We start from the raw sequence: 57671 nt of genomic DNA on the forward strand, positions 1-57671 counted from the left end.
TACGTACGGTTCTGTAAGAGGGATGAGGCGGTAACGCCTCACCCTACTTGATATTTGCTATGCTCACCCTTAGTGCCGCTTTGGATGAGCGGTGCGATGACATTCCTAATCATCCAACGCCTTCTTGGCGCAGTGTTTGCTAGACAGTTTTCGTTATAGCACTCACTAAATCGTCCGCTTACACGAAAATGAAGGCAATTTTCACATTGGCAAACATTTTTGGCGCGGATATTGCTTTGTAACTATGACAGGCACCTGTTTTTGAACGATGAGGTTTAAATGGCCATCTCTTTTAACAATGCACTAGGCATTCACCAACATACCGTCGGGGTACGTGAAAAGAATGCAGAAGTCATCTCTACCAATATTGCACAGGCAAATACCCCTGGCTTTAAGGCGAAAGGGATGGACTTTGACCGTGCGTTAAAAGCGGCAAGCTCAGGGGCAAGTATTGGTCTTAGCCGCACTGATGGACGGCATATTTCTGCCTCCACCAATGTTTCTGGCGAAGTGCTGTATCGCACGCCGACTCAACCAGATACGGGCGATGGCAATACCGTCGATGTAGATCTAGAACGAAACTTGTTCATGCAGAACCAATTGCGCCACCAAGCTTCTATTGATTTTCTAGGAAGCAAGTTCAAAAACATGACCAAAGCGATCAAAGGGGAGTAATTTAGATGAGCTTATTTAACGTTTTCAATGTAACGGGTAGCGCGATGAGCGCCGAATCGGTTCGTCTAAACACCACTTCTAGTAACCTCGCGAATGCCGACAGCATTAGTAGTTCAGCAAAAGACACCTACAAGGCACGCCATGCCGTGTTTGGTGCTGAGCTGAGCAAAGCAAAATATAACCGCGACCATACAGTGCCTGTGAAAGTGATGGGCATTGTGGAAAGTGATAAACCACTGAGCGCGGAGTACAACCCAGATCATCCATTAGCAAACGACGAAGGCTACATCTATAAGCCGAACGTTAACGTGATGGAAGAGATGGCAAACATGATCTCTGCGTCTCGCTCTTACCAGACTAATGTTCAGGTAGCGGACGCGAGTAAGCAGATGCTCATGAGCACGCTGCGAATGGGTAAATAGAGATAGGAGATAGCACATGGCTGGAATCAACAATGTTGGTCAAGGCAGTTTATCCTACCTTGACCAATTAAAAAAACTGCAAGATCAAAGCAAGACTGAAGAGAGCACGGGTAAACAGGATCTGAAACAAGAAGATTTCCTGTCACTACTCACTAAGCAGCTGTCTCAACAGGATCCGTTTAAGCCGGTCAGTAATGACCAAATGATTGCGCAAATGGCGTCGTTCGCGACCGTTGATGGCATTGGCAAAATGAACACTCAGTTCGAAAGCCTTAATTCATCGATGACCTCTAACCAAGCGCTGCAAGCGTCTTCGTTAGTAGGACGTGACGTGCTGGTGCCGGGTGCGGCAGGAATTAAACCTGCTGATGCTGGTATGGCGGCAATGGTGAAGCTGCCGCAATCAATGGATAACGTGCTTGTTCGTGTAGAAAATGAAATGGGTCAATTGGTTCGTACCTTCGATGTGGGTGCACAGCCTGGTGGCGATGCGCGCGTAGAGTGGGACGGCAAAGATGATCAAGGTAATCCAATGCCTGCTGGCAAGTACAGAGTGAAAGCATCTGGCTTGATGGAAGGAGAAAGCCGAGAGTTTGAAGTGTCGACGTACGCTAACGTCAACAGCGTACTTCTTGGTAAAGGCGATGGAAACGTACTGCTCAACCTAGCTGGCTTTGAAAGTCCAGTTCGACTAGCAGAAGTACTGGAAGTCGGCAAAGCATAACCGCTGGTTAGATTAGGAGATTAGGAATGTCATATGTATCTTTAAGCGGTCTATCTGCGGCACAGCTAGATCTGAACACCACCAGTAACAACATTGCCAACGCTAACACTTACGGCTTTAAAGAGTCGCGTGCTGAGTTTGGTGATGTGTACTCAAACTCTTTGTTCACTAACGCAAAAACCACTCCGGGTGGTGGTGCACAGGCGAGCAAAGTCGCGCAGCAGTTCCATGAAGGATCAAGTATTTATACTAATAACCCAATGGATCTTCGTATTAGCGGGACAGGTTTCTTTGCCGTGGCAAAAGATCGCCTTACTCCGCAGCAAAACGAACTGACGCGTAACGGTGCGTTTCACTTAAACAAAGATAACATGCTCGTGACGTCTAACGACGAGTTCCTGCTTGGTTATAAGGTCGATCCAAAAACTGACCAAGTAACGTCTTATGAAGCAGAGCCGATTGAAGTTCGAGCAGAGTATGGTGTTCCTGAAGCGACGAAAAACGTTGAGCTAGGTGCGAACCTGCCAGCGAGCGCGGAAGAAAACGATCCGACACTGTTTAACTTTAACGATGAAACGTCATATGACCGTGCAACATCGGTAACAGTGACCGATTCAAAAGGTCAGTCTTACAAGATGACCACCTACTACCTTAAATCAAGCAACCCAGCCACGCCAAACACTTGGAATGCGTTCTACACACTAACGGATGGGCAAGGCGAAAAACCACTGAACATCGAAGCCGGTGACACGACCGCTGCTAACGGTCACGTAGGTCACTCCATTACGTTTAAAAACGACGGTACTTTTAACCAGGTGAACGGTGGCGCACCGGTGAAAACCGTCGACTTCGCAACGGCAGGGATTGACATGAACGACGCTGACCCTGCACAGGCAATCAACATGAAACTGGGTACGCACACGTCATTTGCTGCTCCGTTTGAGATCACTAAGCTTGATGAAGATGGCGCAATGCCAGGCTTTTTGACCAAAGTTGATTTTGATGAAGCGGGTAACGTGTTGGGAACTTACTCAAACGGCAAAAACGTGAACCTTGGTCGTGTGGCATTGGTTCGTGTTGCTAACGAGCAAGGTCTTGACAAGAAAGGCGGCACTCAGTGGGATGCGACTTCTGCATCAGGTGAAAAAATCTGGGGTGAATCTAACAAAGGCTCCTTTGGTGCCGTTAACAATGGCACCCTTGAGCAGTCGAACATCGACATGACTCAAGAGTTGGTGGACTTGATTTCAGCTCAGCGTAACTTCCAAGCGAACTCTCGCGCATTGGACGTACACAACCAGCTACAACAAAACATCCTGCAAATCCGTTAATCGTCGGTTTCTGGATGACTTTTGACCACGTGATAGGTGTTTACCTGTCGCGTGGCCTCATGGATTTTACTCCTTTCCTTTTGCCGCCCGGTGCCACGTTGCCGTTTTTCTTTGCCATTGCCGCACTTCTTTTCCTTGCCGAACTGACAATTAATCATGGTCAAATACTTCATCTAATTGATAAGTAAAGAAAATAAATATTGGCACAGAGATTGCTTTATAGCTTCAGTACTTTGAATATTGGAGCTATCAATGGATCGTGCCCTGTACCTCGCCATGAGCGGAGCGAAGCAAAATATGCAGGCTTTGCAACTAAGAGCGAACAACCTTGCTAACGCAAGCACACCTGGCTTTCGCGCCGACCTTGCCCAAGCGCGCTCAATGCAAGCGTATGGTGAAGGTATGCCTAGTCGCGTGTTTAGCATGACAGAGCGTCCGGGACATAGCTTCGAGCAAGGCAGCGTTGTGACCACAGGTCGCGACCTTGATGTCACGATTGAAGGTCAGGGTTGGATTTCTGTACTGGATAAAACCGGTAAAGAGGGACTGACACGAAACGGCAGTTTGCGCGTTGATCAAAATGGTCTTTTGGCTAACAGCAATGGCCATTTGGTTCTCGGTGAGAATGGCACTCCGATCACGGTTCCCATTCCACTACGAAAAATCGAAATCGGCCGTGATGGCACGGTGTCGGTTATTCCTCAGGACGCACCAGCGGATGAGATGGAAGTAGTAGATCGCATCAAGCTTACTAACACGGATAACCGCTCACTATTCAAAGACACCAACGGTTTGTTCCGCAGTAAAGATCCAGCACTTGGCTTTGAAGCCTCCGCGGCTGTGCAACTGATGACCGGCGCGGTCGAGGGCAGTAACGTGAATGCCGTTGGTGAAATGACAAGTTTAATTGATCTGCAGCGTCAGTTTGAGATGCAGGTAAAACTCATGAGCACAGCAGAAGAAATGGACAAGTCGTCTAACTCGCTGCTTCGCATGGGTTAATGGTAAGGACATAGGGGAAGAATATGCATCCGGCACTTTGGGTAAGTAAAACTGGCTTAGACGCACAGCAAACCAATATTTCAACCATCTCAAACAACTTGGCGAACGCCTCTACCGTTGGCTACAAAAAAAGCCGCGCGGTATTTGAAGATTTGTTTTACCAGAATATTAACCAGCCTGGTGGCCAGTCATCTCAAAACACAGAACTGCCTAGCGGCCTAATGCTGGGTGCAGGTTCTAAAGTGGTGGCGACTCAGAAAATCCATACACCTGGCAATGCTCAAACTACGACGAACAGTCTGGATATGATGATCGAAGGCGACGGTTTCTTCCAAGTTTTGATGCCAGACGGCAACATCGGTTATAGCCGAAATGGTCAGTTCACATTAAATGATGAAGGTATCATTGTTACGTCGGGTGCTGGATATGCGCTAGAGCCAGAAATCGCCATTCCAGAAGATGCAATTTCGATTACCGTGGGTACGGATGGTGAAGTGTCAGTACGCGTACGTGGTCAGCAAGATAATCAGGTGGTGGGCAACATTACGACCGTTGATTTCATTAACCCAGGTGGCCTTGAACCAATTGGTCAAAACCTTTACTTGCCGACGGGTGCCAGTGGCGATCCAAACGAAGGCATTCCAGGTCTTGATGGTTTTGGCAAAATTCGTCAATCGACGCTAGAAACGTCAAACGTTAACGTGACGGAAGAGCTGGTCAACATGATTGAAGCTCAGCGCGTATATGAAATGAACTCCAAAGTGATCTCGTCCGTCGACAAGATGATGAGCTTTGCTAACCAACAGTTATAGCAAGAGGCCTGACTTATGAAAAAACTGTTTTGTATCTCGCTATTGGCTGTATTGTCTGGTTGTGCGCAGTTTGGACCGCAAGAAACCGTTGACGAAGTCGCTGATAGCACTACAGCAGTGGATGCCGTCGAGGGTGATCGCTCTCAATCAACCGGTATTGTTGATACGCTACGTGGCCGAACGGATCCCGTTGCTGACGATCCCGCTTGGGCGCCGATTCACCCAAAGAACAAACCAGAGCACTACGCGGCGGCAACCGGTTCACTGTTTAACACCAACTATGCGCGTGATTGGTATGACGACTCTAAGCCACGCGGTATTGGCGATATCATCACTGTGGAGCTAAATGAGGCGACGAAAGCGGCTAAAAGTGCCGATGCGGATCTATCCAAAGCCAATGACTCATCGATGGAACCATTAGAGGTAGGCGGTCGTCCAGTGACGATCAACGACTATGATTTCTCTTATGCGCTGAAAAACGACAATAACTTTAAAGGAAATTCCTCGGCAAACCAGAGCAACAGCATTTCTGGTTCGATTACTGTCGAAGTCATTGAGGTACTGGCGAATGGAAACCTAGTGATCCGTGGCGAGAAATGGCTGACATTGAACACAGGTGACGAGTACATTCGTTTAAGCGGCACAATCCGTCCGGATGACATTGAGTTCGACAATACTATTGCGTCAAACCGTATTTCTAACGCACGAATTCAATATTCTGGCACTGGAAACCAACAAGATATGCAAGAACCTGGATTCTTGGCACGATTTTTTAATGTCTCCCTATAGGAGTGGATTAATCGAATCGTAAGCGGCAAACCCTCTCCTAAGAGGGTTTGTTTGTTTTTAGGGTAACATCATGAAAAAGTTTACGTTTTTACTATTAGGTTTGTGCTTTGCCGCGGCAAGTGTACAAGCGGCACGCATCAAGGATGTGTCAGAAGTTGCCGGTGTGCGTAGTAACCAACTGGTGGGTTATGGTTTGGTGACGGGTCTTCCGGGTACCGGTGAGAAAACGCCGTTTACTGAGCAGAGCTTTCGCTCAATGCTGGAAAAATTCGGCATTCAAATGCCGATCGGTTTCAAGCCTAAATTCAAAAACGTCGCAGCGGTGATTGTGACTGCGGAACTGCCTCCGTTTTCAAAGCCGGGACAAAAGATTGATGTCACCGTATCGTCTATCGGTGCGGCAAAAAGCCTCCGTGGCGGGACACTGATGCAAACCTTCATGCAGGGTTTGGATGGTGAAGTGTACGCGGTCGCGCAAGGTAACCTCGTGGTTAGCGGTTTTAGCGCAGAAGGTCTTGATGGCTCAAAAATTGTGGGTAACAACCCTGTTGTTGGTATGATCTCAAGTGGTGCGACGGTTGAACGTGAAGTACCAAGCCCATTTTCTCGCGGTGACTACATCACCTTCAACCTACTGGAGTCAGACTTTACCACGGCGCAAAACATGGCGAATGCCATTAATAACTTCTTGGGGCCGCAAATGGCGAACGCATTGGATGCAACGTCAGTACGTGTTCGGGCCCCACGTGATTTGAGCCAGCGTGTAGCCTTCCTATCTGCGGTTGAAAACGTGGAATTTGATACCGCCGACAGCGGCGCAAAAATCATCGTTAATTCTCGTACTGGCACTATCGTTGTGGGTAAACACGTCAAGCTAAAACCAGCAGCAGTGACTCACGGTGGAATGACGGTTGCCATCAAAGAAAACCTTCGTGTGAGTCAGCCGAATGCATTTGCTGGTGGCGAAACCGTGGTTGTGCCGAACTCAGACATCCAAGTGACCGAAGGCTCTGGCAAAATGTTTAAGTTTGAACCGGGCCTAACATTGGATGATTTGGTTCGAGCGGTGAATGAAGTAGGCGCAGCGCCTTCTGATCTCATGGCTATCTTGCAAGCGCTTAAACAAGCAGGCGCTATCGAAGGCCAGCTGATCGTAATCTAGGAGCGCTGACATGATGAAAAACCCAAACGATATCGGCTTTATCCACGATATCGGTAGCCTAGACAAACTTCGTCAGCAAGCCGTTAGCGGGAAAGAAGGGGACGATGACGCGGCTTTGAAAGCGGCGGCGCGTCAGTTTGAGTCCATCTTTACTACTATGATGCTTAAGTCGATGCGTGATGCGAATACGCATTTCGAGTCGGACTTATCCATGAACCAAAATAACCAGTTTTATCGTCAAATGCTTGATGAGCAAATGTCGAGTGAACTTAGTGCCAATGGCTCCTTAGGGCTTGCGGATATGATTGTTGCCCAGCTTGGCGCAGCGCGAGCGCCAGAGACGCAAGCAGCAAGTAATCATGAACTTCGTGTGCGCAATGAATCGTTTGATTTGCCAGAGCGTGAAGCGAAGTTCGATGAAGCGAAAGCGCGTCGTACGGCAGCAGCATTGGGATTGGATGGCACAAGAACGAACGTCAAACAAGTCGACTTTGGAACGCCAGAAAGTTTTGTAAGCTCACTGAAGCCTTATGCCGATCGCGCGGCGAGATCTTTGGGTGTCGACTCCTCCCTTCTTCTAGCTCAAGCGGCACTGGAAACGGGTTGGGGGCAAAAAGTGGTCAACAACAGTCAAGGTAGCAGTAACAACCTATTCAACATCAAAGCCGATCGCAGCTGGGATGGTGATAAGGTGGCAACGCAAACGCTGGAATACCACCAAAATGTGCCAGTGCAAGAGCGTGCCGCATTCCGCTCTTATCGTAGTTACGAAGAGAGCTTTAATGACTATGTAAAGTTCTTGAATGAAAACCCGCGTTACCAATCGGCGCTAAACCGCAGTGAAGGCTCTGAGTCGTTCATTCGTGACATTCACAAAGCTGGTTACGCAACCGATCCAAGTTATGCCGACAAAGTACTTAGGGTGAAAAAACAGATTGATGGTATGGCGCTCTAGTCATTATCGCGATTCAACCAATCATCGCTCGGCACCCATGCCGGGCGATGTCGTTTCTACCTTCAAAAACTTCCATTCACTGGTCGATTTTTATTCATAAAAACATTCACTTCCAATAAGTTTTTGCTCTTGGCATGCATGTTGCATTTTAACTATCAACGACGGGCAAATCATGATGATTATTGCCCGATTTTGAGGTTTTTGGGGGCGATATGGCGTCAGATCTTCTGAACTTAGGGTCACAAAGTGTACTAACAGCTCAGAGACAGTTAACTACGACTGGTCATAACATTTCTAATGCAAATACAGAGGGTTATAGCCGTCAATCTGTGATTCAGGGTGCCAGTGACCCTAGGCAGTTTGGTGGGCAAACCTACGGTATGGGTGTGCATGTGGAAAATGTTCGCCGCTCTTGGGATCAGTTTGCCGTCAAAGAGCTCAATATGGCCACCACTCAGATGAATTTTCGCAACGAGAGCTTGTCGAATCTCGATTTGTTGTCGGGCATGCTGTCATCGGTGGCGTCGAAAAAAATACCAGAAAACCTCAATGACTGGTTTGATTCGGTCAAAACGCTCGCTGATACACCGAATGATGTAGGTGCACGAAAGGTGGTGCTCGAGAAAGCTGAACTGATACGTCAAACCATGAACAACTTCCATGAGTCTATTCGAGAGCAAGCAGATACGGCAAATAAGAAGCTCGATATGAGTATTGAGCGCGTCAATCAGCTCGCATTAGAGATCAGAGATGTTCATCGGTTGATGACCAAAATGCCGGGGCCACATATTGATCTCATGGATAAGCATGAGATGTTAGTCAAGGAGCTGTCAGAATATACCAAAGTGACGGTGACCCCAAGGGCTGAGTCGGAAGGGTTTAACGTTCATATTGGTAATGGTCATACACTTGTTTCTGGAACTGAGGCCAGCCAGTTGAAGATGATCGACGGTCACCCCGACGTTCACCAACGACGCTTGGCGATGATAGAAGGAAAAGGGATCAAAGCCATTAAGCCAGATGATATTGGCGGAAAAATTGAAGGGATGCTGGATTTTAGGGACAAAGATGTGCCTAATTTAATGGATGAACTGGGAAGACTGTCTACGGTTTTTTCTCATCAAGTAAATAAACTTCAAAGACAAGGTATCGATCTCAATGGTCGTATAGGTCGGGACATCTTTGTTGATCCTAACAGTGACCGCATTGCCAGAACTCGGGTTGTGACTTCAAAAGACTCTGAAGCTGATATTGCTGTGTATATTGCTAATACAGAGCAATTGAAGGGGGGAGAATATGCAGTTCGTTATGACGGTAACAACTATATCGTGACCAAACCAACTGGCGAAACGGTACAGCTTGAAGAGCAGGACTCAGGGTTTTATCTGGACGGTTTTTTTGTGGTAATCAATGAGGAACCTGAGACTGGCGAGCGATTTCTAATTCGGCCAACTCGGAATGGGGCTGCCGAACTAGAGACGCAAACCACCGACCCAAGCCGAATTACGGCTCAGAGTTTTGAAGCTTCAACGACGCAGGCGCTAGGTACGGCGAGCTTTAAACTCCTAGCTGCCGGAGAGTTACGAGAGTTTGAAGTTATCGTTTCACCAACAGGTGAAGAATTCGCGGTTACAGATACAAAAGGCAAGGTTGTTCTTGAGCCTCAGTGCTATCCCCCAAAGGAGCCTGTTACCGTAATGGGGACGACCTTTGAATTGTCCGCTGGTGCTCTGCCGAATGACAAATTTACGGCCAACTTAACTGTTTCGGTTGGTGATAACGGGAATTTACGCAAGATGCTCAACATTCAAACCGACAAGTCTGTTAATGGTGGCGACTCAACAATCGTAGATATCTATCATAACTTGAATACTGACGTAGGTTTGCAGGCTTCTACAGCGGCGCGATTGCAAGAGGTCGCCAATCTTGAACACGAATCCGCTCAAAGTCGGGTTGCGTCTATATCGGGCGTAAATTTGGACGAAGAAGCAGCAAACATGATGAAATTTCAGCAGGCCTATATGGCCTCGTCTCGTGTGATGCAGGCGGCTAATGAAACGTTCGATACCATTTTGGCGTTGCGATAGGAGGTGATGGAACATGATGAATCGCATTTCTAGTTTTCATAACTATCAAACTGTTCAAAATGACCTGCGTCGTCAGGAAAACAAAATTCACCATAATCAGGCTCAACTCGCGTCGGGGAAACAGTTACAAAAGCCAGCGGATGACCCACTCGCTGTTCACTATTTGCAAAAAGTGGGTCAGCAGTCTAAGCAGTTGGAACAGTATAACGATGCAATCGTACTTACTAGAAATAGACTGGAGAACCAAGAAGTAATGATCAGAGAAACGGAACAGTTCTCTGATAAAGCGAAGCGATTGACCATGGAGTCGATCAATGGTGCTTTATCTACACAAGATAGAGAAGCAAAAGCACGTGAAATAGAAGAGCTTACAAGGAACTTCATTGCTCTGGCGAATAGCCAAGATGAATCGGGAAACTATGTATTTGCGGGCACCAAGCCCAAATTTCAGCCATTTCTTCGTGACAACAACGGTGATGTTAGCTACGTGGGGGATGACTATCAGAGAAAAATGCGTATCTCTAATAGTATGGAGATTATCACCAGCGATCCTGGCAGTAAGTTGTTTATGGAAATAGAGAACCCATTCGGTGACTATCAGCCAGACTATTCGTTAACCAATAAATCAGAGCTTCTACTCAATCGAGCTGAGAACGAAGATCCCAGAGACGACGGTAAATATAAGGTCACCTTTGTTGACATGGGACAGAACAACTTTGCGTATCAGCTGGAGCGTAATGGGAAGATCGTTCAAGTAGAAGACTATGAGCCGACCACCGGCGTTAACTACAAAGAACTCAATATTACAATCAAGGGGCAGATCAATGCCGGTGACAGTATTGAGCTGACTCCAAAAAAACAATTTAGTGTTCTTGATACGTTTAATCAAACGATTAAGTGGCTTGACAATGATGTTTCCGATGCGTCGGCAACTGCTAAGTTACACCAATTTACGGAAGAATTTCATCAAGCGTTCTTACATCTGACCAAAGCTAGAACGGATATCGGTGCGAGGCTGAATACACTGGATATACAAGAATCACAGAATGAAGATTACAAACTCGCTTTAGCGAGATCGAAGAGTCATTTTGAGGATCTTGATTACTCCAAAGCGGTGATTGAATTTGAAGAGAATACGAGAGCACTGCAAGCATCACAGCAAGCGTTTGGGAAAACCAAAGACTTAACTCTGTTTAACTATCTCTGATGTGTCGCGCTTCGGCTTATCGGTTGCCCTATGTGCTTAGCCATAGGTGCAGAGAGTTGAGGCGGCAAATCGAGTAGTGGTGGTATTGCCACCGTTATCACTAGCGAGTGCAAACGAGTTTACTATTTATTTATGTTGTGAGTGTTTTCTTTTTAATTTATTGATTTCTCATAAGTTAAGTGAAATTTGATTTAAGGTAAAAAACTTGGCACGAGATTTGTATTAACTAAGTTGAACCACTGTGCTTTGCCATTCGGGTAGGGCTCAGGCAGAGAATTTGAACAGATACTCCATCTGATACGGGGTATCAGGTGGATGTAGACGGTCAGTCGTTGCCAACGGCTATCTGGCCGCTTCGCAATCCAACTTGAAGCGCTTGCGAACTCATTTAGGAGAGCAAAATGGCAATTACAGTAAGTACTAACGTTTCTGCGATGACCGCACAGCGTTACCTCAATAAGTCCTCGAATGACTTAAATACGTCGATGGAACGTTTGTCATCAGGCCATAAAATTAACAGTGCCAAAGATGATGCAGCAGGTCTGCAAATTTCTAACCGCCTAACTGCGCAGTCTCGTGGTTTGGACGTGGCAATGCGAAACGCCAACGACGGTATCTCGATTGCACAAACGGCAGAAGGGGCGATGAATGAGTCGACCAATATTCTGCAGCGTATGCGTGATCTTGCGATTCAATCATCAAACGGCACTAACTCGGCGTCAGAGCGTCAAGCTATCAATGAAGAATCGACAGCATTGCAAGCAGAGCTAAACCGTATTGCGGAAACCACGTCATTTGGTGGACGTCGTTTGCTTAACGGTTCGTTTGGCGATGCATCATTCCAAATTGGTGCCAACTCTGGTGAAGCTATGATTATGGGGCTAACCAGCATCCGTGCTGATGATTTCCGTATGGGTGGTACGACGTTTACTGCGACAAATGCAAAAGATTCAAGCTGGTCGGTAGACCCTAACGCTGCCGACTTAAAATTTGAGTTCACCACGAAAGCGGGCGAAGCAGTAACGGTAGATATCGCAGCGAAGGCGGGTGATGACATTGAGCAGCTAGCGACCTACATTAACGGTCAATCTGACTTGGTGAGTGCATCGGTTGGTGACAACGGTGAACTGCAAATTTTTATCGCGGAGCCAGATCTTGATGGTGCGGTGACGATCTCAGGTGGTCTAGCAACAGACCTAGATCTCACTAACGTTGGCGTGCAAACCACAGTACAAGATATCGATATGACCACGGTAGCGGGTTCACAGAATGCAATCTCTGTATTGGATTCAGCTCTGAAGTATGTCGATTCACAACGTGCAGACCTTGGTGCGAAGCAAAACCGCCTGAGCCACAGTATTAATAACTTAGCGAACATCCAAGAAAACGTTGAAGCGTCGAATAGCCGCATCAAGGATACCGATTTTGCTAAAGAGACAACCGCTATGACTAAGAACCAGATCCTGCAACAAGCAGGTACCTCGATTCTAGCTCAAGCGAAACAGTTGCCTAACTCTGCGATGTCACTACTACAATAGTAAGACGTCCAGATAAAGCAGAGGATACCTAGCCAGACGTGGCGTAATTATCTTATTGCTTGGCAAGCATACCTTGTGAAAGTGTTGGGGCTCTCTCTCTCAACTTGCCCTGATACGGCCATAAGGTATGTCGGAATGCCGGATTGTGTTCATTTCTCTTGATCTCCGCACAGGCCATGGCTTCCACCCCAGCCCCAGTTCTCTCAAAGGAAAAGGGGCTTTTTCTTTTTTAGGCCACCAGAAATCTGTTTATCCACTTAACCTCGTGTTACCTCAACCCCTGACATTCCGTACTCTCCAAGCTAATTTTTATTGAAAAAATCTGACTGTTTCGGCCGCCCCTTACCGAACTTTAGCGCTTTTTTGGCAAATTGTTGCCATCTGCTCACTTCCTGACCAAACGGATGTTTTATTTAATTTTTTTCCGTTTTTTCCTAAAGGTTTTTTTCGCCGCGTCGTTAAAAGATTAACTTTGAGAGAACTACTTGGTTTTCCGAGACGTCGGAAACCGCTACACCGGAAAATCAATTGGAGAAACACCATGGCAGTGAATGTAAATACAAACGTATCAGCGATGACAGCGCAGCGTTACCTAAATAACGCGAACCAAGCTCAACAAGCTTCAATGGAGCGTTTGTCTTCAGGCCACAAAATCAACAGCGCGAAAGACGACGCAGCGGGTCTACAAATCTCTAACCGTTTGAACGTGCAAAGCCGTGGTCTGGATGTTGCAGTACGTAACGCCAACGACGGTATCTCTATCGCACAAACGGCGGAAGGTGCGATGAACGAGACCACCAACATCCTGCAACGTATGCGTGACCTATCACTTCAATCAGCAAACGGCTCCAACTCAAAAGCTGAGCGTGTTGCGATTCAAGAAGAAGTGACGGCACTAAACGACGAGCTGAACCGTATCGCAGAAACCACGTCTTTTGGTGGTAACAAGCTACTGAATGGTACGTACGGTACTCAGTCATTCCAAATTGGTGCTGACAACGGTGAAGCGGTGATGCTAAGCCTGCGTGATATGCGCTCAGACAACTCGCAAATGGGTGGCAGTAGCTACCAAGCCGGTAACGCGAAAGATAAAGACTGGAGCGTAGCGGCAGGTGCTAACGATCTGACGATTGACCTAACAGACAGCTTTGGCGACGCGCAATCCATCACTATCAATGCAAAAGCGGGTGATGATATTGAACAGCTAGCGACGTACATCAATGGTCAAACGGACTTAGTGAAAGCGTCTGTTGACCAAGACGGTAAGCTGCAAGTATTCGCTGGCAATAACAAAGTGGATGGTGCAGTGGCATTCTCTGGAGGCCTAGCGGGTGAACTGGACATGCAAGCGGGTACTGCTGTAACGGTTGACACGATTGATGTAACAACTGTTGGTGGCTCACAAGAATCGGTGGCTATCCTAGACTCAGCACTTAAATACGTGGACAGCCACCGTGCAGAGCTTGGTGCATTCCAAAACCGCTTCAACCACGCAATCAACAACTTGGATAACATCAACGAAAACGTGAACGCGTCGAAGAGCCGTATCAAAGATACCGACTTCGCGAAAGAAACGACGGCGATGACTAAGAACCAAATCCTATCGCAAGCATCAAGCTCAATCTTGGCGCAAGCGAAGCAGGCACCAAACGCAGCACTAAGCCTACTGGGTTAATTGAGTTAACCAGTGATAGACACAGACCAGAGCCTCGGCTCTGGTTTTTTTTGCCCTTTTAACGTCACCCCATCAGTCATTTCCTACCGACATACTCTCCGCCTATGACGATCAAGCTCACATTTATTCAATCAATTGAATTAACGACAAAAAAAACGCACTTTTTTTCTAAAGCTTCTAAATGAATCGCCGTTACAGGGATTGAGAGAAATGAAATCAGATGTGCCAATGTGAGGTGAGAGACACAGAGGCCATCTACCCCTGAATGCCTAAGGAGATCAATATGGCAATTAATGTAAACACTAACGTGTCTGCAATGACCGCCCAGCGTTATCTAAATACCGCTGCGGAAGGTACACAAAAATCAATGGAGCGTTTGTCTTCTGGCTATAAAATCAACAGCGCAAAAGATGACGCTGCGGGTCTACAAATTTCTAATCGTTTGACGTCGCAAAGTCGCGGTCTAGATATGGCGGTGAAAAATGCGAACGATGGTATTTCTATCGCGCAAACAGCAGAAGGTGCGATGAATGAGACCACCAATATCCTGCAACGTATGCGTGACCTATCGCTTCAATCTTCTAACGGCTCAAACTCAAAGTCAGAGCGTGTTGCTATTCAAGAAGAAGTAACAGCGCTTAACGATGAACTGAACCGTATTGCAGAAACGACCTCTTTCGGTGGTAACCGTCTCCTTAACGGTACTTACGGCACACAATCTTTCCAAATCGGTGCGGACTCTGGTGAAGCAGTTATGCTTTCTATGGGTAACATTCGCTCTGATACTGCAGAAATGGGCGGTAAAAGCTACGGTTCTACTGTCAGCGCAGACGCAGACTGGGAGGTTGGCGCCGGCGCTAACTTAACCATGTCTTACACCAACAGACAAGGCGACGAGGTTAGCCTAGATATCTCTGCAAAAGAAGGCGATGACATCGAGCAGCTAGCAACGTATATCAATGGTCAAAGTGAAGATGTGAAAGCATCTGTTGGCGATGATGGCAAACTGCAGCTTTACGCTTCAACGCAAAAAGTAACAGGCGATGTGACATTTGGTGGCTCTCTAGCTTCTGACCTTAGCATCGGTGCAGGTCAAGATGTGACAGTGAAAGATATCGATGTCACATCGGTAGCGGGCGCTCAAGAAGCGGTTGCAGTGCTTGATGGCGCACTTAAGAGTGTTGACTCTAAACGTGCTGAACTTGGTGCTTTCCAAAACCGTTTCAACCACGCAATCAACAACCTTAGCAACATCAACGAGAACGTGAATGCGTCAAACAGCCGTATTAAAGACACGGACTACGCAAAAGAGACAACTGCGATGACTAAGAATCAGATCTTGCAACAAGCAAGTACCTCGATTCTTGCTCAAGCGAAACAGTCTCCATCGGCGGCACTTAGCCTACTAGGCTAATTTCGTCGTAGACCTTAGGCAGGTTGGTTGGCGGTAACATCCCTTTACCGCCGACTTCCAATTTCAATGCTATTGCTCAACAAGAAGTACCCTTGTTGGAGTTGGACAATACAAGGTTAGAAACGGGAGAGCGAAATGGACATTTCATCCTACGCATCGAACCTTCAGCCTTTTGCCTCATCGAGTGGCACAGAACTTGCTTCGAAAAATACTAAAGATGCCGCCTCGCAACAAGTAAAGACCGAGAATAAAGAGAAGTCTCAGTCGGTTGACGAGGTCAATAAAACCGAGACGCCGGAGCTGACTAACAAGAAAGCCACCGAAGTCATTCAACGCATTGCCACTGAGCGACAGCATCTAAATGATGCTGAGCGCGAGAAAATGGTGGAGCGACTAGATAAATTTTTAAGCGACATGAATACGGGATTATCGTTTCGTGTTGATGAAGAATCTGGACGCAACATTTTCACGGTGTATGCCAAGGAAACGGGGGATGTGATCCGCCAGTTTCCGGATGAAGAACTGCTCGACGTTTTACGCCGCATCGAACAGCATGGCTCGTTAACGATAGACATGCTGGTGTAATGCCTGACTCAGTTGAGTTCGGGTTGGTATAGATTTGAAGTAGTTTGGTGAATAATGGGCCCGATAGGGATGTCATCTGGCATGGATATCAATTCCATGGTGAGCAAAATCGTCGATGCGGAGCGCATACCAAAGCAGCAACGTATTGATTTTGAGCGCGCAAAAATTGATACCAGTATCAGTGCCTATGGACGGCTCCGAGAATCACTCGATACGATGAAAAACCTGATGGCAAATTTTCGTCAGGAAAAAGCGTTTGCACTGCGCAGTGTAAACAGTACTGAAGAAAATATTGTCACAGCCACAGCGACCACAGATGCGATCGCTGGCAAATACGCTGTTGATGTCTTGCAGCTTGCACAGAGCCACAAAATTGCCTCAGACGTCATCCCTGATGACACGCGATTTGGGCCGGGTAAGCTGCAAATTTCCCTTGGCGACGAGCAGTTCGAGCTATCCCTTCGTAAAAATTCTAGACTCACTGACGTGGTGAGAGCCATCAATGGCGCCAGTGATAACCCCGGTGTTCGAGCTTCTATAATCAAAGACCGCAATGGCCCAAGGCTCATTGTTGCCTCCGATCAATCTGGTGCTGAAAAAGCGCTAACGATTGGCGTTGAAGCTGAACCTGGCAATGATCTGTTCCGTTTTGAGTTCAAAACCATAGAACAGCGCGTGCGCGATCTCGAACAAGTGCAAGCAGAAGCGTTAAGTGTACTTGGTTTGCCACCGCAAGACGGTGAACAAGATCAAGCTATGGGTGAGGCTCAAGAGTCTCAGCCAGGTGAAGAAACCGCCGATGGTCAAACCGTTGATGGGAAAGCGGCTGAAGACACGCAAAGTGCTGAGCAGGCAGCGCAAGAAGGCGAAGCAAATCCCGAAAACCCTCAGGAGGCAAATTCTGGCCGCCCTGAAGATACGATTCCTGGTTGGACAGAAACGGCGTCTGGCACCCTAATGGATTCCTATCAAGCTCCAGAACCTGAGCTTGATGAAAAAGCGATTGAAAAATCGAAACAAGTACCAGGCTGGTCGAACACCGCCTCTGGTACCTTAACCGACTCTTACGTCACCCCTGAAGAGGCGCAAGCTAAGCTCGAGGAAGAGCTCGCAGCGGAAAAAGCGGCGATAGCGAAGGCTGTGGCCGATGGTGATATGACGGAAGAGGAGGCTAAAAAGCTAGAGCGCGAAAAACTGTCGCCAGAAGAGCGCGAACGGTTAGAAAAAGTGGAAGCAATCCAGTCAGAACTCGCTGAAGCTCAGCGTTCAATGCAAATTTACATGGGAATGTCTGAAGTCCAATCTGCGCAAGATTCAGTCGTTCTTCTCGATGGTGTGGCTGAACTCTCAAGTCACAATAATGTGATTGAAGATGCGATTGAAGGTGTGGACTTGACTTTAAAAGGCACCACCAAACCTGGAGAGCGAGCTGCCGAAATCGGCGTTGAGTACGACAGAGATAGCGTACGCGCCGACATTGAACAGTTTGTGAATGCCTACAACCAGTTCTTTCAAGTTTCTCAGGACCTATCCAAAGTTGATCCTACCACGGGAAGAGCTGGGCCACTCGCGGGTGACAGCATCGTACGTAGCGCCGATTCTAGGCTAAAAAGCGTGTTTTCCAGTAGCATAGAAGGCGCACCAAAAGATCTGAGTTCTCTTACCGAGTTTGGTATTACCACGACTCGAGAAGGACGCCTTGAAATTAACTATCAGCTGCTCGATAAGCAGCTCAACAATAACTTTGGCAATCTGGGTGATTTCTTTGGTGGCAATAACGGATTTGCCAAGAAGGTCGAAGATGCTATTCACAGCATGACGGGAATGACGGGCTCTATCCGTACTCGGGAGAAAAGTCTGTCGGAGCAAAACTACCGCCTCAATGACGACCAAGCCTCACTAGACCGGCGTATGGAAGGGATTGAGAAGCGAACTCAAGACAAGTTCGCCGCGATGCAAGATGCGACCGGAAAAATGCAAGCGCAGCTCGCTGGTATGATGAATGCCTTATCATAATGATTATCCGTACGGAGTTAATTAAATGCTTATTTTCAATGAGTTAAGTGATTTGGATCACCGTTTATTATCTCTGATAGAAAATATTGACCCAGAGACTGAAGAAATTCATCAGTTGGTCGATAAAAGAGAACAGTTAATCAAAACCATTATTGATGTCTGCAAAAGGAATCCGAACCTGCAGCAAAGTGCTCAGTGGCAGCAGGTGGTCGAGTCGACTCGCCATATTGCGCAACTGATGGAATCAAAAACGGAACAATTGGGACAGTCGTTAAGAAAATACCGACACGGTAAACGTTCCTTACAGCAGTACAAAAAATTTATTTGAGAGGATAGTGATGCGTGGTTCATTGCAAGCATACAAGAAAGTTTCTGTAGACAGTCAGTTGACGGCTGCCTCGCCGCACAAAGTTATCCAAATGCTTATGGGTGGTGCTATCGAAAGGCTAATCCAAGCAAAAGCGGCGATGGAACAAGGCAACATTCCTGTAAAAGGTGAGCGTATTGGTAAAGCTCTCGACATTATTATCGCGCTGCGTAGCTGTTTATCTATGGACGATGGTGGTGACATCGCTAAAAATTTAGACCAATTATATGAATTCATGATTGGTCAAATTACAGAGGCAAACCATGAAAACAACCCGCAGCCAATTGATGATGTGATTGAGATCATCCGTGAAATCAAGTCAGCGTGGGATCAAATCCCTGCTAACTATCACAACCTAACAGCTCAAGAAGTGGGTATTTAAGCGGAATAAACCTCTTAATCTGGCGGTGTGTCAGTTGCCTTCTTAAATTAATGCCAATAGAATAGACGCCATTCTTAGCCTAATGGCGCTTTTTTGTATCTAAGCATCTGTTTTATAAAACTCTTGTTGTGTTTATAAATCCCATTCGTCGCACGAATCTTGCGATAATATGGAGGTGCAAAGGTTGACTTATCAAGGCATTTTACCTGACACATGCAAGACCTAGCTAAACTTCTTGTTATTGCTGACGACTCGCAAGTGCGCAATAACCTCCAGACTATTCTTGAGTTTGTAGGTGAGCATTGCGTTGCAATTTCATCGAGCGACATCAATCAGATTGATTGGACTCAGACTTGGTCTGGGTGCATCGTCGGTGCCCTGCAAAGCGCAACGCTCTCTAATGCCTTGTTGGCTCAGCTTTCTGTGTCAAATCACATCCCGCTTCTTGTTACGAGCGAGTTTTCGGGTGCTGTCGAATCACTGACTAGCTTTGTGGGTGAACTCGAATTTCCGCTCAACTACCCACAGCTCAGCGATGCTTTACGTCATTGCCGCGAGTTTTTGGGACGCAAAGGCGTTCAAGTGCCATCGGCGACGCGCAAGAACACGCTGTTTCGCAGCCTAGTCGGTCAAAGTTCTGGCATCCAAGAGGTTCGCCACCTGATTGAGCAAGTCTCTGGTTCAGAAGCGAATGTGTTGATTTTAGGAGAGTCGGGCACAGGTAAAGAAGTGGTGGCGCGCAATATTCACTATCACTCCAGTCGCCGTAAAGGCCCGTTTGTACCGGTTAACTGTGGTGCGATCCCACCAGATCTGCTGGAAAGTGAGCTGTTTGGTCACGAGAAAGGGGCGTTTACTGGTGCGATTACAGCACGTAAAGGTCGCTTTGAACTTGCTGAAGGCGGCACACTGTTTCTCGATGAAATTGGTGATATGCCAATGCCAATGCAGGTAAAGCTGCTGCGTGTACTTCAAGAGCGTGTATTTGAACGTGTCGGTGGAACTGCCGTTATCAAAGCCAATGTTCGTATTGTTGCTGCGACACACCGCGATCTTGAAACCATGATTCAAGAGACTCAGTTTCGTGAAGACCTCTACTATCGCCTGAATGTGTTCCCAATCGAAATGCCTTCACTTCGCGAGCGCAAAGAAGATATTCCGTTGTTACTTCAAGAGCTTCTAGCACGTATGGAAGCGGAAGGTGGTCAACCGATCTGCTTCGCACCGCGTTCAATTAACTCTTTGATGGAGCACGATTGGCCGGGCAATGTTCGCGAACTCGCCAACCTAGTAGAGCGCATGGTGATCCTGTATCCAAATAGCCTAGTTGACGTCAACCACCTTCCGGTGAAGTATCGTTATAGTGACATCCCTGAGTTCCAACCAGAGATGAACACGCTAAAGACCATCGAAGAACAAGAGCGAGATGCACTGGATAGTATCTTCTCAGATGATTTCTCTTTTGATGCTGAGCCTGAGTTTGATCCACAGATCGCGCCTCAGTCGCTGCCGCCAGAAGGTGTGAACCTGAAAGAGATGCTGGCAGAGCTTGAAGTGAATATGATCAATCAAGCACTGGATGCGCAAGATGGCATCGTTGCTCGTGCGGCAGACATGCTTGGTATGCGACGCACCACCCTAGTTGAGAAAATGCGTAAATATGCCATTCATCGTTAGCTATTCATCGCTTTCCCTTCACGACAGACAGAGTAAATTTGACGCAGTTCACGCTTGAAAATTGACGACAAATTATTGACGCAGCTAAGTGTCTGAAAAATAACAGATATAGCCCGGCATGCTTTTTGCATTTTCGGGCTATAGTCTTTTATGGCCTTACGTATTTCTACGAGCAGTATTAATGGAAGGAAAGCCTCGTTCATGAATCAGATGGTTAACGAATCCTCGCAGCCTGAACCCGAGTCTAGTTCGCACTTAGATTCTTTAGAGTCGCAAGTTGAGCGCTATCAGCAGGTCATAGAAGCGATGCCTGCCGGTGTGATTTTGTTAGATACCCAAGGTGTAGTGCGTGAAGCTAACCCTGAAGCCCATCGCATACTTGAAATCCCGCTAGTGGGGCAAAAGTGGTTTCACCTCATTCAAGTTGTGTTTGACCCGAAAGAGGATGACGGGCATGAGGTATCGCTGCGTAATGGTCGCAAAGTACGTTTGGCTATTTCAGCGTCATCGACTGGGCAACTGATCCTGATTACCGATTTGACGGAAACTCGTTTACTGCAATCGCGAGTCAGCGATTTGCAGCGTCTGTCTTCATTGGGGCGCATGGTGGCTTCATTGGCACACCAAGTCCGCACGCCGTTATCGAGTGCGATGCTATATGCTTCAAACTTAGCCGCACCGAACCTTCCACAAGCGACGCGCGAGCGTTTTCAAGTCAAATTGGTCGATAGACTGCATGATCTCGAGAAGCAAGTTAATGACATGCTGCTATTCGCCAAAGGCGGCGATAACAAGGTGATTAAGCCATTTACTATTGATGATTTGGTTGCCGAATATCAGCCGATGGTCGAGACCACGCTTAAAAGCAATCAAATCGACTACTGCTTGGAAGTCGAACAAGAACAGACACCGTTATTAGGCAACGTAAATGCGCTAGCGTCTGCACTTAGTAATCTAGTGCTTAACGCGGCGCAAATTGCGGGCAAGGGCTCTCAGGTTGATGTGTTCCTTAGAACGGTAAATAACGAATTAAAGATTTCGGTACAAGACAGCGGCCCTGGCGTACCGAAGGCGCTACAACAAAAAATTATGGAGCCATTTTTCACTACACGCTCTCAAGGCACTGGCCTTGGGCTTGCGGTGGTTCAAATGGTGTGTCGTGCCCATGAGGGGCGATTGGAATTAATATCAGAAGAGGATGACGGTGCGTGTTTTACCATGTGCATACCACTGGCAAAAACATCGTCTAACCAAGTAGTAACGGACGAAGGACATAATTGATGGCTCAGAGCAAAGTATTGATCGTTGAAGATGATGAAGGTCTTCGCGAAGCATTAGTCGATACGCTGGCGCTTGCTGGCTATGAATGGGTTGAGGCAGATTGCGCAGAAGATGCGTTGGTAAAGCTGAAAACACAACCTGTAGACATTGTGGTTTCTGATGTTCAGATGGCTGGCATGGGTGGTTTGGCACTGCTTCGTAATATTAAGCAGCACTGGCCGAATCTACCGGTTCTTCTAATGACGGCCTATGCAAACATTGAAGATGCTGTGGCGGCAATGAAAGAAGGTGCTATCGATTACATGGCGAAGCCTTTTGCCCCTGAAGTGCTGCTTAACATGGTTAGCCGATACGCCCCCGTTAAGTCGGACGACAATGGTGACGCTGTGGTCGCAGATGCGAAAAGTATTCAGCTGTTAGCCTTAGCTGAAAAAGTGGCTAAAACTGATGCCGGCGTAATGGTGCTTGGCCCTAGTGGTTCGGGTAAAGAAGTGATGTCTCGTTACATTCACAATAAATCACTGCGTGCGGATGGTCCATTTGTTGCGATTAACTGTGCAGCCATTCCAGACAACATGCTAGAAGCAACGCTGTTTGGTTACGAAAAAGGTGCCTTTACCGGTGCTATCCAAGCGTGTCCGGGAAAGTTTGAGCAGGCGCAGGGCGGCACTATTTTGCTGGATGAAATCAGTGAAATGGATCTTAACCTGCAAGCTAAACTGCTGCGTGTTCTGCAAGAGCGAGAAGTAGAGCGTCTTGGGAGCCGTAAAAGTATCGCCCTTGATGTTCGCGTTCTAGCAACCAGCAACCGTGATCTTAAACAGTACGTGCAGGAAGGCAATTTCCGTGAGGATTTGTATTACCGTCTAAACGTGTTTCCAATTGCGTGGCCTGCATTACGTGAGCGTACCGGTGACATCGCCCCTCTCGCACGCCACTTAACGGAGCGTCATTGTAAGAAATTGGGTATGCCGGTGCCAGAGTTTACTGAGCAAGCTCTAGCGAAACTGCAAAGTTATCCTTGGCCTGGCAACGTCCGTGAGCTCGACAATGTGGTGCAACGTGCGCTGATTCTTTGCGATCAAAGCCAAGTCGCTGCGGAGCATATTTTGCTCGAAGGCGTAGATTGGCAAGATGCATCAAGTCTACAAATGGCAGTATCAGACCCAGTATCTGTTGCAGCGCCGATCGTTGCGCCGGTGGCGGAAGTCGAGTCTGAACTGGCTCGTCCGGTGGCGAGTGGTGAAGGGCTTGGCGGTGAGCTTCGAGACCAAGAGTTTGCGATCATATTAGACACATTGAAAGAGTGTGAGGGTCGTCGTAAAGAGATGGCTGAGAAGCTGGGCATCAGCCCACGCACTTTACGCTATAAGCTCGCTAAAATGCGCGATGCGGGAATTGAGATCCCTAGCTAAACGTCACAATTTATTTGCCCTCGGTGCTGGTCAGCATCGGGGCAAGCGTGGCATAATTTTTGCTGTTTTATTTCCATAGACCAGAAAAGTCAGAATTTAGAAAGGAAGCTGTCAATTAATTGACAGAAGATGGTACAGCATGAAAGTTGACGGACTACACCACGAAATGCAGGCAATGATGTTTGAAGCCTCAAACGCCAAGCCGACAGCGACCGCCCATCAAGTGGGTGCCAACTTTGGCGACATGTTGTCCCAAGCAGTGAACAACGTAAATGGTCTTCAAAAAACCTCTGGTGATCTACAAACTCGTTTTGATCGCGGTGACGCCGATGTCTCATTGTCAGATGTCATGATTGCTCGCAATAAGTCGAGCGTCGCTTTCGAAGCAACCATCCAAGTGAGAAATAAGCTCGTCGAAGCCTATAAAGAACTCATGAATATGCCCGTGTAATCTAGGTAATAAGAAGTGGCTCAAGATAACCAGTCGACCGATGTCGCAGTTATGGATAGTGGGGATACCGCCATGGTCTCCAGCACAGACATCGCAACCGATAGTCAAAATCCTGACATTAATGAAAAAAGCAGCTCCAAGTTTGACTTGGCCGTCGGCGATCTCGATCTGCTACGACAAATCGTATTGGTGCTGTCTATCTCAATCTGTGTTGCCCTCATTGTAATGCTATTTTTCTGGGTTAAAGAGCCAGAAATGCGTCCACTAGGGGTATATGAAACCGAAGAGTTGATCCCGGTCCTTGATTATCTCGATCAGAAAAAAGTCGCCTATAAACTCAATGGCAACTCATTGAGTGTGCCTGCAAGCGAGTACAACAGCCTTAAACTTGATATGGTGCGTGCTGGACTTAACCGCTCGTCGAATGCTGGCGACGATATCTTGATGCAAGATATGGGGTTTGGCGTATCTCAGCGTCTTGAGCAAGAGCGTCTCAAACTCAGCCGAGAAAGGCAGCTCGCCAAAGCCATCGAACAAATGAAACAGGTACGCACTGCGCGTATTTTGTTAGCACTTCCTAAACAGAGTGTATTTGTGCGCCATAATCAAGAAGCGTCTGCGTCGGTATTTTTAACCCTAGCAATGGGGGCGACTCTTAAGCAGCAAGAAGTGGACTCGGTCGTTGACATGGTCGCGAGTGCTGTACCGGGCATGAAACCGTCGCGCATTACTGTTACCGATCAGCATGGTCGTTTGCTGAATTCTGGCTCCCAAGATGCAACCTCAATGGCGAGGCGCAAAGAGCAAGAGCTTGAGCGCAATCAAGAGCAAGCGCTGCGTGAGAAAATTGACTCCGTCTTGATCCCAATTTTAGGTTTGGGGAACTACACCGCTCAAGTTGATATTGAACTCGATTTTAGTGCTGTAGAGCAAACGCGTAAGCGTTTTGACCCGAACACCCCAGCCACTCGAAGTGAATACACGCTAGAAGACTATAACAACGGCAACGTGGTTGCCGGTGTTCCGGGCGCGTTGAGCAATCAACCACCGGCGGATGCGTCCATTCCAACGGATGTCGCTCAGATGAAAGATGGCTCAGTTATGGGGCAAGGCTCCGTACATAAAGAAGCAACACGTAACTTTGAGCTGGATACCACTATCAGTCACGAGCGTAAGCAAAGTGGTGTCGTTAATCGTCAGACTGTTGCCGTCGCCATCAAAAATCGCTCGAAGGTCAACCCGGATACTGGTGAAGTGACTTACGAGCCACGCTCAGAAAGTGAGTTGGCGGCGCTGCGTCAAATCCTAGTCGGCGCGGTGGGCTTTAACGAAAATCGTGGTGACTTACTCAATGTACTTAGCATGACTTTTGAAGAGCCAGCCGCTGAGCTGTTGCCTGATGTGCCAATTTGGGAACACCCAAACTTCAATGATTGGATCCGCTGGTTTGCTAGTGCGCTTGTGATTGTCGTTGTTGTGATGGTGCTTATTCGTCCAGCGATGAAGAAACTGCTTAACCCTGCTGCCGCGGAAGAAGACGAGCAGCTATATGGTCCTGATGGTCTGCCGCTTGGAGCGGATGGTGAAACCAGCCTCATTGGCACCGATATCGATGGCAGTGAGCTGTTTGAATTTAGCTCCGGCATTGATTTGCCAAACCTACACAAAGATGAAGATGTGTTGAAAGCCGTGCGTGCACTGGTGGCCAACGAACCTGAACTGGCTGCGCAAGTAGTGAAAAACTGGATGGCTGAGAACTAATGGCAAACGATATTGTAGCGGCCAATGGTGGTCAAATAGTGGAATCGAGCGTTGATATCTCCTCGATTGGTGGCGATGAAAAAGCGGCAATTTTGCTGCTGAGCCTCAATGAATCCGATGCGGCGAGTATTATTCGCCACCTAGAGCCTAAGCAGGTTCAACGTGTCGGTAGCGCAATGGCGAAGGCCACTGACCTGAGCCAAGATAAAGTCGGCGTCGTACACCGCGCATTTTTGGAAGACATTCAGAAATACACCAACATCGGTATGGGTAGCGAAGACTTCATGCGTAATGCGCTGGTTGCTGCTCTTGGTGAAGACAAAGCCAATAATCTGGTTGATCAAATCTTGCTGGGTACCGGTTCAAAAGGTCTCGATTCATTGAAATGGATGGATCCACGCCAAGTGGCGAGCATCATCCACAACGAACACCCACAGATCCAGACCATTGTACTTTCTTATTTGGAGGCAGACCAATCAGCAGAAATCTTGTCACAGTTCCCTGAACGTGTTCGCCTTGACTTGATGATGCGTATTGCCAACCTCGAAGAGGTTCAGCCGTCTGCACTTGCAGAGCTAAACGAAATCATGGAGAAACAGTTCGCAGGTCAAGCCGGTGCACAAGCGGCCAAGATTGGTGGCCTGAAGGCTGCGGCCGAGATCATGAACTACCTAGACAACAACGTCGAAGGTCTTCTCATGGATCAAATTCGCGACCAAGACGAAGATATGGCAACCCAAATACAAGACCTCATGTTTGTGTTCGAAAACCTTATCGAAGTCGACGACCAAGGTATTCAGAAGCTGCTTAGAGATGTTCCACAAGACGTGTTGCAACGTGCACTGAAAGGTGCGGATGAAGGTCTGAAAGAGAAAATCTTCAACAATATGTCGAAACGTGCTGCTGATATGATGCGCGAAGATATTGAAGCGATGCCACCAGTACGTGTCGCAGATGTGGAAGCGGCTCAAAAAGAAGTGTTGACTATTGCAAGACGCATGGCTGATAACGGAGAGCTTATGCTGTCCGGCGGTGCCGACGAGTTCTTGTAATCCCAGTTAAAGGAAGGTTTGCCGATGTCTGGTGATCGAAAACGCGGCTTTTTACGCCCATCTGAAGATAATACTGCAGAGCAAGCTCACTCGTGGGGCTTGCCTGACTACACCTCTCAAGTGACTCAAGAGGCTAGAGAAACGGCGCTAAACTACGACCCGAGCTGGACGCCTCGTGAAGAGGCCGCTCAGGAAGAAGAGCCGTTAATGCTCACTGAGGAACAAATCGAGCAAATCAAACAAGGCGCTTATCAAGATGGTCTTTTCCAAGGCCAAGAAGCAGGCTTTAAGCAAGGTTATGACAAAGGCAAAGAGGAAGGCCTCGCTGCCGGTCATAGCGAAGGTTTAGAGCTGGGTAAAGCGGAAGGCGTTGCGGCTGGTGAAGAGTACATCAAACAGCAAGTTGACACCTTCATGGAGCTTGCTAACCAGTTTGCCAACCCGCTTGAGCTGATGAACAGCCAAGTTGAAAAGCAGCTGGTGGACATGGTACTCGCACTGACCAAAGAAGTGGTGCATGTCGAAGTTCAAACCAACCCACAGATCATCCTCGATACCATTAAGCAGTCAGTGGAAGCTTTGCCTATCTTAGGTCATGCGATTACGTTAAAACTTAACCCGATTGACGTTGATATCGTGCGCGCTGCTTATGGTGATGATGAACTCAACATTCGCAATTGGACGTTAGTTGTTGAACCGTCGCTTAATCGCGGTGATGTCTATATTGAAGCGGGTGATTCTAGCGTGAGTTATAAACTGGAAGATCGCGTTAAAAACGTTCTGCAAAGCTTTTGCGGTGCTAATCGCCACCAAGGGGGCGAGTAATGCAGCCGCTGGCTCAGCGACTGGCCAACTATAAGGTCGAAGGCCATAAATCCCGAGCGACTGCTTCCGGCAAACTGGTTCGTGTGGTGGGTTTGACGCTCGAAGCGATCGGTTGTAAAGCGCCTATCGGCAGTCTATGTAAAGTGGAAACCATGCATGGCGATATGGACGCTGAAGTGGTTGGCTTTTCTGGCGAACATCTCTATTTAATGCCAAGTGAGCAAATCACGGGCGTACTACCGGGGGCAAAAGTCACCCCAATGGCGTCGGAAACGGGGTTGCCTGTTGGAATGGAGCTCCTTGGCCGTGTCATTGATGGCGTGGGTAATCCACTTGATGGCCTTGGCGACATCTACACTGAAAAGCGTGCTTCATTTAATGCTGAACCCATTAACCCATTGGCGCGTAAGCCAATTACTGAGCCTTTGGATGTTGGTCTTAAAGCCATCAATGGCCTGTTAACGGTTGGTAAAGGTCAGCGTATTGGTCTGTTTGCCGGTTCCGGTGTCGGTAAGTCGGTGACGCTTGGCATGATGACTCGAGGCACGACTGCGCAGGTGGTTGTGGTTGGTCTTATTGGTGAGCGTGGCCGAGAAGTAAAAGAATTCATAGAAGAGATTTTGGGTACCGAGGGACGTCAGCGCTCAGTAGTCGTTGCCGCTCCTGCTGATGCTTCACCGCTGATGCGCCTGAAAGGTTGTCAAACGGCTTTGACCATTGCAGAGTATTTTCGTGACCAAGGGCTGGATGTGTTGCTGCTCATGGACTCGCTAACTCGTTTTGCTCAAGCACAGCGTGAAATTGCCCTCTCTGTTGGTGAGCCGCCAGCGACCAAAGGTTATCCTCCATCGGTGTTCGCTAAACTGCCCGCCTTGGTAGAGCGCGCCGGTAATGGTGACGTTAATCAAGGCTCGATTACGGCATTTTTCACGGTACTGACGGAAGGGGATGATCTACAAGATCCGATTGCCGATGCCTCGCGAGCCATCCTAGACGGCCATATTGTGCTATCACGTGAAATGGCGGATGCTGGTCATTATCCGGCCATTGATGTCGAAAAATCGGTGAGTCGTGTGATGCCACAAATTACTGATGATCAGCATGTCCTGATGTCGAAAGCTGTGCGACAAATTCTGTCAGTTTGCCGTAAAAATCAAGATTTGGTATCGATTGGTGCCTATAAACCGGGAACCGATCCAGCCATCGATAGTGCGTTCACCTTGAAACCAAAACTCGACCAATACTTACAACAAAGTATGCGAGAAACCGTGCCTTACGACATGTGCCTTGGCATGTTGAAACAGCTTCTTTCCGTAGAGTAGTCATTGCATGGAAAACGCCCTAGAGTTCTTGCTTGAGCAAGCGAAAGATAACGAACAACAAGCGGTGCTGGCACTAAATAAAGCTCGCACTGAACTTGAAGGATATTATCAGCAAGTGCAACAAATTGAGCAGTATCGACTTGATTACTGCAATCAGTTGGTTGCTCGCGGACAAGAGGGATTAACGGCAAGCCAATATGGGCACCTCAATCGCTTTCTCACTCAGTTAGATGAAACGCTCACTAAGCAAAAGTCAGCCGAGGGGCACTTTAAGCAGCAAGTGGATGACTGTGAAGAGTTTTGGCACAACACTCGTAAACAGCGTCAGTCTTACGAGTGGTTGATTGAGAAAAAAGCCAAAGAAAAAGCCCAGCTCGAAGCAAAGCGCGATCAAAAGCAAATGGATGAATTCTCGAACTTGTTGTTCGCCCGTCGTCGCCAAGCACGTTAATTTCCCGTCTCGATTTTCTGACTTACTTAGGCACGATACTCGGTATAAAAATTGCATCGACCTGTCTAGTAAATATGGGCGGCAAGTTTCCGCCGAGTCAGCAATCTTTTTTAAATAACGGGCGTAAATGGAATGAGTCTGTCGATTTCAAATAACAGCGTATCGAATAGCGTGCTGCCAAAGAGTGAAGGTAAAGCTTCAGTCTCTGAGAGTGATGCTGGCGAAAGCCCGGGATTTTGGGATAAGTTCAAAGACGCACTATCTCCAGAAAAGTCTGAAGCTGATCAAAAGGTTGAGAGCAGTGCAACCAAATCAAAGACAAGTTCTCAGTCAACTGATGCCATGCTGGAAGATGCGGCAACGCAGACGAAATCCAGTAAAGAGGACTCCTCTGATGAAGAGGTGTCTGATGTAAAAGCGGAAAAGACGGATAAGGTTGATACTGCCACGCAGGGTAAAGAGTCAGAAGCGTCTGTCAAAAAAATGACAGATGAGGCAGCGTTGGCTGGTGCTACTCAAATTAACACTGAAGAGCCTGCGGATTTAGCCGCAGCACAGTCTTCTGAAAACAAGACTTTTGAAAACAAGCCTTCTATAGACAAGTCCAGTAGCAATTCAGCAAAGGTTGGCGCAGATGCTGAGCAAGCCATGTCTGAAAATGCAGAGCTGCTCTCACGTCTCGACGAATCCAATAAAGCCCTTAAAAAGCCCGTTGATGGTGAGGCAGAGAAGGTTGCAGGCGCAGCAGTAGGCGTTGCCGCCGCTGAGCAAGCACAGCCTTCATTGCAGTCTTCTTCGCAAAACTCTGAACAAATAGCATCTTCGATAACGGATGGTAAGGCAGAGTTAGCAGGTAAACAGGCTCAAGGTTCGAATACAGTATTCGCGGCCTCCGCGGCGGGTGCACACGCTTCTGACGGTAAATTGACGCAAGCTTCTGATGCTAAGACTGCACTCGTAGCGGAAGGCGAGGGCAAGGCGCAAGCAAACATTGCTTGGAGTAAATCCGACGCGGAACTTGCCGCCAAATCAGAAGCGAAAGCAGCACTTGCAGGTGCCGCTATTGCAGCAGATAAAATGCCGCCTTCTGCAACGTCTCCTACGGGCGTATCTTCTACTGGTGTCGCTCTTCAAACTCAGTCACAAGTGAGTGCACAAGCCAGTTCAGCTCAAGTATCGGTTCAAGGTACTCAAGTCGCCAGCCAACCTGCTGGTGAAATAGCCGCTGCCGCAGCGATGATGGCAGGTGGGAAAGAGCTTGGTGGTACCGATGCAGCCAAAGCAGGTTCACCTATGGGTACGCAAGTGGCTGGCGCGAATATCAATGGAATTAAGGGCGCTAATAAAGCTCAAAATCCGGCAGGCTTAGGCAATGACACTGCGCTACAAGCAGCTGGCGCATTAACTGCGACCCAGCAATTGCGCGCTGAGCAGCAGGCGCCCGCAGCCTCAGCGGTTCAATCACCAATGGTAATGACAAAAGAAAATGCCAGCGACCAGGTAGCTGAGCGTGTGCAAATGATGATGTCGAAGAACTTAAAACACGTCGACATCCGTCTTGATCCACCAGAGTTAGGCCGTATGCAAATTCGCATGAGCCTGAACAACGATTCGGCAACGGTGCACTTTACCGTTCAAAACCAGCAGACTCGCGACATGGTTGACCAAGCGATGCCAAGGCTACGTGAGATGTTGTCACAGCAAGGCATTCAGTTGGCGGACACATCCGTACAGCAGCAAGGTCAGCAACAGCGCCATGCGTCACACGGATCCGGTACAGGCGGTTCAGGTAATGGCACATCAAATGGTGGCAGCGACGTTGATAGTGTTGAGAATGGCACTAGCGTTGAAGTTGCTGTAAAACAGAATAAAGATGGCATAAGTTACTATGCATAAAGTAGAAAATTACGATGCATAAAGTAACAAGTGATTGTGTCGAAAACAAAATAACGCAGTAGTTGAAGAATTATGGCTGAAGAAAGTTTACAACCCGCAAAAAACAACAGCAAAAAGATGCTGATTATTATTGTTGCCGCTGTCGTGGTACTACTGGGTGTCGGCGGTGGCGCATATTGGTTTTTGAGCTCCGATGACACAGTGAGTGCATCACCGACACAAAGTGCTTCGGGAGGTGCTGCGGTGCCTGTTGACCCTATTTCTTATGTCAACCTTGCCCAGCCGTTTCTGTTTAACGCCACCGGGAAGCAGCGCGATCGTACGGTGCAAATTAAAGTTCAGCTTATGGTTCGTGGCTTAGATAACGAGAGCCAAGCGCGTTACCATTCACCATTGATTGAAAGCACTCTACTTTCAACGTTTGCCTCTGCGACGGTAGAGCAACTGCGCAGTTCGACAGGTCGTGTCGAGCTTCGTGATCAAGCGACCACTGATGTTCAAGCAAGCCTCAGTCAAGTAGTAGGTTCACCAGTGGTTGAGCGTGTGTTATTTACCGATTTTGTAATCCAATAGGTGCATTGTGACCGATTTATTAAGCCAAGATGAGATTGATGCGCTACTGCACGGTGTGGATGACGTTGATGAGGTAGAGGACGAGCTGGATCAAGATCCGGCGGATGTCGTCCATTTCGACTTTTCATCTCAAGACCGCATTGTTCGCGGTCGCATGCCAACGCTTGAGCTGATTAACGAGCGCTTTGCGCGCCATATGCGCATCAGTTTGTTTAACATGCTGCGCAAAACAGCCGAAGTGTCGATAAACGGTGTGCAGATGATGAAATTTGGTGAGTACCAAAACACTCTGTATGTTCCGACTAGCTTAAACATGGTGAGATTCCGTCCACTAAAAGGTACGGCACTGATCACCATGGAAGCGCGCTTGGTGTTCATCTTAGTTGAGAACTTTTTCGGTGGAGACGGCCGTTTCCACGCCAAGATTGAAGGTCGTGAGTTTACTCCAACCGAGCGCCGTATCATTCAGCTGTTAATGAAAACAGTGTTTGAAGACTACAAAGAAGCGTGGTCACCGGTGATGGGCGTCGAGTTCGAATACTTAGACTCAGAAGTGAACCCGAGTATGGCGAACATCGTCAGTCCGACCGAGGTCATTGTGGTGAGTTCTTTCCACATTGAAGTCGATGGCGGCGGCGGTGATTTTCATGTCGTGATGCCTTACTCCATGGTAGAGCCCATTCGTGAGCTGCTTGATGCGGGTGTCCAGTCCGACAAAATGGAAACCGACGTACGTTGGAGCAGTGCGCTACGTGAAGAAATCATGGATGTTCCCGTCAACTTTCGTGTCAACTTGTTAGAGAAAGACGTGTCGCTACGCGATCTCATGGAGCTGCAAGCAGGCGATATTATCCCAATCGAGATGCCTGAAAATGCCACCATGTTTGTCGAAGATTTGCCTACTTTCCGAGTGAAAATGGGCCGCTCTGGTGAGAAACTTGCGGTGCAGGTGTCAGAGAAAATCCGCCGTCCAGATGTGGTGAAAACCGATTTGGCTTTCCTTGGCAAAGACATCATGGCTGAGCTTGAGCACGTTGAAGATTTAGACCAAGAATAATCAAACTGCGCAGGTGCGCGGTGCAACAGAATAACAGAAGTAGAGATAACCAATGACAATCAGTGATGACCAAAAATTAGCAGACGAGTGGGCAGCGGCACTGGGCGAAGATCCAATGGCGCCTGATGTAGATGTGGATGAAGTGCTGGCGGCACCGTTGGATGAACTAGAAGATTCACCTGCACCAATTACTGATGATGAACGTCGTAAGCTCGACACCATTATGGATATTCCGGTCACTATTTCGATGGAAGTAGGACGCTCGCAAATCAGTATTCGTAACTTGCTACAACTTAACCAAGGTTCGGTGGTTGAACTTGACCGTATTGCCGGTGAGTCGCTCGATGTGATGGTCAACGGCACTTTGATTGCCCACGGTGAAGTGGTCGTGGTGAACGATAAGTTTGGTATTCGTTTAACGGACGTGATCAGTCAAACTGAGCGCATTAAGAAGCTGCGTTAATCAAAGTTAGTGAATGGAATTAGACTGATGACACTGAATCGATATTGGTTGTCCACGATTGGGGCGGCGCTGTTGATGACTTCTGGAATCGCCCATGCTGCGGCAGAGGTTTCTGCTAACGGCGGCTCGCCTTTTGATTTTGCTGCAACACTTGGCTCACTCGTTTTAGTGATTGCTGTGATCTTGGGTTTAGCGTGGGTGTTAAAACGCATGAAAGTGCCATCTTTGGTCAATCAGCAGGGGCTTAAGATTGTCCGCCAAATCCCTGTTGGTACCAAAGAGCGTATCGCGGTCGTTGAAGCGGGTGAAGAGCAGTTTTTAGTGGGCATTACCTCACAAACGATTCAGCTTATCTCAAAGCTTGAGAAACCGCTTGAAGAGAGTGAAGTCTCTCAACCGGCATTTACTAGTCAGCTGTCGAAAATCATGAAAAAGCAGACTCACAATGACTAATTGCATTCGACTCGTTTTTGTTTGCTTATTGCTGATTGCAGCGCCACTGTTTTCTGTCAGTGTGAGTGCTGCTGAAGAAGAGTTAGCAACGCCTATCTCAAGTTCTGCTGCTCCAAGTAGCAGCGTTACCGTAAGCGAAATGCGCAACGACCGAGGCGCAGCCGGGGCAACCACATCCAGTGCGTTTGGCACAGGACCCGGTATCCCAGCGTTTACCATGACGACTAACCCAGATGGTAGTGAAGACTATTCGGTCAATTTGCAAATATTGGCACTGATGACCATGCTGGGCTTTTTGCCTGCTATGGTGATTTTGATGACGTCATTCACCCGCATTGTCGTGGTGATGTCTATCTTGCGCCAAGCAATGGGTTTGCAGCAAACGCCGTCCAATCAGGTGATCATTGGTATCGCTATATTCTTGACCTTCTTTATTATGTCACCGGTGCTCAATCAGGTGAACGAGCAGGCTGTTCAGCCTTACCTCAATGAGCAGATCAGTGCCAAGCAAGCTTTTGAACAAGCACAAGCGCCCATCAAAGACTTCATGCTTAAGCAAACACGCGTCAAAGATTTGGAGACCTTTGTCGAGATGTCTGGCTCAACCGCACAGAACCCAGAAGACGTTTCGATGGCGGTGCTCATCCCGGCCTTTATTACTTCTGAGCTGAAAACAGCGTTTCAAATTGGCTTTATGCTTTTCCTACCATTTTTGATTATCGACTTGGTTGTGGCGTCCATTTTGATGGCGATGGGTATGATGATGCTTTCACCGATGATTGTCTCTTTGCCGTTTAAGCTGATGTTGTTCGTGCTGGTGGATGGGTGGAACCTCATTCTCTCCACCTTGGCCGGCAGTTTCGCCTTGTAGCTGGAGTAGCATTATGACTCCTGAGATGTTTGTCGAACTGTTTAGAGACGCATTGTGGCTGGTATTACTGCTGGTCTGTGCCATCGTAGTACCGAGTCTTTTAGTTGGCCTTGTTGTGGCTATTTTTCAAGCCGCAACGTCGATTAACGAACAGACGCTAAGTTTTTTACCGAGATTGATTGTCACGATTTTGGCGCTGATGGCGTTTGCCCATTGGGGCACGCAGATGATGATGGAGTTTTTTTATGAAATCATCGAACGTCTGCCATTGGTACTTTGGTAACTCCCCATGGAATACCCTGCGAGTGATGTCCTTGATTGGCTAGCCAACTTCTTTTGGCCCTATGTGCGTATTTCCGCCATGTTGATGGTGATGTCTGTTACTGGGGCTAACTTCGTATCACCTCGCATTCGACTGTTCTTGGGGCTTGCGCTTACTCTGGCGGTATCGCCATCTATTCCTGCCATTCCCCAAACGATCGAACTGCTGTCATTTCAAGGGTTCCTTACTGTTGCAGAGCAAATACTGATCGGAACCGCGATGGGTATGGTGACGGTGTTTATGGTGCAAACCTTTGTTATGCTGGGCCAGATCTTAGGTATGCAATCGAGCCTTGGTTTTGCTTCTATGGTTGACCCTGCCAATGGCCAAAACACGCCTGTACTAGGTCAGTTATTTCTGTTTTTGACAACCATGTTCTTCCTTGCGACCGATGGGCACCTCAAGATGATTCGGTTAGTGGTCATGAGCTTCAAAACCTTGCCTGTGGGATCGGGGCATCTTTCTAGTGCCGATTTTCGTGAAATGGCGGGATGGCTTGGCATTATGTTCCAGACTGCATTGAGCATGGCCTTGGCAGGTATTATTGCTCTATTGACCGTCAACCTGTCCTTTGGCGTTATGACTCGTGCGGCACCACAACTTAATATCTTCTCGCTCGGTTTTGCGTTTGCGTTACTCATCGGTTTGATGATCTGTTGGTACATTATGGCGGGGCTGTATAGTCACTATCAGCTCTATTGGTTACAAGTAGAAGGTCAGGTGTGTCGCTTGATCGATCTCGCGTGCTAGGGGAGGGCTAATCATGGCAGAATCCGACGGCCAAGAACGTACCGAAGACGCCACCCCCCAGCGGCTTAAACAAGCACGCGAAAAGGGGCAGGTGGCGCGCTCCAAAGAACTGGCATCTGTTTCCGTACTGATTGTTGGTGCGCTATCACTAATGATGTTTGGTGAGGGATTAGCACGTGCTTTGTTTGGCTCAATGTCGCGGCTATTTACCTTAACCCGAGAAGAAATCTACGACTCCACTAAGCTGTTTGACGTTGTGCTTGGCGCGTTGTCGAGCTTGCTGTTGCCTCTGACGCTTATTCTGGTGGTACTGTTTATTGCTGCACTTATTGGTGCCGCGGGTGTTGGCGGGATCAGCTTTTCCGCGTCAGCTGCGATGCCCAAAATGTCGAAGATGAACCCGCTTAGCGGCGTGAAACGAATGCTGGGCATGCAAAGCTGGGTGGAGCTGATCAAGTCGATTCTAAAGGTCGCCTTGGTCGCTGGAATGGCATTTTATTTGGTGAATGCCTCTCGAGCGGATTTGTTCCAGCTCAGTATGGAGGTGTATCCACAAAACATCTTCCATGCACTGGATATCCTACTTAATTTTATTTTACTGATCAGTACCACGCTGCTCATTGTGGTGGCGATAGACATCCCATTTCAGATCTGGCAACACGCCAACCAACTGAAAATGACCAAGCAAGAAGTGAAAGACGAATACAAAGATACCGAGGGTAAACCCGAGGTGAAAGGTCGTATTCGTATGTTACAACGTGAAGCGGCTCAGCGTCGTATGATGGCAGAAGTACCGCAGGCTGACGTAATTGTCACTAACCCAGAGCACTTTTCCGTCGCGTTGCGATATAAGCAAGGTCAAGACAAAGCGCCGATTGTAGTAGCTAAAGGCGTGGACCATATGGCGCTGAAGATCCGCGAAGTGGCGAGAGAACACAATATTTATGTTATCCCGTCGCCGCCATTAGCACGTTCGCTGTATCACACCACAGAACTTGAGCAAGAAATTCCTGACGGACTGTTTGCTGCGGTGGCGCAGATTCTCGCCTACGTGTATCAGCTTAAGCAGTATCGTAAGAAGGGTGGTCAGAGACCTAAGTTACAAACTGAACAAATGACTATTCCGAAAGACATGCGCTACTAGCATGACCTTGTCTTTGCTAGTGGGGAAAGTAGTGGTGTCAAAAAAATGGCGTACGTTAATGGCGTAATTCTTGCAAATTAGCCTGTATTAAAAGAAACAACCCGTGTCTCCAAGGAAAACGGAGGCCTGTAGTGAATTATCCGTAATGAAATTGACGTTACCTTTTGCCGATAAGCTGCCTAACATTCCGCGCCGTGCGTTACCTGCTATTGGTGCTCCGGTTATGGTACTTGCCGCGCTTGCGATGATTGTATTGCCGATCCCGGCAATTCTGCTCGACTTGTTCTTCACCTTTAATATCGCATTGGCCATGGTGGTCTTGCTGGTATCGGTCTATACCCGTCGTCCTCTTGATTTTGCCGCATTCCCAACCGTTCTACTGATTGCCACGCTGTTGCGTTTGGCATTGAACGTCGCGTCTACCCGTGTGGTATTACTCTATGGTCATGAAGGGGGCAGCGCTGCCGGTAACGTAATTGAAGCGTTTGGTAACGTGGTTATCGGTGGTAACTACGCTGTGGGTCTGGTGGTGTTTATGATTTTGATGATCATTAACTTCATGGTTGTGACCAAAGGTGCGGGACGTATTTCTGAGGTAAGTGCTCGCTTTACCCTTGATGCCCTACCAGGTAAACAGATGGCGATCGATGCCGACCTTAACGCCGGTCTCATTGACCAAGACCAAGCACGCCTGCGCCGTTTTGAAGTCACCAAAGAAGCGGACTTCTATGGCTCGATGGATGGTGCGTCCAAATTTGTTAAGGGTGATGCCATTGCAGGTATCTTGATCCTGTTTCTCAACATCGTTGGTGGCCTCAGCATTGGTATGATGCAGCACTCGCTCGGCTTTACCGAAGCACTGCAAATCTACACTTTGCTCACCATTGGTGATGGTCTGGTTGCTCAAATCCCATCGCTACTGCTTTCTATTGCTGCTGCTATCATGGTGACCCGTCAAAATACTGACGAAGACATGGGGGAGCAGGTTGTATTCCAGCTTTTTGATAACCCGAAAGCACTAACTATTACCGCCGGTATTTTGGGCGTGATGGGTATTGTGCCGGGTATGCCACACTTTGCGTTTTTGCTTTTGGCGGCACTTGCCGGTGGTGGCGCATATTGGATGCATCGTAAACAGCAAATGAAAGCGGATGAGAAGAACTTACCTGCAGAGGTGGGCGCGAACAGCAGCGACCCGGCTGCGCCTCCTAAAGAGCTCTCTTGGGATGACGTTCAACCTGTTGATGTGATAGGCCTTGAAGTGGGCTATCGCTTAATTCCATTGGTAGACAGAGACCAAGGTGGTGAACTGCTTGAGCGCGTGAAGGGCGTGCGTAAAAAACTTTCTCAGGACTTTGGCTTTCTTATTCCTGCGGTGCATATTCGAGACAACTTAGAGCTGACGCCTAACTCTTACCGCATTACCTTGATGGGTGTCGCGGTGGGCGAAGCGGAAATTCGCCCTGACCAAGAACTCGCGATTAACCCAGGACAAGTCTACGGCCTGATTGATGGTGAGCAGACCATTGACCCTGCATTTGGTTTAGAAGCGGTGTGGATACAAGAAGCGCAGCGAGAACACGCGCAGGCGCTCGGTTATACCGTCGTCGACTCATCAACGGTTCTTGCTACTCATTTGAGTCAGCTCTTAACTAATAATGCAGCGCAGCTATTGGGTCACGAAGAAGTTCAGAACCTTCTGGAAATGCTGGGCCGAACTGCACCGAAACTGGTGGAAGATTTTGTCCCAGAGCAATTGCCATTGGGTACGGTGGTCAAGGTACTACAGAACTTGCTGCATGAGGCGATTCCTATCCGTGATATTCGTACTATCGTCCAAACTTTGGCGGAATACTCCGGTAAGAGTCAAGAACCTGACGTATTGACGGCAGCAGTTCGTATCTCGCTGAAACGCCTGATTGTTCAGGAAATCAACGGTATAGAGCCAGAGCTTCCGGTGATTACTCTGATACCTGAACTGGAACAAATTTTGCATCAAACTATGCAAGCGTCTGGCGGTGAATCCGCTGGCATTGAACCTGGATTAGCCGAAAGACTTCAAGCTTCGCTAACACAAGCGACTCAAGAGCAAGAGCTAAAAGGAGAGGCAGCTGTGCTGCTAACATCGGGTGTATTGCGTTCGACGCTCGCGAAGTTCGTGAAAAATACGATTCCGAACTTACGAGTTTTGTCTTACCAAGAAATCCCTGATGAAAAACAGATTAGAATCGTGCAGGCCGTAGGTAATTAGCCTTAGCACTGGTCGCCGGTCTTACAGCGACGAAACACGATATTGCACATTGAATGGATGTAACACTTGAAAATTAAACGATTTTTCGCCAGGGATATGAGGCAAGCTCTGCTCCAAGTTAAAGAAGAACTTGGTGCCGATGCTGTGATCATGTCGAATAAAAAAGTGGCGGGCGGCGTAGAAATCGTGGCTGCTATTGATGGCGATACTGCGCAGCCAGAGCGTCAAATGGGCAGCAATGCTCTAGCGGCGCCTTCGCGTTCGGCCTTGCCGAACTATGGTCGCGACCTCAAAGACGATGTGGTGAACTTGCAAAAAAGCAGTGCCGCATCGACCAGTAGCGCACTACCATCAATGACCGATCGTTTTGCGAATATGCTGAAAAGCTATCGCGGTAACGACAACGAGCAAAGCAAGCCGAAGAACACACCACCAGACTCACTTTCAGCATTACTTGACCGTCAATCGGAGCGTAGTAAGCCTGTCGGCGATTCTCGTTCAGTGAGTGATGGCTATCAAAGCAGCGATCGCTTGCAGTATGCTCAGCAAAACCGAACTGAGTCGGCTTTCCGAGACCGCCAAGAAAGTGCTCGTCCCTCTTATCGCTCTGACGACGGCTATTTAGATAATGCTCGTGAGACGCGCAGACCAAATAGTGGCCGTGATGGTAAATTTGGCGAAGAGCTTGAAGCGATGAAAGAGGATATGTCCTCGATCCGTCGTTTGCTCGAACATCAAGTTTCCGGATTAATGTGGCAAGAAGTTGAGCGTCGTGAACCGCTACGCGCCATGTTGATTAAGCGCCTTGAACGTATGGGGATCTCTCCTGAGCTTTCTGACCAGCTTGCTTGCTATATTCCAGAAGACACACCACCACAAAAAGCGTGGAAAGCGCTGCTGTCTTTGGTTTCCGATCAGATTGTTATCAGTAAGCAAGATATTCTACGCAAAGGTGGCATCGTTGCCTTACTCGGCCCGACCGGCGTGGGGAAAACCACGACTGTGGCAAAACTCGCTGCGCGTGCGGCGATGGAGTATGGCTCAGACAATGTCGCCTTGGTGACCACTGACACTTATCGTATCGGTGCTCATGAACAGCTGTCGATTTATGGCCGCATTATGGGTTGCCCGGTAAGGGTCGCTAAAGATTCTGAAGAATTGGCCGATGTACTCTATCAGTTGAGAAATCGACGTTTGGTGTTGATAGATACCGCCGGTATGGGGCAGCGCGACGTGCGTTTGTCCGAACAGTTAGACACTCTGATGCAAGAGAGTGGCGAAGTGATTCACAGCTACCTTGTTCTCCCTGCTACCGCGCAGCGACAAGTACTGCAAGAGACACTGGATCACTTTAGGCGCATCCCACTATCTGGTTGCATAATGACCAAGTTGGATGAGTCGTTGAGTTTGGGTGAGTTTATTAGTGTCGTTGTCCAAAATGCACTGCCGGTGACCTACATTGCGAATGGTCAGCGAGTACCGGAAGACATCGTGATCGCGCAGCCAAAATATATGGTCGCGAAAGCCAACGAATTATTAGAGAAGTCGACAGAGAATGAACCTCACTTCTGGAACAGTGATATGGAGGGGGTTTAGATGCAAGCGAAAATGACAAATAACACAATACATGATCAGGCCAGTGGCCTAAGACGTTTGACTAAACCTACTTTAACTAAAGTAATCTCTGTCACCGGTGGCAAAGGCGGCGTGGGTAAATCCAACGTAACGCTGGGCTTAGCGATTTGTATGGCGCGCCAAGGTAAGAAAGTCATGGTACTCGATGCCGACTTGGGCCTTGCCAACGTCGATGTCATGTTAGGAATTAGACCAAAGAAAAACTTAGGTCACGTACTGGCTGGCGAATGTGAGCTCAAAGACGCTATCGTCGAGGGTCCACATGGCATTAGGATTATTCCAGCGACATCCGGAACCCAAAGCATGACGGAATTGAGTCATGCGCAGCATATGGGCCTAATCCGAGCTTTTGGTAGCTTGGAAGAGGAAATGGATGTGCTGCTGGTGGATACGGCTGCCGGTATCTCTGACATGGTGGTGAGTTTTTCTCGTGCCGCACAAGATGTGGTGGTCGTGGTATGTGATGAACCAACGTCGATTACTGATGCGTATGCATTAATTAAACTGCTGAGCCGCGAGCACCAAGTGCAACGCTTTAAAGTGGTCGCTAACATGGTGCGTAGTTACCGTGAAGGCCGAGAATTGTTCACAAAATTGACATTAGTCACAGAGCGATTCCTGAATGTGAGCCTTGAGCTAGTAGCGTGTATTCCTCTAGATGATAAAGTGCGACAAGCGGTGAAGAGACAAAAAATTGTCGTGGATGCATTTCCACGTTCACCGGCGGCATTGGCGATGAGCTCGCTTGCAAATAAAGCGCTCACTTGGCCCATACCAAAAGTGCCAAGTGGCCACTTGGAGTTTTTTGTCGAAAGGCTACTCAACAGACCGCAAGTATTAGAGGAACCGTTTGGTGAATAAAGCTTTGACCTATGACCAGCATGCTAATTTAAGTGGTCAGCAAGCTTTCTTGGAGAAATACTCAGTATTGGTGAAACGTATCGCTCACCATCTTATTGGGCGTTTACCACCAAACGTGTTGGTTGAAGACTTGATTCAGGCTGGAATGATTGGCCTGATTGAAGCACAAAAAAATTATGACGGTAGCAAAGGTGCAAGCTTTGAAACCTACGCCGGCATTCGCATTCGAGGTGCGATGCTAGACGACATTCGTCGTGGTGATTGGGTGCCGCGCTCGGTACACAAACACAGCCGTGATATTTCACAGGCGATTTCGGTATTGGAGGTGGAGCTCAACCGTGACCCAACCGATACGGAAGTGGCCAACCATTTGGGAATGAGCTTAGAGCAATATCACAAGGCTTTGTCAGATATTAACTGTTCAAAACTTGTTGGTATTGAAGATCTTGGCGTTTCTGAAGACTCTGTATCTGTTGCAGATGAAGAAGATAACTCACCTTTTCAGGGTGTCGCAGATGATGCATTTCGCGAAGCGTTAATAGAATCAATAAAATCGCTCCCAGAGCGTGAAGCGTTGACGTTATCGCTGTATTATGACGAAGAGTTAAATTTGAAGGAGATAGGTGAGGTACTGGGCGTCAGCGAATCGCGCGTTAGCCAAATACTAAGTCAATCCATGCAGCGTCTTCGCACCAAGCTTAGCGCTTGGACCGATAATAATTAATAAACACTGATTTTGCTTTCAGTGGAGGCAACTTTGAATAAAAACATGAAAATCTTGATTGTTGACGACTTTTCAACAATGCGCCGTATCGTTAAAAACCTTTTGCGCGACTTGGGTTTTAGCAACACGCTAGAAGCCGACGATGGTTTGACGGCTTTGCCAATGCTCAAGAAAGGCGATTTCGACTTTGTCGTGACTGACTGGAACATGCCAGGCATGCAAGGTATTGATCTACTGCGCCATATTCGTGCCGATGAAGAGTTAAAGCATTTGCCTGTTCTTATGATCACGGCGGAAGCTAAGCGTGAGCAGATTATTGAAGCGGCGCAAGCGGGTGTAAACGGTTATATCGTTAAACCATTTACGGCTGCAACTCTAAAAGAAAAACTAGATAAAATCTTTGAGCGTTTATAAGACGCCATAAATAGCAGACGGCTATATCAGAATGATTTCATTGGAACAAGCTAAGCAACTTGTTGATTTGTTGGAACAAGACAAACAACAAGAAGCAGACGAGCTGGTCATGATGATTCAAGGTGGCAGCGAGCGCAAAGTGCTTCAAGAAGTGGGTGCGCTAACCCGTGACCTACACGATGCATTGACGGAGTTTAGTTACGATACTCGCCTTAACGAGATCGCGACTGATGAAATCCCAGAAGCGCGTGATCGCCTTGAATACGTCATCAACAAGACCGAAGTCTCAGCGAATACAACCATGGATGCGGTGGAACGCTGTTTGCCGATGGCAGATAGCTTACATGAGTGTTTGACTCAAGTACGCCCTCAGTGGAACGAGCTGATGCACGGTCGGCTCGAGCTACAACAATTTAAAGACCTGTGTCATCGCATTGATGACTTACTTAGTCAGGTGGAAGGGGACAGTACCGAACTGCGTACTCAACTGACCAACATCCTTATGGCACAGGACTTTCAAGACCTTACTGGACAGATCATCCGACGCGTCATCACATTAGTGAGTGAAGTGGAAACGCGCTTGGTAGAAATCTTGAAAGTGTTCAGTGACGAACAACAATCAATAACAACGAAACCAAAGCAAGCGATCTCAGGCGTTGAAGGACCAATCATTAATCCTCATGAGCGTGACGATGCTGTTGCTTCGCAAGACGAAGTTGATGACTTATTGTCAAGTCTTGGGTTTTAGGGGTGACTATGAGCTACGAATTAGATGAAGAGATCCTTCAGGACTTCCTTGTGGAAGCGGGGGAGATCCTAGAGTTACTTTCCGAGCAACTTGTTGAACTAGAAAATAATCCAGACGACAAAGACTTGCTAAATGCGATCTTTAGAGGCTTTCATACCGTGAAAGGCGGTGCCGGATTCTTGGCATTGACTGAACTGGTCGACACTTGCCATGGTGCTGAAAACGTGTTCGATATCTTACGTAACGGGCAGCGTTCGGTGAATGCCAGCTTAATGGATACGATGCTAAAAGCGCTCGATACGGTAAATATTCAGTTTCAGTCGGTTCAAAATATGGAACCTATTGACCCTGCCGATCCTGCATTGCTTGAAGAGCTTCATCGTTTGAGTAGCCCAGAGTCTGCTGACGAAGCGGCAGCTCCACCTCCACCACCAGTGGTAGAGGTAGCACCAGAACCTGTTGTGGAAGCGCCAGCGGCTGAGATCTCAGCAAGCGGCTCTATTGACGATATTACCCAAGACGAATTTGAGCGTCTGTTGGATGAATTACACGGTAAAGGTGGTAGCCCGACAAAAGCAACGGCTAAACCAGCCATGACTGTGGTTGAAACCCCTGCTACAGCGCCTAGTGATTTGCCTTCATCAGATATCACTGACGACGAGTTTGAGAAGCTTCTTGATGAGCTACACGGTGTAGGAAAAGGCCCATCAGCGGGAGACGCTGTTGCATCTGCGCCTGTTGAAGCGGCTAAACCCGCACCGGTTGCGTCACCGACTGCTAGTTCGTCTAACGACGGTGGCGATTTGATGACAGACGAAGAGTTTGAAAAGCTTCTCGATGAGCTACACGGAGTTGGTAAAGGCCCATCTCCTGATGAGCTTGAAGCTGCGACTAAGCCTGCCTCTATGAATGAAGCGTCTGTAAGCGCTGAGCCAGTTGAATCTGTCGCTCCAGTTGCTGTGTCAATGGCTACGGCACCTGCTGCTGCACCTGTTAATGTAGGCGGTAGTGAAAAGTCGCTACCTGCTGAGAAAAAAGCGACCGCTGTGGCACCGAAAAAACCGCAAGCGGAAGCGAGCGTGCGCGTGGATACATCGACGCTCGATACCATTATGAACATGGTTGGTGAGCTGGTATTAGTCCGTAACCGTTTGGTGAGCTTAGGTCTAAACAGCAACGATGAAGAGATGTCGAAAGCTGTCTCGAATCTCGATGTTGTTACGGCAGACTTGCAAGGCGCGGTAATGAAAACGCGTATGCAACCGATTAAAAAGGTCTTCGGCCGCTTCCCTCGTGTTGTTCGTGATTTGGCACGTAGCCTGAATAAAGACATCATGCTTGATATGCAAGGCGAAGACACGGATCTTGATAAGAACCTAGTTGAGGCGCTTGCGGATCCATTGATCCACCTAGTGCGTAACTCGGTCGACCACGGCATTGAAATGCCAGACGTTCGCGAATCTACAGGTAAGTCTCGTACCGGTAAAATTACCCTATCAGCATCGCAAGAAGGCGACCATATTGAGCTCGCTATCATCGATGACGGTGGCGGTATGGACCCAGATAAACTGCGCGGCATTGCGGTTAAGCGCGGAATGATGGATGAAGACGCTGCGTCTCGCTTGACTGATAAAGAGTGCTTTAACCTTATCTTTATGCCTGGCTTCTCAAGTAAAGAGAAAATTTCTGATATCTCAGGGCGTGGTGTAGGGATGGATGTGGTGAAAACCGCCATTAATACGCTAAACGGCTCAATAGATATCGACTCTGAACTGGGCAAAGGCACTAAGATCACCATTAAAGTACCACTTACTTTAGCGATCTTGCCAACCTTGATGGTGGGCGTTGGTAAAAACCCATTTGCACTGCCTCTAGCGAGTGTGAATGAGATTTTCCACTTAGACTTAAGCCGCACTAATGTGGTGGATGGTCAGCTGACGATTATCGTTCGTGATAAGTCTATCCCGCTATTCTATTTGCAAGACTGGCTAGCACCACACGCAGGTCGAGCTCAGCAGCGTACCGGCCATGGTCACGTTGTGATTGTTCAAATCGGTAGTCAGCGCGTTGGCTTTGTTGTTGATACCTTGATTGGTCAAGAAGAAGTGGTGATCAAGCCACTCGATAGCTTGCTACAAGGTACTCCAGGTATGGCAGGAGCAACGATCACCAGTGACGGCCATATTGCGCTTATTCTTGACGTGCCAGACTTACTTAAACAGTACGCTGCAGCATCGCGTATCTGATAAGGAAGTCTATGTCGTTAAAAGTATTAGTTGTAGATGACTCTAGTTTCTTCCGTCGCCGAGTCAGCGACATTATCAATGCCGCGCCACGTCTGGAAGTTATCGACGTGGCCATTAATGGCAAAGAAGCGGTAGAAAAAGCGCTGGCATTAAAGCCTGACGTGATCACTATGGACATTGAGATGCCCGTCATGGATGGTATTACTGCCGTCCGTGAGATCATGAGCGCTCAACCAACCCCTATTTTGATGTTTTCTTCATTGACCCATGAAGGCGCTAAAGCCACGCTGGATGCGCTAGAAGCTGGGGCGTTGGACTTCTTGCCGAAGAAGTTTGAAGACATTGCACGAAATAAAGATGAAGCAGTAAGCTTGCTGCAACAGCGCGTGCAACAAATTGCTAGCCGCCGAGCGTTACTAAGACGCACGGCGGTACGTAGACCTTTATCAACACCAAGCGCTGTGCCTAGAGCTGCAGTCACTCGCCCTAATGATGATGCGTCAGCGTCTAAATCGGCGGCACCTGCTGCTCGTTTTCGCAGTAGTGGCAAAAGCTATCAGTTGACGGCGATTGGTACGTCTACAGGCGGCCCAGTTGCTCTGCAAAAAATCCTGACTAAATTACCAGGCAATTATCCTCACCCCATTCTGCTGATTCAGCACATGCCAGCGACCTTTACCGCAGCATTTGCGGCTAGGCTTAACTCGCTTTGTCAAATCACGGTGAAAGAGGCTGCCAATGGCGATGTATTGCAACCAGGTGTGGCTTATCTTGCTCCTGGCGGTATGCAAATGATGATCGAAGGGCGCCCTGGGAGTGCGAAAATCCGCATTCTTGATGGCGGTGAACGCATGAATTACAAACCTTGCGTTGATGTGACCTTTGGCTCTGCGGCTAAGATTTATCACGACAAAGTATTGTCGATGGTTCTGACAGGAATGGGGGCTGATGGTCGCGAAGGTGCGCGTATGCTGAAGTCTGCTGGCTCGACGGTTTGGGCTCAAGATGAAGAGTCTTGCGTGGTTTACGGTATGCCACAAGCAGTCGCTAAGGCAGGGATCTCCACAGAAGATTTATCCCTTGATCGTATTGCCGAACGCATTTTGGTTGAGTTGAAGAGGTCGTAACATGATCGTATGGAGTGTTGCTAACCAAAAAGGCGGTGTCGGAAAAACGACCACTACCGTAACGTTGGCGGGGCTTTTGAGCCAAAAAGGTAATCGCGTATTGCTTATTGATACCGATCCTCATGCTTCATTGACTACTTACTTGGGCATGGATTCAGATCATCTGTCACACAGTCTATTTGACCTTTTCCAGCTTAAAGAGTTTAGCGATAGCCGAGTAAAACCGCTGATACACAATACCAATATCGATAATATCGACATTTTGCCTGCTCATATGTCGCTGGCAACACTTGATCGAGTGATGGGTAATCGTAGCGGTATGGGACTTATCCTCAAACGCGCACTAATGACTATTCGTGATGATTACGATTACGTATTGATTGATTGCCCACCTATTCTTGGGGTCATGATGGTGAATGCCCTGGCGGCAAGTGATCGTATTTTAATTCCTGTCCAAACAGAATTCTTAGCGATGAAAGGCTTGGAGCGTATGGTGCGTACACTTGCGATTATGCAGAAGTCGCGTCAGCGCCCGTTTAAGGTCACCATAGTCCCAACCATGTACGACAAACGTACGCGAGCATCGCTGCAAACCTTGACGCAACTTAAACAAGATTACCCGTCGCAGGTGTGGAGTTCGGCTGTACCGATCGATACTAAATTTCGCGATGCCAGTTTGAAGCATTTACCTGCATCACACTTTGCGGCAGGCAGTCGAGGTGTCTTTGCCTATAAACAATTGCTGATTTACTTGGAGAGGCTAGCGCAAGATGAAAGCTGATACTGCGCCGCTCTCAAGTGAAAAGGCTCTGGATGATTACTTTGCGTCTCTGCTTGGTTTAGAACAAGACGAGTTATTGCTTGACGAAGAGCAAGCGCTTGAAGATATTTCTGTTGAGCCAGAGCCAGAGCCAGAGCCAGAGCCAGAGCCAGAGCCAGAGCCAGAGCCAGATCGGAATGATACTCTTTTGACGAAGGCTGCTCCAACTGGGCAGCAGTCGGTGGAGGCGGAGTTTGAAGCTTTTGCGGAGCAGCCAGATCTTCAACATCTGGAAAAACTGTTCAGCGGTCTTCAGCAGCAAGTAGACATTGAAATTGAACCGCAAGCTGAGCCAAGCCTTGAACAACCAGTAATAGATGAGGCGAGAGACGCTGAAATCCAAGGCTGGGATGTTGAAGCATTAGAGGCTGATGCTGTTAACGCGCCAGAAATGCATGAACTTGATACTCTACAGTCGCCAATCAACGCTCAAGAGACGGTCGAAGTCGCCGATAGTATAGAAGTGGCTGAAAGCGTTGGGGTTGAAACTCAGCCTGATGTCGCTAATGACGGAGGTGCTGACAAAGCTTGGGTAAACAACGAACGTACCGAAAGCTTTCAAGTGCTCTACTTTGACGTTGGCGGGATGACGTTCGCGGTGCCATTAGACGAGCTTGGTGGCATTCATCAGATTGGTGAGTTGAGCCATTTGATTGGACGCCCTGCTTGGTATTTGGGATTGCAATCAAGTCGTGAAAGCCAGCTTGATGTCGTTGATACGGCGATGTGGGTGATGCCTGATGTGCTCAAGGATGACAGTTATAAAGAAGACTACCAATACATTGTCATGCTCGGCGAGAGTAATTGGGGACTTGCTGCCACTGAGCTAAAAGGCACGGAACAACTCCAGCCAGTCGCCGTTCGTTGGCGTGAGAAAGCAGGTAAAAGGCCGTGGCTTGCAGGCATGGTGAAGCAGCAAATGTGTGCGCTGGTTCATGTGTCTGAACTAATTGATATGCTTAACGCTGGATTAGATGTTAAATCAGTACAGTGATTGAATAATTTGATGTCAAACGACGCAGCGCGTCGTTGATCAGAATGAAATTGAGAGGAAGACTATGTCTCAAACGATGGATGTTGAACTAAGAAAAGAACAGTCGAATGATGAAGTTCTTCAATGGGTCACGTTTCAACTAGAAGAAGAAACCTACGGCATCAACGTAATGCAAGTGCGTGAAGTACTGCGTTACACTGAAATCGCTCCAGTACCGGGTGCGCCAGATTATGTGCTAGGTATTATTAACCTTCGTGGTAACGTTGTGACGGTCATCGACACTCGTTCTCGCTTTGGTCTAATGCAAGGTGAAATCACCGACAATACACGTATTATCGTGATTGAGTCTGAGCGCCAAGTGATTGGTATCTTGGTGGATAGCGTTGCAGAAGTGGTATATCTACGTTCGTCTGAAATTGATACCACACCAAGCGTCGGTACTGACGAAAGTGCGAAGTTTATCCAAGGCGTAAGCAACCGTGATGGCAAACTGCTTATCCTTGTTGACCTAAACAAACTGCTCTCTGAAGATGAGTGGGATGAGATGGCTTACCTATAATGTTTGATGCTGTGTCTTTAACGTCACCTCTTCTTTGGGGAGGGGTGGCGATTGTCGTTGTCCTTTTCGTTTGGTTGGTGAAAGTGCATCGTGGATTAAACATGCACAAGGCACACGCACGACAACAAAAGCGATCACTAGAAAAAGAAGTCGAGAAGTGCAATAAGCAGCTACTTGAAGTTCGCTCCGTGTTAGTAGGGCTTGGACAAAAGGTTTCCGAACAGGAGGAAATCATCGTCCACCTTACCGAACGTATCATTGAGCTTGAGAACGTTGATAATGATGGTCGCTTATATACCCGAGCCAATAAAATGGTTCGATTGGGTGCCGACATCAACGAGCTTATCGAGGAGTGTGAACTGCCTAAGGCCGAAGCTGAACTGATGCTTTCTTTGCAAAAAAAGATAGCGGGTAAAGAGAAGGTGCCGCCACTTCACAAAGAGCGTACCCAATCTCCACGCCGTCCAGCCACGAACTATTCGCCACAAAAACGACCTCGCTAGACGATCACTCCATTCACAGGGTGTTAATGCTTAATTGACGCCCTGAAAATATCTTAATAACAATCGTAACACTCTCTTACTCTTTCCAGTTAGCCGACTGTATGCAGTCTGGTATCCTATCATGCGTCCGAATGTGAAGTTTTGTGTCAGTATGTACTACTTTATGGGTAGTTATTTCAGTTGAAGAACAGTAATTTATTGTTTATTACTAAGTTTCGTGAAGCCGATTTAAACATTACACTTTCACGCATAAGTAGCTATGGTAAGATGAACGCCCAGTCGAACCAGTGTTTAATTGAATGTTAGAAGTTACAAATTTAACCGCGATTCGAGATGAGCGTGTACTGTTCGAAAATTTATCATTTTCGTTACAAAGCGGGGATCTCGTTCAGATTGAAGGTCGCAACGGGACCGGTAAAACCACCCTAATGCGTATCGTTGCGGGATTGGGAGATAAAGAGGAAGGGCACATCAAATGGAATGGTGAGTCTATCCAGTCCAATCGTGAAGACTTCCACCAATCACTATTGTTTCTTGGTCACCAAACTGGCGTAAAGCGCGACCTTACTGCGTTTGAGAACCTTAGATTTTATCAATCGATACACGCACCTCTCACTTCGGACCAACAGATTTTTACAGCGCTAACGCAAGTTGGACTTGCTGGCCGTGAAGACGTGCCTGTAGCCCAGCTTTCCGCTGGTCAGCAGCGCCGTGTGGCGTTAGCAAGATTGTGGTTAAGCGAGCAAATGTTGTGGATCCTTGATGAGCCACTGACTGCGATTGATAAGCAAGGGGTAAAAGTACTGGAAAACTTGTTCTTGGAGCATGCAAACAACGGTGGGATTGTGTTACTCACCACGCACCAAGACATGTTCAGTGACAACCCGAAACTTAAAAAGATTACCTTGGGAGCTTGATCGATGATGTTGTCTTCCATGATGAAAATTGTTCGCCGTGAACTGCTGATTGCATTTCGTCGTCAAGCGGATATTTTCAACCCACTTTGGTTTTTTATCATAGTGATTACGCTATTTCCGCTGAGTATTGGTCCCGAGCCCAATCTATTAGCGCGAATTTCAGCAGGAATTGTTTGGGTAGCCGCGCTGCTGTCAGCGTTGTTGTCTCTCGAGCGACTGTTTAAAGATGACTTTCAGGATGGCTCTTTGGAGCAGATGATGTTAATGCCAATTCCACTTCAGTTAGTGGTGATGGCAAAGATCATTGCACATTGGCTGCTGACGGGATTGCCTTTGATCATCATCAGTCCGCTTTTGGCCATTTTGCTGTCCCTTGACAGTAACACGTGGATTGCTGTGGTCCTGACCTTGTTGGTGGGGACGCCAACACTGAGTTTTATTGGAGCTATTGGGGTCGCTTTGACTGTAGGGTTACAAAAAGGTGGGGTATTACTCAGTCTACTGGTACTTCCGCTTTACATCCCAATTCTAATATTTGCTACGTCGGCGATTGATGCTGCTTCCTTGGGGGTTGCGTATAATGGTCAGCTAGCTTTGCTCGCCGCTATGCTGGTGGGCGCAATGACGTTGACTCCGTTCGCTATCAGCGCAGCCTTGAGAGTCAGCGTCAACTAAAATAATAACGCTAATATCATTGCATAGAGCGAATGCAAGCGCCTAAAGCAATGGGAAAAATGTCGTCAAAGAGTGAGAAACACTATGTGGAAATGGCTTCATCCTTACGCCAAACCCGAAACCACTTATCAGCTGTGTGGCAAATTGCTTCCATGGTTTGCCACGATCGCACTGCTGTGCTTGTCAATCGGTACTGTATGGGGGCTTGCTTACGCGCCCGCCGATTATCAGCAGGGTGACAGCTTTAGGATCATCTACATACACGTGCCGTCGGCTATTTGGTCTATGGGTGTGTATATGTCGATGGCGATTGCTGCTTTCATAGGCCTAGTATGGCAGTTGAAGCTCTCTAGCATGGCGGCGCTTGCTATGGCGCCGATTGGTGCGGTGTTTACCTTTATTGCGCTTCTCACTGGCGCGGTATGGGGTAAACCAATGTGGGGCGCATGGTGGGTATGGGATGCACGCCTAACCTCTGAGCTTATCTTATTGTTTTTATACCTTGGCGTTATTGCTCTTTACCACGCGTTCGATGATCAAAAAACCGCGGCGAAAGCGGCGGGCATTCTAGCAATTGTTGGCGTGGTTAACTTGCCGATCATTCACTTCTCAGTGGAGTGGTGGAATACCTTACACCAAGGTGCCACCATCACTAAGTTTGCCAAGCCATCGATATCTAGCGATATGTTATGGCCGTTGTTGTTAAATATTTTTGGCTTTGCGTTTTTCTTCGGTGCACTGACTATGATCCGTCTGCGTAACGAAATCATCAGTAAAGAGGGCCACAGACCATGGGTGGTTGCCTTAGCTGCGCAATCGAATCAGAAGGGGTAAATCACCATGCATTTTGAATCCTTGAGTGACTTTTTTGCCATGGGCGGCTACGCAGGATATGTGTGGAGTGCCTTCGGTATTACTTTCTTAGCTATGTTGATTCTTTGGGTGACGAGCGTGTCACGCGGGAAAAAATTGCTCAAAGAAGTTCAAGCCAAAGTCGATAGGCAAGCGCGCATCGATGCGGCAAAAAATATGGAGAACACACTATGACCCCAAGACGTAAGAAAAGGCTTGGCATTATTTTAGCCATTTTCGTTGGCATCAGTGCAACGGTTGGGTTGATTCTCTATGCGTTAAACCAAAACATGGATTTGTTCTACACACCGACGGAGTTGGTGAACGGTAAAGACAATGGCGTGAAGCCTGAAATCGGCCAGCGCCTTAGAATTGGCGGTATGGTGGTGGAAGGTTCAGTTAGTCGTGATTCTGAATCACTGCGCGTGAGCTTTGACTTGGCCGATGTTGGCCCGAAAGTTACTGTTGTTTACGATGGCATTCTTCCGGACTTATTCCGCGAAGGGCAGGGTATTGTTGCACAGGGCGTACTGGTTGAACCGACAAAAATCGAGGCTTTCGAGGTTCTTGCTAAACACGACGAAGAATACATGCCACCTGAAATTGCTGAGGCGATGAAAAAAAACCACGCGCCGCTCCAGTACTCTGAAGAACAAAAACAAGGAAGCGGTCTATGATTGCTGAAATCGGCCACTTTGCGCTGATACTCTCGCTCAGTTTGTCTGTGCTATTGAGTATCTTGCCGCTGTTTGGTGCCTCTCGAAACAATACTATGCTGATGAATACCGCAAGACCTTTGTCTTGGGGTATGTTCATCATGCTACTTATTTCATTCCTTATCTTGGAATGGGCGTTCTACGTCAATGATTTCACATTGCAATACGTGGCGAATAACTCGAATACCCAGTTACCTTGGTATTATCGCCTAACCGCAGTTTGGGGCGCACACGAAGGTTCATTGCTGCTATGGGTATTAATCCAAGCTGCATGGACGGTAGCTGTAGCGACATTTAGCCGTGGTATGCCACAAGAATCTGTCGCCCGTGTACTTGCTGTGATGGGTATGATTACAGTCGGTTTCCTACTATTCATTATTGTTACCTCTAACCCATTCCTAAGAACGTTGCCTTTCTTCCCTGTCGATGGCCGTGACCTCAACCCGTTATTGCAAGATCCGGGATTGATCATCCACCCACCAATGCTCTACATGGGTTATGTAGGGTTCTCTGTCGCGTTCTCGTTTGCTATTGCCTCACTTATGTCAGGTCGTCTTGATACGGCGTGGGCGCGTTGGTCTCGTCCTTGGACGACAGCGGCATGGGTATTCCTAACTATGGGTATCGCGCTTGGCTCTTGGTGGGCGTATTACGAACTTGGCTGGGGTGGCTGGTGGTTCTGGGATCCAGTAGAAAATGCCTCGTTCATGCCTTGGCTTGCGGGTACGGCACTGATGCACTCGCTGGCAGTGACGGAAAAACGCGGCACCTTTAAAGCATGGACGGTATTGCTAGCGATCTCTGCGTTCTCTTTAAGTCTGTTAGGTACCTTCTTAGTTCGTTCCGGTATCTTAGTATCGGTTCACGCGTTCGCCTCTGATCCATCACGCGGCATGTTTATCCTTGGCTTCTTGGTATTTGTTATTGGTGGTTCGTTGTTGTTATTCGCCCTAAAAGGCGCCTCTGTGCGTGCACGTGGCAACTTCGATTTGCTATCGCGAGAAAACGCACTGCTTGGTAACAATGTGCTGTTGATGGCAGCGTTGGTTGTGGTACTTGTCGGTACATTGTTGCCACTAGTACACAAACAAATAGGCTTAGGCTCGGTATCTATCGGTGCGCCTTTCTTCGATATGTTGTTTGCATGGCTGATGATTCCATTCTCGTTTCTACTGGGTATCGGTCCACTGATCCGCTGGAAGCGTGACAAACTGTCGACACTTGCTAAACCTATGATCGTATCGGGCATCATCTCGGTGGCATTCTCTGTATTGATGATGGTTGTTCTAGCCGAGTACTTCACTGGCATGGCATTCCTTGGTTGGCTGATGGCATCTTGGATCATTACAATGCACGGCTTTGAGCTGTACGAGCGTGCAACTCATCGCCATTCGTTTGCGGAAGGTGTCAAGAAGCTACCGCGCAGTCACTGGGCTATGATCCTTGGTCACTTGGGTCTAGCAGTCAGCATTATTGGTATTGCTATGGTGCAGATCTACAGCATCGAACGCGATGTTCGTTTGGCTCCGGGTGAGACCTACCAAGTTTACGATTACAGCTTCTACTTCCAAGGTGTACGTGATAAAGATGGCCCTAACTACGATGGTTACATTGCTGACTTTGAAATCACCAAAGATGGTAAGTACATCAACACATTGCACGCAGAAAAACGTTTCTATCGCACGGCGAAGTCGATGATGACGGAAGCGGCGATCGACCGCGGCGTCACTCGCGACCTTTACATCGCAATGGGCGAGCGTCTGGATGACGGTAAGTCATGGGCAGTACGCATCTACCATAAACCATTCGTACGTTGGATTTGGTTTGGTGCCATCATGATGTCAATTGGTGGTGCGCTGGCAATCAGCGACAAACGTTATCGTTTTAGAAAAACTGATAAAACGCAGGGAGAGGCATAATGAATAAGAAGATTTTGTTTATTCCGTTAGTCGCCTTTCTAATCTTAGTCGCGGTGTTTGCCGTGCAGTTAGGTCGTAACCAAGCGGGTGACGATCCTACTAAACTAGAATCGGTGTTAATTGGCAAACAGGTACCCCAGTTTCGTCTGGAAGATTTGGCGGAACCTGGCAAGCTGTATGACCAAGCGGTATTCACAGGTGAGCCTCTACTTCTTAATGTATGGGCGACTTGGTGTCCAACCTGTTATGCCGAGCACCAATATCTCAATGAGCTGGCTGCAAATGGTGTGAAAATCATAGGCCTTAACTACAAAGACCAGCGTAATAAAGCGACTCAGTGGCTAAACGAGCTTGGTAACCCATACCTAATCAGCCTCTTCGATGGTGACGGTATGCTTGGACTGGATCTTGGCGTATACGGAGCGCCTGAGACGTTTCTTATCGATGCGAATGGTGTCATTCGCTATCGCCATGTCGGTGATGTTAACTTGCAAAACTGGAGTGAAAAACTTCAGCCGTTGTATCAGCAGATGTTAGAGGAGGCGAAGCAATGAAAAAGTGGATAGTTGCACTGGCTTCAAGCTTAGCCTTGGCATTTGCGGTAAATGCAACCATCGAGATCCATGAGTTTGATTCCCTAGAGCAGGAGAATCAGTTTAAGGAGCTGAGTCATACATTGCGTTGCCCTAAGTGTCAAAACAACACGATTGGTGACTCAAACGCTGAACTCGCGCAAGATTTGCGTCAGAAAGTGTATGAGATGACGAAAGAGGGCAAATCGAAGCAAGAAATCGTTGATTACATGATTGCTCGTTACGGCAACTTCGTAACCTACAACCCGCCATTAACGCTCGCAACGTCGACTCTTTGGCTGGGGCCGCTGTTTGTTATCGTGCTTGGCTTTGGATTAATTGTGGTACGAAGCCGCAACAATCGCATTCAGAAAGCCCAGAAAAGTGAGCAGTGGAGTGATGACAAAGAGGCCAAATTAAAGGCTTTACTCGATGACAAAGAGACTGGAGATAAGCAGTAATGACACTATTTTGGATATCAACAGTCGTTCTTGTCGTCGTTGCTATTGTACTGTTGGCTCTGACGCTAAACAGCAAGAAAGCGAATAATGATGAACAACTTCGTGACGAGCTAAACAAGGCTTTCTATAAAGATCGCCTTACTGAGCTAGAAGAAGAAACAAATGAAGGCTTGGTTGAAAACCAACAAGACCTGATTGACGATCTTAAGCAATCACTTCTTGATGACATTCCAAATCAAGCGGAGACAAAGAAAACGTCTTTATCGCCAATGACGATTCTTGTGCCTTCAGTGGTACTGGTTGTCGTGATGACTTACGGGCTGTACATGCATTTCGGTGGCGCTGGTAAAGTTCAACAATGGCAAGAGGTGTCTGGTCGTTTGCCAGAGCTTTCTAAGCGCCTGATGGGCGAGTCTGCCGAGCCAATGACAGAAGACGAAATGCAAGACTTAACATTAGCGCTTCGTACTCGTTTGCATTATCAACCCGATGATTCAACAGGTTGGCTGTTACTTGGTCGTATTGCACTGGCTAACCGCGACGTGACAACAGCGACAGATGCGATGGAAAAGGCCTACCGTCTTGAGCCAAATGATTCAGATGTGAAGCTGGGTTATGCGCAAGCCTTGATGATGTCACAAGACGAGCTAGAGCAGAATCAAGCTCGAGGTCTTCTGAACAGTCTACTGAAAGAAGAGTACGTTGATTTACGCGTACTTTCACTTCTCGCGTTTGATGCTTTCGAGCGTCAAGACTACCCAGCAGCCGTTCGTTACTGGTCTGTTATGCAGCGCATGATTGGCCCTGACGATAGCCGCTATGAAATGTTGACTCGCAGTATTGAAAATGCCCAAGCCAAAATGGGTGAGCCAATTGTTGAAGGTAAGTCTGTGGCTGTGACGATTACTGTGTCACCACAAGCGAGCTTTCCTCAAGATGCTGCGCTGATTGTGTCTGTGCACCCGGCAGATGGCTCTCCAATGCCAGTAGCCGCTGCTCGATACCCTTTAGGAACATTCCCACGCACTGTCGTCCTGGATGACAACAACAGCATGATGCAGGGTCGTAAGTTATCCAGCCTTGATGGTTTGATTGTTAGAGCCCGAATAGACAGTGATGGTAATGTCGCAACACGCGATGGTGATTGGTTTGGTGAGAGCCAGCCAGCGGCCCTTGGTGATACTGTTGATCTTGTTATCGACCAACAATACTGATGAACGATATATGGCATGCGATTAAATAAAATATGTCCAACTTGTTGCTTTAGCTAGCTTGGAAGTTCGCATGCCGCTATACTCATCCATAGTGGTTATTAATACAATCTGACGTTAATTACTTACTTATCAAGTAAATAGAACAATAGTTAACATATTAGACGCAGATTGTACCGGCTTATGGATGAGGTTATGCAATCAGCAATAACCGGCAAAAAGTGGTCGCTTTTTGCCGTTTTTGTATCTAGCGTATTTCTATTTGGCTGCTCTTCAGCACCAAAAGACGAGCAGGTTCCTTCTGCTCAGGAGTCAACGACTACTCCCATCGCGTCCCAGCCTGTCGGCGCATCGGTAGAGAGTACTGTTACGGCAAACAACGCTGTGAACGAAACCAGTTTGGACGACTCTCAAAACAGTGTCGACCTTAGTAGCGAAGCGCCGGTTGGTACCGACGTCTATGACCCGTTTGAGGGTTTCAACCGCGCGATGTTTACCTTCAATTATGACTACCTAGACCCTTATTTTGTTAGGCCTGTGTCTCTTGCATATGTGAATT

The 57671-nt window shown here is 47.8% G+C and carries 59 protein-coding genes (1 of these 59 running past the window's edge); all 59 read left to right on the plus strand.

Annotated elements, in window-relative coordinates; genetic code table 11:
• The first annotated feature begins 279 nt into the window (after window positions 1-279).
• Window positions 280-675, plus strand: a complete 396-nt coding sequence (gene flgB / locus ACJB0T_RS14325; RefSeq protein WP_042496988.1) for a flagellar basal body rod protein FlgB — start codon at window positions 280-282, stop codon at window positions 673-675.
• 5 nt (window positions 676-680) lie between these two features.
• A complete protein-coding gene (gene flgC / locus ACJB0T_RS14330; RefSeq protein WP_042496991.1) occupies window positions 681-1097 on the plus strand; it encodes a flagellar basal body rod protein FlgC in 417 nt (138 codons plus the stop codon).
• Window positions 1098-1113: 16 nt separating this feature from the next.
• Entirely contained in the window at window positions 1114-1821 is a 708-nt protein-coding gene (flgD, locus tag ACJB0T_RS14335; protein ID WP_338164997.1) for a flagellar hook assembly protein FlgD, read from the plus strand.
• 26 nt (window positions 1822-1847) lie between these two features.
• Window positions 1848-3152: a flagellar hook protein FlgE gene (gene flgE, locus ACJB0T_RS14340; protein ID WP_479290882.1), complete on the plus strand. Its 1305-nt coding sequence runs from the start codon at window positions 1848-1850 to the stop codon at window positions 3150-3152.
• A 14-nt stretch (window positions 3153-3166) separates the two neighbouring features.
• Window positions 3167-3340, plus strand: a complete 174-nt coding sequence (locus ACJB0T_RS14345) for a hypothetical protein (RefSeq protein WP_479290881.1) — start codon at window positions 3167-3169, stop codon at window positions 3338-3340.
• Between the two features lie 64 nt (window positions 3341-3404).
• Window positions 3405-4154 (plus strand): flagellar basal-body rod protein FlgF, encoded by a 750-nt coding sequence (gene flgF / locus ACJB0T_RS14350; protein WP_479290880.1) that lies wholly within the window; start codon window positions 3405-3407, stop codon window positions 4152-4154.
• A 23-nt stretch (window positions 4155-4177) separates the two neighbouring features.
• Window positions 4178-4966 carry a flagellar basal-body rod protein FlgG gene (gene flgG, locus ACJB0T_RS14355; protein ID WP_112462175.1) on the plus strand — a complete coding sequence of 263 codons (789 nt, stop codon included), beginning with the start codon at window positions 4178-4180 and terminating at the stop codon, window positions 4964-4966.
• Between the two features lie 15 nt (window positions 4967-4981).
• Window positions 4982-5755 carry a flagellar basal body L-ring protein FlgH gene (flgH, locus tag ACJB0T_RS14360; protein ID WP_479290879.1) on the plus strand — a complete coding sequence of 258 codons (774 nt, stop codon included), beginning with the start codon at window positions 4982-4984 and terminating at the stop codon, window positions 5753-5755.
• Window positions 5756-5825: 70 nt separating this feature from the next.
• Window positions 5826-6917, plus strand: coding sequence for a flagellar basal body P-ring protein FlgI (locus ACJB0T_RS14365; RefSeq protein WP_479290878.1), 1092 nt, complete (start codon window positions 5826-5828; stop codon window positions 6915-6917).
• A gap of 10 nt (window positions 6918-6927) precedes the next feature.
• Window positions 6928-7872, plus strand: coding sequence for a flagellar assembly peptidoglycan hydrolase FlgJ (gene flgJ, locus ACJB0T_RS14370; RefSeq protein ID WP_479290877.1), 945 nt, complete (start codon window positions 6928-6930; stop codon window positions 7870-7872).
• 212 nt (window positions 7873-8084) lie between these two features.
• Window positions 8085-9959 carry a flagellar hook-associated protein FlgK gene (gene flgK, locus ACJB0T_RS14375; RefSeq protein WP_479290876.1) on the plus strand — a complete coding sequence of 625 codons (1875 nt, stop codon included), beginning with the start codon at window positions 8085-8087 and terminating at the stop codon, window positions 9957-9959.
• Between the two features lie 13 nt (window positions 9960-9972).
• Window positions 9973-11166 carry a flagellar hook-associated protein FlgL gene (gene flgL, locus ACJB0T_RS14380; RefSeq protein WP_479290875.1) on the plus strand — a complete coding sequence of 398 codons (1194 nt, stop codon included), beginning with the start codon at window positions 9973-9975 and terminating at the stop codon, window positions 11164-11166.
• A gap of 401 nt (window positions 11167-11567) precedes the next feature.
• Window positions 11568-12704, plus strand: a complete 1137-nt coding sequence (locus tag ACJB0T_RS14385; RefSeq protein ID WP_479290874.1) for a flagellin — start codon at window positions 11568-11570, stop codon at window positions 12702-12704.
• Window positions 12705-13245: 541 nt separating this feature from the next.
• Window positions 13246-14379, plus strand: coding sequence for a flagellin (locus ACJB0T_RS14390; protein ID WP_479290873.1), 1134 nt, complete (start codon window positions 13246-13248; stop codon window positions 14377-14379).
• Window positions 14380-14662: 283 nt separating this feature from the next.
• The gene (locus ACJB0T_RS14395) at window positions 14663-15793 is read left to right on the plus strand and encodes a flagellin (protein ID WP_479290872.1); all 1131 of its coding nucleotides are present in this window, start codon (window positions 14663-14665) and stop codon (window positions 15791-15793) included.
• 135 nt (window positions 15794-15928) lie between these two features.
• Window positions 15929-16378 carry a flagellar protein FlaG gene (locus ACJB0T_RS14400; RefSeq protein WP_479290871.1) on the plus strand — a complete coding sequence of 150 codons (450 nt, stop codon included), beginning with the start codon at window positions 15929-15931 and terminating at the stop codon, window positions 16376-16378.
• 54 nt (window positions 16379-16432) lie between these two features.
• Window positions 16433-18394, plus strand: coding sequence for a flagellar filament capping protein FliD (gene fliD / locus ACJB0T_RS14405; RefSeq protein WP_479290870.1), 1962 nt, complete (start codon window positions 16433-16435; stop codon window positions 18392-18394).
• 25 nt (window positions 18395-18419) lie between these two features.
• Window positions 18420-18722 (plus strand): flagellar protein FliT, encoded by a 303-nt coding sequence (locus tag ACJB0T_RS14410; protein WP_112461803.1) that lies wholly within the window; start codon window positions 18420-18422, stop codon window positions 18720-18722.
• A 10-nt stretch (window positions 18723-18732) separates the two neighbouring features.
• Window positions 18733-19143, plus strand: coding sequence for a flagellar export chaperone FliS (gene fliS / locus ACJB0T_RS14415; RefSeq protein WP_112461804.1), 411 nt, complete (start codon window positions 18733-18735; stop codon window positions 19141-19143).
• Window positions 19144-19356: 213 nt separating this feature from the next.
• Entirely contained in the window at window positions 19357-20820 is a 1464-nt protein-coding gene (locus tag ACJB0T_RS14420; protein WP_479290869.1) for a sigma-54 dependent transcriptional regulator, read from the plus strand.
• A gap of 210 nt (window positions 20821-21030) precedes the next feature.
• The gene (locus ACJB0T_RS14425; RefSeq protein ID WP_479292298.1) at window positions 21031-22101 is read left to right on the plus strand and encodes a sensor histidine kinase; all 1071 of its coding nucleotides are present in this window, start codon (window positions 21031-21033) and stop codon (window positions 22099-22101) included.
• Window positions 22101-23516 carry a sigma-54-dependent transcriptional regulator gene (locus ACJB0T_RS14430; protein ID WP_479290868.1) on the plus strand — a complete coding sequence of 472 codons (1416 nt, stop codon included), beginning with the start codon at window positions 22101-22103 and terminating at the stop codon, window positions 23514-23516. Before ACJB0T_RS14425 ends, ACJB0T_RS14430 begins: the two co-directional genes overlap by 1 nt.
• A gap of 139 nt (window positions 23517-23655) precedes the next feature.
• On the plus strand, window positions 23656-23967 hold the full coding sequence (gene fliE, locus ACJB0T_RS14435; protein WP_042497023.1) for a flagellar hook-basal body complex protein FliE: 312 nt from the start codon (window positions 23656-23658) through the stop codon (window positions 23965-23967).
• 15 nt (window positions 23968-23982) lie between these two features.
• The gene (fliF, locus tag ACJB0T_RS14440) at window positions 23983-25728 is read left to right on the plus strand and encodes a flagellar basal-body MS-ring/collar protein FliF (RefSeq protein WP_479290867.1); all 1746 of its coding nucleotides are present in this window, start codon (window positions 23983-23985) and stop codon (window positions 25726-25728) included.
• Window positions 25728-26780 carry a flagellar motor switch protein FliG gene (gene fliG, locus ACJB0T_RS14445; protein WP_479290866.1) on the plus strand — a complete coding sequence of 351 codons (1053 nt, stop codon included), beginning with the start codon at window positions 25728-25730 and terminating at the stop codon, window positions 26778-26780. The genes fliF and fliG overlap by 1 nt, the downstream gene beginning before the upstream one ends.
• Window positions 26781-26804: 24 nt before the next feature.
• Window positions 26805-27605: a flagellar assembly protein FliH gene (gene fliH, locus ACJB0T_RS14450; protein WP_479290865.1), complete on the plus strand. Its 801-nt coding sequence runs from the start codon at window positions 26805-26807 to the stop codon at window positions 27603-27605.
• Window positions 27605-28927 carry a flagellar protein export ATPase FliI gene (gene fliI / locus ACJB0T_RS14455; RefSeq protein WP_479290864.1) on the plus strand — a complete coding sequence of 441 codons (1323 nt, stop codon included), beginning with the start codon at window positions 27605-27607 and terminating at the stop codon, window positions 28925-28927. Before fliH ends, fliI begins: the two co-directional genes overlap by 1 nt.
• A gap of 7 nt (window positions 28928-28934) precedes the next feature.
• Window positions 28935-29378 carry a flagellar export protein FliJ gene (fliJ, locus tag ACJB0T_RS14460; RefSeq protein ID WP_112461808.1) on the plus strand — a complete coding sequence of 148 codons (444 nt, stop codon included), beginning with the start codon at window positions 28935-28937 and terminating at the stop codon, window positions 29376-29378.
• 132 nt (window positions 29379-29510) lie between these two features.
• Window positions 29511-31274: a flagellar hook-length control protein FliK gene (locus ACJB0T_RS14465; RefSeq protein WP_479290863.1), complete on the plus strand. Its 1764-nt coding sequence runs from the start codon at window positions 29511-29513 to the stop codon at window positions 31272-31274.
• Between the two features lie 72 nt (window positions 31275-31346).
• Window positions 31347-31847 (plus strand): flagellar basal body-associated protein FliL, encoded by a 501-nt coding sequence (gene fliL, locus ACJB0T_RS14470; protein ID WP_112461811.1) that lies wholly within the window; start codon window positions 31347-31349, stop codon window positions 31845-31847.
• Between the two features lie 7 nt (window positions 31848-31854).
• Window positions 31855-32904 carry a flagellar motor switch protein FliM gene (gene fliM, locus ACJB0T_RS14475; RefSeq protein ID WP_479290862.1) on the plus strand — a complete coding sequence of 350 codons (1050 nt, stop codon included), beginning with the start codon at window positions 31855-31857 and terminating at the stop codon, window positions 32902-32904.
• A gap of 52 nt (window positions 32905-32956) precedes the next feature.
• A complete protein-coding gene (fliN, locus tag ACJB0T_RS14480) occupies window positions 32957-33367 on the plus strand; it encodes a flagellar motor switch protein FliN (RefSeq protein ID WP_042497033.1) in 411 nt (136 codons plus the stop codon).
• Window positions 33368-33394: 27 nt separating this feature from the next.
• Complete coding sequence (fliO, locus tag ACJB0T_RS14485) at window positions 33395-33820, plus strand: flagellar biosynthetic protein FliO (protein WP_479290861.1); 426 nt, start codon at window positions 33395-33397, stop codon at window positions 33818-33820.
• Entirely contained in the window at window positions 33813-34691 is an 879-nt protein-coding gene (gene fliP, locus ACJB0T_RS14490) for a flagellar type III secretion system pore protein FliP (RefSeq protein ID WP_479290860.1), read from the plus strand. Before fliO ends, fliP begins: the two co-directional genes overlap by 8 nt.
• Window positions 34692-34704: 13 nt before the next feature.
• On the plus strand, window positions 34705-34974 hold the full coding sequence (fliQ, locus tag ACJB0T_RS14495; RefSeq protein ID WP_353496733.1) for a flagellar biosynthesis protein FliQ: 270 nt from the start codon (window positions 34705-34707) through the stop codon (window positions 34972-34974).
• A 6-nt stretch (window positions 34975-34980) separates the two neighbouring features.
• Window positions 34981-35763, plus strand: coding sequence for a flagellar biosynthetic protein FliR (fliR, locus tag ACJB0T_RS14500; protein ID WP_479290859.1), 783 nt, complete (start codon window positions 34981-34983; stop codon window positions 35761-35763).
• A gap of 13 nt (window positions 35764-35776) precedes the next feature.
• Complete coding sequence (gene flhB, locus ACJB0T_RS14505) at window positions 35777-36907, plus strand: flagellar biosynthesis protein FlhB (protein ID WP_479290858.1); 1131 nt, start codon at window positions 35777-35779, stop codon at window positions 36905-36907.
• A gap of 145 nt (window positions 36908-37052) precedes the next feature.
• The gene (gene flhA, locus ACJB0T_RS14510) at window positions 37053-39158 is read left to right on the plus strand and encodes a flagellar biosynthesis protein FlhA (protein WP_479290857.1); all 2106 of its coding nucleotides are present in this window, start codon (window positions 37053-37055) and stop codon (window positions 39156-39158) included.
• Window positions 39159-39224: 66 nt separating this feature from the next.
• Window positions 39225-40754, plus strand: coding sequence for a flagellar biosynthesis GTPase FlhF (flhF, locus tag ACJB0T_RS14515; RefSeq protein ID WP_479290856.1), 1530 nt, complete (start codon window positions 39225-39227; stop codon window positions 40752-40754).
• A gap of 12 nt (window positions 40755-40766) precedes the next feature.
• On the plus strand, window positions 40767-41654 hold the full coding sequence (locus tag ACJB0T_RS14520) for a MinD/ParA family protein (RefSeq protein ID WP_479290855.1): 888 nt from the start codon (window positions 40767-40769) through the stop codon (window positions 41652-41654).
• Window positions 41647-42378: an RNA polymerase sigma factor FliA gene (locus ACJB0T_RS14525; protein ID WP_042497047.1), complete on the plus strand. Its 732-nt coding sequence runs from the start codon at window positions 41647-41649 to the stop codon at window positions 42376-42378. The genes ACJB0T_RS14520 and ACJB0T_RS14525 overlap by 8 nt, the downstream gene beginning before the upstream one ends.
• Before the next feature lie 45 nt (window positions 42379-42423).
• Complete coding sequence (cheY, locus tag ACJB0T_RS14530) at window positions 42424-42792, plus strand: chemotaxis response regulator CheY (RefSeq protein ID WP_006069980.1); 369 nt, start codon at window positions 42424-42426, stop codon at window positions 42790-42792.
• A 31-nt stretch (window positions 42793-42823) separates the two neighbouring features.
• Window positions 42824-43540, plus strand: coding sequence for a protein phosphatase CheZ (locus tag ACJB0T_RS14535; RefSeq protein WP_479290854.1), 717 nt, complete (start codon window positions 42824-42826; stop codon window positions 43538-43540).
• 8 nt (window positions 43541-43548) lie between these two features.
• Complete coding sequence (locus ACJB0T_RS14540) at window positions 43549-45786, plus strand: chemotaxis protein CheA (RefSeq protein WP_479290853.1); 2238 nt, start codon at window positions 43549-43551, stop codon at window positions 45784-45786.
• Between the two features lie 11 nt (window positions 45787-45797).
• Window positions 45798-46913, plus strand: a complete 1116-nt coding sequence (locus ACJB0T_RS14545) for a protein-glutamate methylesterase/protein-glutamine glutaminase (RefSeq protein WP_479290852.1) — start codon at window positions 45798-45800, stop codon at window positions 46911-46913.
• 1 nt (window position 46914) lies between these two features.
• Window positions 46915-47694 carry an AAA family ATPase gene (locus ACJB0T_RS14550; RefSeq protein WP_112461816.1) on the plus strand — a complete coding sequence of 260 codons (780 nt, stop codon included), beginning with the start codon at window positions 46915-46917 and terminating at the stop codon, window positions 47692-47694.
• Window positions 47684-48727 (plus strand): chemotaxis protein CheW, encoded by a 1044-nt coding sequence (locus ACJB0T_RS14555; protein WP_495292921.1) that lies wholly within the window; start codon window positions 47684-47686, stop codon window positions 48725-48727. The genes ACJB0T_RS14550 and ACJB0T_RS14555 overlap by 11 nt, the downstream gene beginning before the upstream one ends.
• A 64-nt stretch (window positions 48728-48791) precedes the next feature.
• A complete protein-coding gene (locus tag ACJB0T_RS14560) occupies window positions 48792-49286 on the plus strand; it encodes a chemotaxis protein CheW (RefSeq protein ID WP_042478487.1) in 495 nt (164 codons plus the stop codon).
• Window positions 49286-49789: a DUF2802 domain-containing protein gene (locus ACJB0T_RS14565; protein WP_479290850.1), complete on the plus strand. Its 504-nt coding sequence runs from the start codon at window positions 49286-49288 to the stop codon at window positions 49787-49789. Before ACJB0T_RS14560 ends, ACJB0T_RS14565 begins: the two co-directional genes overlap by 1 nt.
• A gap of 299 nt (window positions 49790-50088) precedes the next feature.
• Complete coding sequence (gene ccmA / locus ACJB0T_RS14570; protein WP_479290849.1) at window positions 50089-50706, plus strand: cytochrome c biogenesis heme-transporting ATPase CcmA; 618 nt, start codon at window positions 50089-50091, stop codon at window positions 50704-50706.
• 6 nt (window positions 50707-50712) lie between these two features.
• Window positions 50713-51381 (plus strand): heme exporter protein CcmB, encoded by a 669-nt coding sequence (ccmB, locus tag ACJB0T_RS14575; protein ID WP_042497161.1) that lies wholly within the window; start codon window positions 50713-50715, stop codon window positions 51379-51381.
• A gap of 84 nt (window positions 51382-51465) precedes the next feature.
• A complete protein-coding gene (locus ACJB0T_RS14580) occupies window positions 51466-52215 on the plus strand; it encodes a heme ABC transporter permease (RefSeq protein WP_479290848.1) in 750 nt (249 codons plus the stop codon).
• Between the two features lie 6 nt (window positions 52216-52221).
• On the plus strand, window positions 52222-52428 hold the full coding sequence (gene ccmD, locus ACJB0T_RS14585) for a heme exporter protein CcmD (protein ID WP_112481018.1): 207 nt from the start codon (window positions 52222-52224) through the stop codon (window positions 52426-52428).
• On the plus strand, window positions 52425-52910 hold the full coding sequence (gene ccmE, locus ACJB0T_RS14590) for a cytochrome c maturation protein CcmE (protein WP_479290847.1): 486 nt from the start codon (window positions 52425-52427) through the stop codon (window positions 52908-52910). The genes ccmD and ccmE overlap by 4 nt, the downstream gene beginning before the upstream one ends.
• Window positions 52907-54868, plus strand: coding sequence for a heme lyase CcmF/NrfE family subunit (locus ACJB0T_RS14595; RefSeq protein ID WP_479290846.1), 1962 nt, complete (start codon window positions 52907-52909; stop codon window positions 54866-54868). The genes ccmE and ACJB0T_RS14595 overlap by 4 nt, the downstream gene beginning before the upstream one ends.
• Window positions 54868-55422, plus strand: coding sequence for a DsbE family thiol:disulfide interchange protein (locus tag ACJB0T_RS14600; RefSeq protein WP_479290845.1), 555 nt, complete (start codon window positions 54868-54870; stop codon window positions 55420-55422). The genes ACJB0T_RS14595 and ACJB0T_RS14600 overlap by 1 nt, the downstream gene beginning before the upstream one ends.
• A complete protein-coding gene (locus tag ACJB0T_RS14605) occupies window positions 55419-55901 on the plus strand; it encodes a cytochrome c-type biogenesis protein (RefSeq protein WP_479290844.1) in 483 nt (160 codons plus the stop codon). The genes ACJB0T_RS14600 and ACJB0T_RS14605 overlap by 4 nt, the downstream gene beginning before the upstream one ends.
• Window positions 55901-57115 carry a c-type cytochrome biogenesis protein CcmI gene (ccmI, locus tag ACJB0T_RS14610; RefSeq protein ID WP_479290843.1) on the plus strand — a complete coding sequence of 405 codons (1215 nt, stop codon included), beginning with the start codon at window positions 55901-55903 and terminating at the stop codon, window positions 57113-57115. Before ACJB0T_RS14605 ends, ccmI begins: the two co-directional genes overlap by 1 nt.
• Before the next feature lie 192 nt (window positions 57116-57307).
• Window positions 57308-57671, plus strand: the 5' end (the start) of a protein-coding gene (locus ACJB0T_RS14615) for an MlaA family lipoprotein (protein ID WP_479290842.1). 557 nt of this gene lie beyond the right edge of the window; the window shows 364 of its 921 coding nt (coding positions 1-364); it begins with the start codon at window positions 57308-57310; the stop codon falls past the right edge of the window.

The organism is Vibrio sp. CB1-5, from assembly GCF_059412285.1.

Coding starts and splice junctions, on each gene's coding strand:
- flgB (WP_042496988.1), top strand. CDS start 280: ATGGCCATCTCTTTTAACAATGCACTAGGCATTCACCAACATACCGTC.
- flgC (WP_042496991.1), top strand. CDS start 681: ATGAGCTTATTTAACGTTTTCAATGTAACGGGTAGCGCGATGAGCGCC.
- flgD (WP_338164997.1), top strand. CDS start 1,114: ATGGCTGGAATCAACAATGTTGGTCAAGGCAGTTTATCCTACCTTGAC.
- flgE (WP_479290882.1), top strand. CDS start 1,848: ATGTCATATGTATCTTTAAGCGGTCTATCTGCGGCACAGCTAGATCTG.
- ACJB0T_RS14345 (WP_479290881.1), top strand. CDS start 3,167: ATGACTTTTGACCACGTGATAGGTGTTTACCTGTCGCGTGGCCTCATG.
- flgF (WP_479290880.1), top strand. CDS start 3,405: ATGGATCGTGCCCTGTACCTCGCCATGAGCGGAGCGAAGCAAAATATG.
- flgG (WP_112462175.1), top strand. CDS start 4,178: ATGCATCCGGCACTTTGGGTAAGTAAAACTGGCTTAGACGCACAGCAA.
- flgH (WP_479290879.1), top strand. CDS start 4,982: ATGAAAAAACTGTTTTGTATCTCGCTATTGGCTGTATTGTCTGGTTGT.
- ACJB0T_RS14365 (WP_479290878.1), top strand. CDS start 5,826: ATGAAAAAGTTTACGTTTTTACTATTAGGTTTGTGCTTTGCCGCGGCA.
- flgJ (WP_479290877.1), top strand. CDS start 6,928: ATGATGAAAAACCCAAACGATATCGGCTTTATCCACGATATCGGTAGC.
- flgK (WP_479290876.1), top strand. CDS start 8,085: ATGGCGTCAGATCTTCTGAACTTAGGGTCACAAAGTGTACTAACAGCT.
- flgL (WP_479290875.1), top strand. CDS start 9,973: ATGATGAATCGCATTTCTAGTTTTCATAACTATCAAACTGTTCAAAAT.
- ACJB0T_RS14385 (WP_479290874.1), top strand. CDS start 11,568: ATGGCAATTACAGTAAGTACTAACGTTTCTGCGATGACCGCACAGCGT.
- ACJB0T_RS14390 (WP_479290873.1), top strand. CDS start 13,246: ATGGCAGTGAATGTAAATACAAACGTATCAGCGATGACAGCGCAGCGT.
- ACJB0T_RS14395 (WP_479290872.1), top strand. CDS start 14,663: ATGGCAATTAATGTAAACACTAACGTGTCTGCAATGACCGCCCAGCGT.
- ACJB0T_RS14400 (WP_479290871.1), top strand. CDS start 15,929: ATGGACATTTCATCCTACGCATCGAACCTTCAGCCTTTTGCCTCATCG.
- fliD (WP_479290870.1), top strand. CDS start 16,433: ATGGGCCCGATAGGGATGTCATCTGGCATGGATATCAATTCCATGGTG.
- ACJB0T_RS14410 (WP_112461803.1), top strand. CDS start 18,420: ATGCTTATTTTCAATGAGTTAAGTGATTTGGATCACCGTTTATTATCT.
- fliS (WP_112461804.1), top strand. CDS start 18,733: ATGCGTGGTTCATTGCAAGCATACAAGAAAGTTTCTGTAGACAGTCAG.
- ACJB0T_RS14420 (WP_479290869.1), top strand. CDS start 19,357: ATGCAAGACCTAGCTAAACTTCTTGTTATTGCTGACGACTCGCAAGTG.
- ACJB0T_RS14425 (WP_479292298.1), top strand. CDS start 21,031: ATGGTTAACGAATCCTCGCAGCCTGAACCCGAGTCTAGTTCGCACTTA.
- ACJB0T_RS14430 (WP_479290868.1), top strand. CDS start 22,101: ATGGCTCAGAGCAAAGTATTGATCGTTGAAGATGATGAAGGTCTTCGC.
- fliE (WP_042497023.1), top strand. CDS start 23,656: ATGAAAGTTGACGGACTACACCACGAAATGCAGGCAATGATGTTTGAA.
- fliG (WP_479290866.1), top strand. CDS start 25,728: ATGGCAAACGATATTGTAGCGGCCAATGGTGGTCAAATAGTGGAATCG.
- fliH (WP_479290865.1), top strand. CDS start 26,805: ATGTCTGGTGATCGAAAACGCGGCTTTTTACGCCCATCTGAAGATAAT.
- fliI (WP_479290864.1), top strand. CDS start 27,605: ATGCAGCCGCTGGCTCAGCGACTGGCCAACTATAAGGTCGAAGGCCAT.
- fliJ (WP_112461808.1), top strand. CDS start 28,935: ATGGAAAACGCCCTAGAGTTCTTGCTTGAGCAAGCGAAAGATAACGAA.
- ACJB0T_RS14465 (WP_479290863.1), top strand. CDS start 29,511: ATGAGTCTGTCGATTTCAAATAACAGCGTATCGAATAGCGTGCTGCCA.
- fliL (WP_112461811.1), top strand. CDS start 31,347: ATGGCTGAAGAAAGTTTACAACCCGCAAAAAACAACAGCAAAAAGATG.
- fliN (WP_042497033.1), top strand. CDS start 32,957: ATGACAATCAGTGATGACCAAAAATTAGCAGACGAGTGGGCAGCGGCA.
- fliO (WP_479290861.1), top strand. CDS start 33,395: ATGACACTGAATCGATATTGGTTGTCCACGATTGGGGCGGCGCTGTTG.
- fliP (WP_479290860.1), top strand. CDS start 33,813: ATGACTAATTGCATTCGACTCGTTTTTGTTTGCTTATTGCTGATTGCA.
- fliQ (WP_353496733.1), top strand. CDS start 34,705: ATGACTCCTGAGATGTTTGTCGAACTGTTTAGAGACGCATTGTGGCTG.
- fliR (WP_479290859.1), top strand. CDS start 34,981: ATGGAATACCCTGCGAGTGATGTCCTTGATTGGCTAGCCAACTTCTTT.
- flhB (WP_479290858.1), top strand. CDS start 35,777: ATGGCAGAATCCGACGGCCAAGAACGTACCGAAGACGCCACCCCCCAG.
- flhA (WP_479290857.1), top strand. CDS start 37,053: ATGAAATTGACGTTACCTTTTGCCGATAAGCTGCCTAACATTCCGCGC.
- ACJB0T_RS14520 (WP_479290855.1), top strand. CDS start 40,767: ATGACAAATAACACAATACATGATCAGGCCAGTGGCCTAAGACGTTTG.
- cheY (WP_006069980.1), top strand. CDS start 42,424: ATGAAAATCTTGATTGTTGACGACTTTTCAACAATGCGCCGTATCGTT.
- ACJB0T_RS14535 (WP_479290854.1), top strand. CDS start 42,824: ATGATTTCATTGGAACAAGCTAAGCAACTTGTTGATTTGTTGGAACAA.
- ACJB0T_RS14540 (WP_479290853.1), top strand. CDS start 43,549: ATGAGCTACGAATTAGATGAAGAGATCCTTCAGGACTTCCTTGTGGAA.
- ACJB0T_RS14545 (WP_479290852.1), top strand. CDS start 45,798: ATGTCGTTAAAAGTATTAGTTGTAGATGACTCTAGTTTCTTCCGTCGC.
- ACJB0T_RS14550 (WP_112461816.1), top strand. CDS start 46,915: ATGATCGTATGGAGTGTTGCTAACCAAAAAGGCGGTGTCGGAAAAACG.
- ACJB0T_RS14555 (WP_495292921.1), top strand. CDS start 47,684: ATGAAAGCTGATACTGCGCCGCTCTCAAGTGAAAAGGCTCTGGATGAT.
- ACJB0T_RS14560 (WP_042478487.1), top strand. CDS start 48,792: ATGTCTCAAACGATGGATGTTGAACTAAGAAAAGAACAGTCGAATGAT.
- ACJB0T_RS14565 (WP_479290850.1), top strand. CDS start 49,286: ATGTTTGATGCTGTGTCTTTAACGTCACCTCTTCTTTGGGGAGGGGTG.
- ccmA (WP_479290849.1), top strand. CDS start 50,089: ATGTTAGAAGTTACAAATTTAACCGCGATTCGAGATGAGCGTGTACTG.
- ccmB (WP_042497161.1), top strand. CDS start 50,713: ATGTTGTCTTCCATGATGAAAATTGTTCGCCGTGAACTGCTGATTGCA.
- ACJB0T_RS14580 (WP_479290848.1), top strand. CDS start 51,466: ATGTGGAAATGGCTTCATCCTTACGCCAAACCCGAAACCACTTATCAG.
- ccmD (WP_112481018.1), top strand. CDS start 52,222: ATGCATTTTGAATCCTTGAGTGACTTTTTTGCCATGGGCGGCTACGCA.
- ccmE (WP_479290847.1), top strand. CDS start 52,425: ATGACCCCAAGACGTAAGAAAAGGCTTGGCATTATTTTAGCCATTTTC.
- ACJB0T_RS14595 (WP_479290846.1), top strand. CDS start 52,907: ATGATTGCTGAAATCGGCCACTTTGCGCTGATACTCTCGCTCAGTTTG.
- ACJB0T_RS14600 (WP_479290845.1), top strand. CDS start 54,868: ATGAATAAGAAGATTTTGTTTATTCCGTTAGTCGCCTTTCTAATCTTA.
- ACJB0T_RS14605 (WP_479290844.1), top strand. CDS start 55,419: ATGAAAAAGTGGATAGTTGCACTGGCTTCAAGCTTAGCCTTGGCATTT.
- ccmI (WP_479290843.1), top strand. CDS start 55,901: ATGACACTATTTTGGATATCAACAGTCGTTCTTGTCGTCGTTGCTATT.